61 protein-coding genes and 2 tRNA genes (2 of these 63 only partly in view) are annotated in these 53946 nt (G+C 68.2%); 34 read left to right on the plus strand and 29 right to left on the minus strand.

What is annotated here, in order from left to right:
• Nucleotides 1-328 carry the 5' end (the start) of a rhomboid family intramembrane serine protease gene (locus E4M01_RS01050; protein ID WP_135066831.1) on the minus strand. 392 nt of this gene lie to the left of the window's left edge, so the window shows 328 of its 720 coding nt (coding positions 1-328); it begins with the start codon at nt 326-328; its stop codon lies beyond the left edge, outside the window.
• Between the two features lie 116 nt (nt 329-444).
• On the opposite strand from E4M01_RS01050, the gene hfaA reads away from it, so the two are divergent.
• From hfaA to E4M01_RS01080, 6 genes are all read left to right on the plus strand, one after another.
• Nucleotides 445-876, plus strand: a complete 432-nt coding sequence (hfaA, locus tag E4M01_RS01055) for a holdfast anchoring protein HfaA (protein ID WP_135066834.1) — start codon at nt 445-447, stop codon at nt 874-876.
• Nucleotides 873-1877, plus strand: coding sequence for a holdfast anchoring protein HfaB (gene hfaB, locus E4M01_RS01060; RefSeq protein ID WP_135066837.1), 1005 nt, complete (start codon nt 873-875; stop codon nt 1875-1877). Before hfaA ends, hfaB begins: the two co-directional genes overlap by 4 nt.
• Nucleotides 1804-3054 (plus strand): holdfast anchor protein HfaD, encoded by a 1251-nt coding sequence (hfaD, locus tag E4M01_RS01065; RefSeq protein ID WP_135066840.1) that lies wholly within the window; start codon nt 1804-1806, stop codon nt 3052-3054. The genes hfaB and hfaD overlap by 74 nt, the downstream gene beginning before the upstream one ends.
• Nucleotides 3055-3195: 141 nt before the next feature.
• On the plus strand, nt 3196-6072 hold the full coding sequence (locus E4M01_RS01070; RefSeq protein ID WP_135066843.1) for a pitrilysin family protein: 2877 nt from the start codon (nt 3196-3198) through the stop codon (nt 6070-6072).
• Nucleotides 6073-6146: 74 nt separating this feature from the next.
• Complete coding sequence (locus E4M01_RS01075; protein ID WP_135066863.1) at nt 6147-7331, plus strand: acyl-CoA dehydrogenase family protein; 1185 nt, start codon at nt 6147-6149, stop codon at nt 7329-7331.
• Nucleotides 7332-7335: 4 nt separating this feature from the next.
• Nucleotides 7336-8451 carry an acyl-CoA dehydrogenase family protein gene (locus E4M01_RS01080; protein ID WP_135066866.1) on the plus strand — a complete coding sequence of 372 codons (1116 nt, stop codon included), beginning with the start codon at nt 7336-7338 and terminating at the stop codon, nt 8449-8451.
• 10 nt (nt 8452-8461) lie between these two features.
• Here the strand turns inward: E4M01_RS01080 and E4M01_RS01085 are convergent, their stop codons facing one another.
• Nucleotides 8462-9487: a 2'-deoxycytidine 5'-triphosphate deaminase gene (locus E4M01_RS01085; RefSeq protein ID WP_135066869.1), complete on the minus strand. Its 1026-nt coding sequence runs from the start codon at nt 9485-9487 to the stop codon at nt 8462-8464.
• Nucleotides 9488-9592: 105 nt separating this feature from the next.
• Between E4M01_RS01085 and apaG the strand changes: the two genes are divergently transcribed.
• The gene (apaG, locus tag E4M01_RS01090) at nt 9593-10000 is read left to right on the plus strand and encodes a Co2+/Mg2+ efflux protein ApaG (protein WP_135066871.1); all 408 of its coding nucleotides are present in this window, start codon (nt 9593-9595) and stop codon (nt 9998-10000) included.
• A gap of 56 nt (nt 10001-10056) precedes the next feature.
• On the plus strand, nt 10057-10296 hold the full coding sequence (locus E4M01_RS01095) for a hypothetical protein (protein WP_135066874.1): 240 nt from the start codon (nt 10057-10059) through the stop codon (nt 10294-10296).
• A 232-nt stretch (nt 10297-10528) separates the two neighbouring features.
• Here the strand turns inward: E4M01_RS01095 and E4M01_RS01100 are convergent, their stop codons facing one another.
• Nucleotides 10529-11056 (minus strand): GcrA family cell cycle regulator, encoded by a 528-nt coding sequence (locus E4M01_RS01100; protein ID WP_135066877.1) that lies wholly within the window; start codon nt 11054-11056, stop codon nt 10529-10531.
• A gap of 191 nt (nt 11057-11247) precedes the next feature.
• On the opposite strand from E4M01_RS01100, the gene E4M01_RS01105 reads away from it, so the two are divergent.
• Entirely contained in the window at nt 11248-12069 is an 822-nt protein-coding gene (locus E4M01_RS01105; protein ID WP_135066880.1) for an ABC transporter permease, read from the plus strand.
• A 41-nt stretch (nt 12070-12110) separates the two neighbouring features.
• On the plus strand, nt 12111-13019 hold the full coding sequence (locus tag E4M01_RS01110) for a M28 family metallopeptidase (RefSeq protein WP_135066883.1): 909 nt from the start codon (nt 12111-12113) through the stop codon (nt 13017-13019).
• 7 nt (nt 13020-13026) lie between these two features.
• On the opposite strand, the gene E4M01_RS01115 is transcribed toward E4M01_RS01110, so the two are convergent.
• The 7 genes from E4M01_RS01115 to hppD form a co-directional block, all read right to left on the minus strand.
• Nucleotides 13027-13998 carry a complex I NDUFA9 subunit family protein gene (locus E4M01_RS01115; protein WP_135066886.1) on the minus strand — a complete coding sequence of 324 codons (972 nt, stop codon included), beginning with the start codon at nt 13996-13998 and terminating at the stop codon, nt 13027-13029.
• A gap of 75 nt (nt 13999-14073) precedes the next feature.
• Nucleotides 14074-15726 (minus strand): amidohydrolase, encoded by a 1653-nt coding sequence (locus tag E4M01_RS01120; protein ID WP_135066889.1) that lies wholly within the window; start codon nt 15724-15726, stop codon nt 14074-14076.
• 19 nt (nt 15727-15745) lie between these two features.
• Nucleotides 15746-16030, minus strand: a complete 285-nt coding sequence (locus E4M01_RS01125; protein ID WP_135066892.1) for a hypothetical protein — start codon at nt 16028-16030, stop codon at nt 15746-15748.
• Nucleotides 16030-16491, minus strand: coding sequence for an isoprenylcysteine carboxylmethyltransferase family protein (locus tag E4M01_RS01130; protein ID WP_135066895.1), 462 nt, complete (start codon nt 16489-16491; stop codon nt 16030-16032). The genes E4M01_RS01125 and E4M01_RS01130 overlap by 1 nt, the downstream gene beginning before the upstream one ends.
• A 3-nt stretch (nt 16492-16494) precedes the next feature.
• Complete coding sequence (locus E4M01_RS01135) at nt 16495-17550, minus strand: isoaspartyl peptidase/L-asparaginase family protein (RefSeq protein ID WP_245158335.1); 1056 nt, start codon at nt 17548-17550, stop codon at nt 16495-16497.
• 105 nt (nt 17551-17655) lie between these two features.
• On the minus strand, nt 17656-17832 hold the full coding sequence (locus E4M01_RS14205) for a hypothetical protein (RefSeq protein WP_167765473.1): 177 nt from the start codon (nt 17830-17832) through the stop codon (nt 17656-17658).
• Between the two features lie 3 nt (nt 17833-17835).
• Nucleotides 17836-18936: a 4-hydroxyphenylpyruvate dioxygenase gene (hppD, locus tag E4M01_RS01140; RefSeq protein ID WP_135066901.1), complete on the minus strand. Its 1101-nt coding sequence runs from the start codon at nt 18934-18936 to the stop codon at nt 17836-17838.
• A gap of 180 nt (nt 18937-19116) precedes the next feature.
• Here hppD and E4M01_RS01145 point away from each other — a divergent pair, with 180 nt between their 5' ends.
• From E4M01_RS01145 to E4M01_RS01155, 3 genes are read left to right on the plus strand one after another with little or no spacing between them, the layout of a single operon-like run.
• Nucleotides 19117-19692, plus strand: a complete 576-nt coding sequence (locus E4M01_RS01145; RefSeq protein ID WP_135066904.1) for a YqaA family protein — start codon at nt 19117-19119, stop codon at nt 19690-19692.
• Nucleotides 19693-19727: 35 nt separating this feature from the next.
• A complete protein-coding gene (locus tag E4M01_RS01150) occupies nt 19728-20261 on the plus strand; it encodes a disulfide bond formation protein B (RefSeq protein WP_135066907.1) in 534 nt (177 codons plus the stop codon).
• Entirely contained in the window at nt 20258-20827 is a 570-nt protein-coding gene (locus E4M01_RS01155; protein WP_135066910.1) for a demethoxyubiquinone hydroxylase family protein, read from the plus strand. The genes E4M01_RS01150 and E4M01_RS01155 overlap by 4 nt, the downstream gene beginning before the upstream one ends.
• On the opposite strand, the gene E4M01_RS14210 is transcribed toward E4M01_RS01155, so the two are convergent.
• Genes E4M01_RS14210 through glpK form a run of 4 tightly spaced genes read right to left on the minus strand, consistent with a single transcriptional unit; the run spans nt 20805 to nt 24565 of the window.
• Complete coding sequence (locus E4M01_RS14210; RefSeq protein WP_167765475.1) at nt 20805-20975, minus strand: hypothetical protein; 171 nt, start codon at nt 20973-20975, stop codon at nt 20805-20807. The two genes, E4M01_RS01155 and E4M01_RS14210, sit on opposite strands and share 23 nt — an antisense overlap.
• A 46-nt stretch (nt 20976-21021) precedes the next feature.
• Nucleotides 21022-21990, minus strand: a complete 969-nt coding sequence (locus E4M01_RS01160) for an esterase-like activity of phytase family protein (RefSeq protein ID WP_135066913.1) — start codon at nt 21988-21990, stop codon at nt 21022-21024.
• Nucleotides 21987-23063 (minus strand): phosphotransferase family protein, encoded by a 1077-nt coding sequence (locus E4M01_RS01165; RefSeq protein WP_135066915.1) that lies wholly within the window; start codon nt 23061-23063, stop codon nt 21987-21989. The genes E4M01_RS01160 and E4M01_RS01165 overlap by 4 nt, the downstream gene beginning before the upstream one ends.
• Nucleotides 23060-24565, minus strand: coding sequence for a glycerol kinase GlpK (gene glpK / locus E4M01_RS01170; protein ID WP_135066918.1), 1506 nt, complete (start codon nt 24563-24565; stop codon nt 23060-23062). Before glpK ends, E4M01_RS01165 begins: the two co-directional genes overlap by 4 nt.
• A gap of 117 nt (nt 24566-24682) precedes the next feature.
• On the opposite strand from glpK, the gene E4M01_RS01175 reads away from it, so the two are divergent.
• Nucleotides 24683-25681, plus strand: a complete 999-nt coding sequence (locus E4M01_RS01175) for a threonine/serine dehydratase (protein WP_135066921.1) — start codon at nt 24683-24685, stop codon at nt 25679-25681.
• A gap of 11 nt (nt 25682-25692) precedes the next feature.
• The gene (locus E4M01_RS01180; RefSeq protein WP_135066924.1) at nt 25693-26154 is read left to right on the plus strand and encodes a MaoC family dehydratase; all 462 of its coding nucleotides are present in this window, start codon (nt 25693-25695) and stop codon (nt 26152-26154) included.
• Between the two features lie 17 nt (nt 26155-26171).
• On the opposite strand, the gene E4M01_RS01185 is transcribed toward E4M01_RS01180, so the two are convergent.
• A complete protein-coding gene (locus E4M01_RS01185) occupies nt 26172-27782 on the minus strand; it encodes an AbgT family transporter (RefSeq protein ID WP_135066927.1) in 1611 nt (536 codons plus the stop codon).
• A 154-nt stretch (nt 27783-27936) separates the two neighbouring features.
• Between E4M01_RS01185 and E4M01_RS01190 the strand changes: the two genes are divergently transcribed.
• On the plus strand, nt 27937-28605 hold the full coding sequence (locus E4M01_RS01190; protein ID WP_135066930.1) for a Crp/Fnr family transcriptional regulator: 669 nt from the start codon (nt 27937-27939) through the stop codon (nt 28603-28605).
• A 6-nt stretch (nt 28606-28611) separates the two neighbouring features.
• On the opposite strand, the gene E4M01_RS01195 is transcribed toward E4M01_RS01190, so the two are convergent.
• From E4M01_RS01195 to hemC, 6 genes are all read right to left on the minus strand, one after another.
• Nucleotides 28612-29211, minus strand: a complete 600-nt coding sequence (locus E4M01_RS01195; RefSeq protein ID WP_135066933.1) for a Crp/Fnr family transcriptional regulator — start codon at nt 29209-29211, stop codon at nt 28612-28614.
• Between the two features lie 99 nt (nt 29212-29310).
• A complete protein-coding gene (locus E4M01_RS01200) occupies nt 29311-29490 on the minus strand; it encodes a hypothetical protein (RefSeq protein WP_135066936.1) in 180 nt (59 codons plus the stop codon).
• Between the two features lie 83 nt (nt 29491-29573).
• Entirely contained in the window at nt 29574-29849 is a 276-nt protein-coding gene (locus tag E4M01_RS01205; protein ID WP_135066939.1) for a hypothetical protein, read from the minus strand.
• An 87-nt stretch (nt 29850-29936) separates the two neighbouring features.
• Nucleotides 29937-30012 (minus strand) — tRNA-Thr (locus E4M01_RS01210).
• Between the two features lie 38 nt (nt 30013-30050).
• A complete protein-coding gene (locus E4M01_RS01215; protein ID WP_245158337.1) occupies nt 30051-30851 on the minus strand; it encodes a uroporphyrinogen-III synthase in 801 nt (266 codons plus the stop codon).
• Entirely contained in the window at nt 30734-31675 is a 942-nt protein-coding gene (gene hemC, locus E4M01_RS01220) for a hydroxymethylbilane synthase (RefSeq protein ID WP_135066942.1), read from the minus strand. The genes E4M01_RS01215 and hemC overlap by 118 nt, the downstream gene beginning before the upstream one ends.
• Before the next feature lie 55 nt (nt 31676-31730).
• Here hemC and tsaD point away from each other — a divergent pair, with 55 nt between their 5' ends.
• Genes tsaD through E4M01_RS01235 form a run of 3 tightly spaced genes read left to right on the plus strand, consistent with a single transcriptional unit; the run spans nt 31731 to nt 34251 of the window.
• The gene (gene tsaD / locus E4M01_RS01225) at nt 31731-32867 is read left to right on the plus strand and encodes a tRNA (adenosine(37)-N6)-threonylcarbamoyltransferase complex transferase subunit TsaD (RefSeq protein ID WP_135066994.1); all 1137 of its coding nucleotides are present in this window, start codon (nt 31731-31733) and stop codon (nt 32865-32867) included.
• A gap of 11 nt (nt 32868-32878) precedes the next feature.
• A complete protein-coding gene (locus E4M01_RS01230; protein WP_135066945.1) occupies nt 32879-33877 on the plus strand; it encodes an NAD(P)H-dependent glycerol-3-phosphate dehydrogenase in 999 nt (332 codons plus the stop codon).
• On the plus strand, nt 33874-34251 hold the full coding sequence (locus E4M01_RS01235; protein ID WP_135066948.1) for a Rieske (2Fe-2S) protein: 378 nt from the start codon (nt 33874-33876) through the stop codon (nt 34249-34251). The genes E4M01_RS01230 and E4M01_RS01235 overlap by 4 nt, the downstream gene beginning before the upstream one ends.
• Here the strand turns inward: E4M01_RS01235 and E4M01_RS01240 are convergent.
• The gene (locus E4M01_RS01240) at nt 34248-34751 is read right to left on the minus strand and encodes a phasin family protein (protein WP_135066951.1); all 504 of its coding nucleotides are present in this window, start codon (nt 34749-34751) and stop codon (nt 34248-34250) included. The genes E4M01_RS01235 and E4M01_RS01240 overlap by 4 nt on opposite strands.
• Nucleotides 34752-34771: 20 nt before the next feature.
• Nucleotides 34772-35539 carry a creatininase family protein gene (locus E4M01_RS01245; protein WP_135066954.1) on the minus strand — a complete coding sequence of 256 codons (768 nt, stop codon included), beginning with the start codon at nt 35537-35539 and terminating at the stop codon, nt 34772-34774.
• Between the two features lie 97 nt (nt 35540-35636).
• On the opposite strand from E4M01_RS01245, the gene E4M01_RS01250 reads away from it, so the two are divergent.
• Together E4M01_RS01250 and E4M01_RS01255 are read left to right on the plus strand one after the other, a co-directional pair.
• Nucleotides 35637-36371, plus strand: a complete 735-nt coding sequence (locus tag E4M01_RS01250; protein WP_135066957.1) for a glycosyltransferase family 2 protein — start codon at nt 35637-35639, stop codon at nt 36369-36371.
• Between the two features lie 41 nt (nt 36372-36412).
• Entirely contained in the window at nt 36413-36847 is a 435-nt protein-coding gene (locus E4M01_RS01255) for a hypothetical protein (protein ID WP_135066960.1), read from the plus strand.
• 17 nt (nt 36848-36864) lie between these two features.
• On the opposite strand, the gene E4M01_RS01260 is transcribed toward E4M01_RS01255, so the two are convergent.
• A complete protein-coding gene (locus tag E4M01_RS01260) occupies nt 36865-37296 on the minus strand; it encodes a DUF488 family protein (RefSeq protein ID WP_135066964.1) in 432 nt (143 codons plus the stop codon).
• Between the two features lie 43 nt (nt 37297-37339).
• Nucleotides 37340-37897, minus strand: coding sequence for an inorganic diphosphatase (gene ppa / locus E4M01_RS01265; RefSeq protein ID WP_135066967.1), 558 nt, complete (start codon nt 37895-37897; stop codon nt 37340-37342).
• 130 nt (nt 37898-38027) lie between these two features.
• Here ppa and E4M01_RS01270 point away from each other — a divergent pair, with 130 nt between their 5' ends.
• On the plus strand, nt 38028-38708 hold the full coding sequence (locus E4M01_RS01270; RefSeq protein WP_135066970.1) for a DUF599 domain-containing protein: 681 nt from the start codon (nt 38028-38030) through the stop codon (nt 38706-38708).
• Nucleotides 38709-38941: 233 nt separating this feature from the next.
• Here E4M01_RS01270 and E4M01_RS01275 read toward each other — a convergent pair whose 3' ends face one another.
• Complete coding sequence (locus tag E4M01_RS01275) at nt 38942-39769, minus strand: N-formylglutamate amidohydrolase (RefSeq protein ID WP_135066973.1); 828 nt, start codon at nt 39767-39769, stop codon at nt 38942-38944.
• Between the two features lie 113 nt (nt 39770-39882).
• On the opposite strand from E4M01_RS01275, the gene cpdR reads away from it, so the two are divergent.
• Nucleotides 39883-40239: a cell cycle two-component system response regulator CpdR gene (gene cpdR, locus E4M01_RS01280; RefSeq protein ID WP_135066976.1), complete on the plus strand. Its 357-nt coding sequence runs from the start codon at nt 39883-39885 to the stop codon at nt 40237-40239.
• Between the two features lie 96 nt (nt 40240-40335).
• Nucleotides 40336-40410 (plus strand) — tRNA-Val (locus E4M01_RS01285).
• Between the two features lie 324 nt (nt 40411-40734).
• On the opposite strand, the gene E4M01_RS14215 is transcribed toward E4M01_RS01285, so the two are convergent.
• Nucleotides 40735-40899: a hypothetical protein gene (locus E4M01_RS14215; protein ID WP_167765477.1), complete on the minus strand. Its 165-nt coding sequence runs from the start codon at nt 40897-40899 to the stop codon at nt 40735-40737.
• Between the two features lie 338 nt (nt 40900-41237).
• Between E4M01_RS14215 and E4M01_RS01290 the strand changes: the two genes are divergently transcribed.
• The 4 genes from E4M01_RS01290 (at nt 41238) to E4M01_RS01305 (ending at nt 43526) form a co-directional block, all read left to right on the plus strand.
• A complete protein-coding gene (locus tag E4M01_RS01290; RefSeq protein ID WP_256360019.1) occupies nt 41238-41978 on the plus strand; it encodes an RHS repeat-associated core domain-containing protein in 741 nt (246 codons plus the stop codon).
• 137 nt (nt 41979-42115) lie between these two features.
• Complete coding sequence (locus E4M01_RS01295; RefSeq protein ID WP_135066999.1) at nt 42116-42445, plus strand: hypothetical protein; 330 nt, start codon at nt 42116-42118, stop codon at nt 42443-42445.
• Nucleotides 42446-42496: 51 nt separating this feature from the next.
• The gene (locus tag E4M01_RS01300; protein ID WP_135067002.1) at nt 42497-43039 is read left to right on the plus strand and encodes an RHS repeat domain-containing protein; all 543 of its coding nucleotides are present in this window, start codon (nt 42497-42499) and stop codon (nt 43037-43039) included.
• 52 nt (nt 43040-43091) lie between these two features.
• Nucleotides 43092-43526 carry an RHS repeat-associated core domain-containing protein gene (locus E4M01_RS01305; RefSeq protein ID WP_167792134.1) on the plus strand — a complete coding sequence of 145 codons (435 nt, stop codon included), beginning with the start codon at nt 43092-43094 and terminating at the stop codon, nt 43524-43526.
• Between the two features lie 1518 nt (nt 43527-45044).
• Here E4M01_RS01305 and E4M01_RS01310 read toward each other — a convergent pair.
• Nucleotides 45045-47498 (minus strand): YadA-like family protein, encoded by a 2454-nt coding sequence (locus tag E4M01_RS01310; protein WP_135066316.1) that lies wholly within the window; start codon nt 47496-47498, stop codon nt 45045-45047.
• 381 nt (nt 47499-47879) lie between these two features.
• Between E4M01_RS01310 and E4M01_RS01315 the strand changes: the two genes are divergently transcribed.
• The 3 genes from E4M01_RS01315 to E4M01_RS01325 all read left to right on the plus strand — a co-directional run bounded on the left by E4M01_RS01315 (nt 47880) and on the right by E4M01_RS01325 (nt 50813).
• Nucleotides 47880-48653 (plus strand): helix-turn-helix domain-containing protein, encoded by a 774-nt coding sequence (locus tag E4M01_RS01315; protein WP_245158323.1) that lies wholly within the window; start codon nt 47880-47882, stop codon nt 48651-48653.
• Between the two features lie 209 nt (nt 48654-48862).
• Complete coding sequence (locus E4M01_RS01320; RefSeq protein WP_135066321.1) at nt 48863-49294, plus strand: DUF2141 domain-containing protein; 432 nt, start codon at nt 48863-48865, stop codon at nt 49292-49294.
• 52 nt (nt 49295-49346) lie between these two features.
• Nucleotides 49347-50813 carry a carotenoid oxygenase family protein gene (locus tag E4M01_RS01325; RefSeq protein WP_135066324.1) on the plus strand — a complete coding sequence of 489 codons (1467 nt, stop codon included), beginning with the start codon at nt 49347-49349 and terminating at the stop codon, nt 50811-50813.
• Nucleotides 50814-50823: 10 nt separating this feature from the next.
• Here the strand turns inward: E4M01_RS01325 and E4M01_RS01330 are convergent, their stop codons facing one another.
• Nucleotides 50824-51600, minus strand: coding sequence for a LytTR family DNA-binding domain-containing protein (locus tag E4M01_RS01330; RefSeq protein ID WP_135066326.1), 777 nt, complete (start codon nt 51598-51600; stop codon nt 50824-50826).
• A gap of 290 nt (nt 51601-51890) precedes the next feature.
• Here E4M01_RS01330 and E4M01_RS01335 point away from each other — a divergent pair, with 290 nt between their 5' ends.
• From E4M01_RS01335 to E4M01_RS01345, 3 genes are all read left to right on the plus strand, one after another.
• Nucleotides 51891-52454 (plus strand): hypothetical protein, encoded by a 564-nt coding sequence (locus E4M01_RS01335; RefSeq protein WP_135066329.1) that lies wholly within the window; start codon nt 51891-51893, stop codon nt 52452-52454.
• Between the two features lie 454 nt (nt 52455-52908).
• Entirely contained in the window at nt 52909-53763 is an 855-nt protein-coding gene (locus tag E4M01_RS14220) for a hypothetical protein (protein ID WP_209316056.1), read from the plus strand.
• Nucleotides 53764-53812: 49 nt separating this feature from the next.
• A protein-coding gene (locus E4M01_RS01345; RefSeq protein ID WP_167765460.1) for a ShlB/FhaC/HecB family hemolysin secretion/activation protein crosses the window boundary here: on the plus strand, nt 53813-53946 show its 5' portion. 1498 nt of this gene lie beyond the right edge of the window; the window shows 134 of its 1632 coding nt (coding positions 1-134); its start codon is at nt 53813-53815; its stop codon lies off the right edge, out of view.

A 53946-nucleotide genomic window follows, 5' to 3' on the forward strand; every position in this document is an offset into this window, starting at 1 on the left:
CGCGCGCGTCCTGGCCCAGCAGCCGCGCGACCGGCGCGCCGAAGGCCAGAGCCGCCACCGCATTCATCGCGACATGGGCCCAGCCTCCATGCAGCAGCATAGAAGTGAACAGTGTCACCCAGTGGCCCTCGATCAGATCCACCGGCCGGAACGCCCAGGCCAGGCCCTGATCGGGCAGGCGCGTCTGTCCCATATAGAGAGCCGCCATCGACAGGGCGATCAGCAGAGGCAGGGTCGGCGCGTTCAGAATCGGCTCGGATCGGCGCGGCGGCTCCGGAGGAGCAGGCGGCGGCGCGGGCTGTTCGAATCGGCTCTCGGACCAGGGCATGGACCACAGATGCGGGCCAAAGCGCCTGATCTCAAGCGGTTCTTAAGGTGTGGTCGTCAGATTGGCACGCGTGTTGCTTTACGCCTGATCAACGAATTCGCGTCGTCGGAGAGTCCATGTCCCGCACCGCAATCCTGCTTGCGACAGCCACGGCCGCCTGCCTGGCCCTGCCCGCCGCGGCGTCGGCCCAGTCGGCCGGCTCGTCGGGCGCGGCCCAGTTTCAGGCCGGATACGGCGCGGCCCGCTACACCACCGCGCGCCCGGCCAGCGGCTCGACCCGCGACGCCAACAACAACCGCCTGATCGTCGACGGCATCATCCAGAGCGGCGCGTCCAGCTATTCGCGAGCCACGGGCGGCGTGGGCTCGTCCTATTCCGGCTCCGGCCAAGGCGGCTCGACCACCATCGGCGGCTCCACGGCCATCGGCAACAATCTGAACGTCGTCGTTCAGGGCAACAACAACACCGTCATCGTGAACTCCACGCAGACGAACACCGGCAACGTGACCGCCGGCACGTCTCTGAACGGAAACCTGAGGCTTCCATGATCGCTCGATCCACCCGCCTGGCGGGCGTCGCCGCCTGCGCGGCCCTGATGGTGTCCGGCTGCGTCAGCGCGACCGCTGGACCGTCGGGCCTGTACGCCTCGCCCATCGGCAATGCGCCGGTGACGGCCAACCCCACGCCTTATTCGACCGCGCTGTACTGCCTGGCCGACTATGCTCGCCGCTACAATCTGCCCTCGCCGCGCATCGCGGTGGGCCGGATCAGCGACTACACCGGCACGGTCTCGGCCGACGGCGGGCGTCAGATCACCGGCGGCGCTTCGCTGATGGCCTCGACAGCCCTGGCCAAGGCGGGCGCGCGCCTGGTCGAACGCTATGACACCTCGGTGTCGGAGCTCGAGCTGCGCTACGCCAACAACAAGCTGATCGGCGACGAAGGCCCCGGCGGTCCCTCGGACCAGCAGTACCGCCGCATCCTGGCCGGCCAGGTGCCGGGTTCCGACTTCTATATCGTCGGCGGCGTCACCGAGGTGAACTACAACATCCGCTCGGGCGGCTTCGACGCCGGCATGGGGGAGATCGACACCAACCGTCCCGGCTCGGGCTTGGTCCAGGCCAAGGTGTTCGTCATGAACGTCGCCATGGACCTGCGCCTGGTGCAGACGACGACGCTCGAGGTTGTGGACGTCATCTCCTATCAGAAGCAGATCGTCGGCCGCGAGATCTCGGCTGGCGTGTTCGACTTCCTGAACGGCAACGTCTTCGACATCTCGGCTGGCGGCAGCGCCATGGAGCCTACGCAGCTTGCGGTGCGAGCCATGGTCGAACGGGCCTCGGTCGAGTTCATGGCCAACCTGTACGGCGCCCCGGGTCCCGAAATCTGCCTCGACACGGCCAATGAACCGCTCCGCGACACCTATGGCCCGACCGGCGGCTATTACCCCGCCTACCCCAATACGGATGTGAACAATGGCCAGACCCGCGCCGATCCGTCTCGCTGGCACGATCGCCGCGACGGCGCTGTGCGCCGCACTCGCTACTGAGGCGTCCGCGCAAAGCCAGGGCGGCGTCATCGTCCTGAACAATCAGCTGCAGCTCGGCGACGTCGTCGCCGGGGTGACGCTGGATGTGGTCGACGCCTCGCAACAGGTGACGACCACCAGCAATGCGCGAGGCACGGCCTTGTCGGGCGCCGCCGAAGGGCAGAACCTAGACCTGACCTCGACGCAGGAGACCCGCGGCGACGTTTCGGCCGACACTACCCTGACCCTGCGCGGCGACACCGACGGTCGCGTCACGGCCGTGACCCAGGCGCAAGGTTCGGAACTGTCCGTCGGCGTGTACAGCGCCCGCGCCGATGTCGCGGCCGAACAGCTGACCTCCGGCGACGTGACCGCCCGCACCCTGGTGACGCGGGAAGATGCGCGCCTGATCGGCGGCGGCGACCTGCAGGCCCACGCCTTTGGAAACAACGCCACGATGGGCGGCTCGGCGGCTCAGGTCGTCGGCTCCGTCGATCAGCGCACCGAGGGCGACGTGCGCTCGTCCGTTCGCCTGGCCGGCCAGTACGTCCCTGGCCAAGCCGAAGGCTACGCTCAGGCGGTCGGCAACGCTGTGACCACGACCACAGGCTCGACCTCGCATCAGAACCTGATCATCGGCCAGTACTCCGCAGGCCAGGTGATCGAGGCCGACTCCAGCATGAACGCCGGCAACGCGTGGGACATCGCCGCGCGCGCGCGCGCCGCCGCCAACCGCGTGCACAACACCAATCAAGGCGGCTCCCAGCTGGCCTATGTCGATCAGACCAACGACTCCTACGTCCGTTCGGCGGCGACGGTGACGGCCTTCGACTACGGCCGGGCCACGGCCCACGCTCAGGGGGTCGGCAACGAAGTGACCGTCGGAAACAACGACATCTTCGTCGAGATCGAGAACAGCCAGTTCAACACCGGCGGCGTGGATGTGGTGACGGAATTCCAGGGCGGCCGCGGTTATGACGCCTATATCGGCGCCGACGCCGTGGGCAATTCGGTGACCGGCTACGCCTGTTCGGACTGCGGCGGACAGGTCAACGCGACAAACAGCCAGGTCAACCAGGGCGACGTCAGCGCCCGCACCACCGCCACAGTCGGCGTCTCGGGCCGCGCCACGGTCGTGGGCGCCAACGCCACGGGCAACGCCGCGACCTTCTACGTGTCGCGTCCCGGGGGCCAGTAGGCCGAGGGCGAATCGCCGCATTACATATCGGTAACTTGAGACACGCCGTTCGCCCGCCGAGGTTGCAACCCGGGGGCGCGGCGACAGGGTCGCGTCATCTTGATCCTGATGCGCCCGAATGCCGGGCCGGAGTCTCTGAAAATGCGATCCGCACGTCGTCTTCTTCTGGCCGCCGCTTCGGGCGCGGCCCTGCTGTCGGTTGGTCTGGGCGCGCCCGTCGCAGCCGAAACCCCCGCCGCCGTCGTGGCTCAAGAGGTCCAGCCCTCCTCCCCTTGGGCCCAGGCCGCCAGCGACGTGCCGGCCGATCCGGCCGTGCGCTTCGGCCAGCTGCCCAACGGCATGCGCTACGCCCTGATGCGCAACGCCACGCCGCCCGGCCAGGCGTCGATCCGTCTGCGCATCGACGCCGGCTCGCTGATGGAGAACGAGGACCAGCTGGGTCTGGCCCACTTCGCCGAACACATGGTGTTCAACGGCACCAAGAACATTCCCGAAACCGAGATGCTGCGCATCCTGGAGCGTCTGGGCCTGGCCTTCGGCGCCGACACCAACGCCTTCACCAGCTTCGAGCAGACCGCCTATATGCTCGAACTGCCCAACACCAATGAAGAGACGGTCGACACCAGCCTGACCATCCTGCGCGAAATGATGGGCGACGCCCTCATGGACGGCGCGTCAATCGACGCCGAGCGCGGCGTGATCGTCGGTGAGGAGCGCACACGCAACACCCCGCAGCTGCGCGTGCTGAAGGCTCAGCTGGGTCTTCTGGCCCCCGGCCAGCGCCTGTCGCAGCGCCTGCCGATCGGCGACCTGGAGGTGATCCGCAACGCGCCGCGCGAACGCTTCGTCGAATTCTACGACGCCTATTACCGCCCGTCGCGCGCCACCCTGATCATGGCCGGCGACTTCGACGTCGACGCCATGGAGGCCAAGGTCCGCTCGACCTTCGCCGACTGGTCCGCAAAGGCCGCCGACGGCCCGGAGCCGGATCTGGGCGCCGTGCAGCCGCGCGAACCCGAAACCGCGATTCAGGTCGAGCCGGGCGTGCAGTCCTCGATCCAGCTGAACTGGATCAAGAACCCCGACCTCAGCCCCGACACGACAGAGAAACGCCTGCAAAGCATCCGCCGCAGCCTGGGCCTGGCCGTGCTGAACCGCCGTCTGGGCGAGATCGCGCGCGCGGACAATCCGCCGTTCCTCGGCGCCAGCGGCAGCTATCAGCAGCTCTTCAACAGCCTGGACATCGGTGTCCTCGGCGTCGCCTTCAATCCGGGCGAATGGCAACCGGCCTTGGAGCGCGCCGAACAGGAGCAGCGCCGCCTGGTCCAGTACGGCGTGACCCAGGCCGAGCTGGATCGTGAGATCACCGCCAACCGCGCGGGTCTGGAGACCGCCGTCGCCTCGGCGGCCACCCGCTCGACGCCGGCCCTGGCCAACGCTCTGCTGGGCGCGGTCAATGACGACCGCGTCTTCACCACCCCCGCTGAGAACCTGGCCCTGTTCAACCGCGCCGTCGAAGGCCTGACCGCTGAGCAGGTCACAGCCGCCGCGCGCGAAGTCTTCGCCGGCCAGGGCCCGCTGGTGCTGTTCACCTCGCCGGTCGCCGTCGAGGGCGGCGAGCAGGCCGTCACCGACGCCCTGAACGCCTCGCGTGAAACAACGGTCGCGGCCCCGGCTGCCCAAGCCGCCCTGGAATGGCCCTACGCCGACTTCGGCACGGCCGGCGTCGCCGGTCCGCGCAGCGAGATCGCCGATCTGGGCGTGACCCAGGTCAGCTTCCCCAACGGCGTGCGCCTGATCGTCAAGCCGACCGACTTCCGCGACCAGCAGATCCTCATCAACGTCCAGACCGGGGTCGGCGAGATGGGCCTGCCGACCGATCGCGTCACCACCGCCTCCCTGGCCGACGCCGTCATGGCGCCCGGCGGCCTGGGCAAGCTGACGGTCGACGAGATGAACCGCGTGCTGGCCGGCCGCATTTACAGCCGCGGCGTCAGCCAGGGGACCGACGCCTACAGCTTCTCCGGCGCCACGCGCCCCGAGGACCTGGAGCTGCAGATGCAGATCCTCACCGCCAGCCTGACCGATCCGGGCCTACGCGCCGCGCCGTTCCAGCAGATCAAGTCGCTGTTTCCGCAAATCTTGGCTCAGGCCGGATCGACGCCGGGCGGCGCCTTCGGCCTGCGCGCCGGCGAGCTTCTGGCCAGCGGCGACAAGCGCGACGCCACCCCGACCGTCGAAGAGGTCGCGGCCATGACCATCGAGGATTTGCGCGCCGCTGTCCTGGCTGGGACCGCCACCGGCCCGATCGACATAACCGTCGTCGGTGACGTGACCGTCGACGCCGCCGTGGACGCCGTGTCCAAGACCTTCGGCGCCCTGCCCGCTCGTCCCGAACTGGCCGCGCCGCTTCCCGGCGCCGACCAGCGTCGCTTCCCTGCGCCGACGACCGAACCGGTTCGCCTGACCCATGCCGGCCAGGCCGACCAGGCCCTCGCCTACGTCGCCTGGCCGACCACCGACTCGGTCGACGACCGCACCGAGGCGCGTCAGCTCTCCATCCTGTCGGATGTCCTGCAGCTGCGGCTCAACGAGGAAATCCGCGAGAAGCTGGCCATCGCCTATGCGCCCCGTTCGAGCGCTGCTTCATCCAACACCTTCCGAGGCTACGGCTCGATCTCCGCCACGGCCGAGGTCAAGCCCGAGGACATCGCGCGCCTGTACGAAGCCCTGGACACGATCGCGGCCGATCTGCGCGACAATCCGATCAGCGACGACGAACTGAACCGAGCGCGCCGCCCGGCGGTCGAGCAACTTCGCCGTCAGCAGGCCGACAACGGCTATTGGCTGGGGCAACTGTCGGGCCTGCACCGCAAGCCCGCCTCGGTGGACGACATTCGCAGCCACGTCGCCGACCTCGAAGCGGTGACGGCGGCCGATCTGCAGGCCTTGGCCCAGAAGTACCTGCGTCCGGAAACCGCCTGGCGCGCAACGGTGACCGCCGGAGCCGCGAACTAAGGTCCGTGTAAAGCCCCCTTCGCCCGAGCGGAGGGGGCTTTACGTCCTTATTCAAAACGCTCTAGCGTCAGGTCATGAGCGACCTTGACGCCTTCCGCACCCAAACCCGCGCCTGGCTCGAAGCCAACTGTCCGCCCGAATGCCGAGGCCCTCTGAAGGGCGAGGGCGACATGGTCTGGGGCGGCCGAGACGCCGCCTTCCCCACGCCCGCGCACAAGGTCTGGCTGGACCGGATGGCCGAGCGCGGCTGGACCGCGCCGGAATGGCCGGCCGAGTACGGAGGCGGCGGGCTGAGCCGCGAAGAGGCCAAGGTTCTGGCGTCCGAGATGCGCCGCATCCAGGCTCAGCCCCCGCTGTACAGCTTCGGCGTCTGGATGCTGGGCCCGGCGCTGCTGGCCTTCGGCACGGAAGAGCAGAAGAAGCGCTTCCTGCCCGAGATCGTGCGGGGCGAAATCCGCTGGTGCCAGGGCTATTCCGAACCCGGCGCCGGGTCTGACCTCGCCGCCATCCAGACGCGAGCCGAGGATCGCGGCGACCACTGGATCGTCAACGGTCAGAAGATCTGGACCTCCTACGCCGACAAGGCCGACTGGATCTTTTGCCTGGTGCGGACGGACCCGGACGCGCCGAAGCACCTGGGCATCTCTTTCGTGCTGTTCGACATGGCCACGCCCGGCGTGACCACCCGCCCGATCACCCTGATCAGCGGCAAGTCGCCCTTCTGCGAGACCTTCTTCGACGACGTGCGGGTCGAGAAGGAGAATCTCGTCGGCACGCTGAACCGCGGCTGGGATGTCGCCAAACACCTGCTGGCGCACGAGCGGACCATGATCGGCGCCATGGGCGACGCGGGCGTTGGCCGCCCGCTGGGCCAGGTCGCGGCCGAAAGCGTCGGCCTGGATGAGGCCGGCCGGCTGGACGAGCCCATGCTGCGCGCCCGGATCGCCGAACTGGACATCGACGCCGCCGCCTTCCGCCTGGCCATGGAGCGCGTCGGCGACCAGGTGAAGGCCAAACAGGCCCATCCCGCCATCGCCTCCATGCTGAAATACTACGGCTCGGAGCTGAACAAGCGGCGCCACGAACTGGTCATGGCGGCCGGCGGATCGGAGGCGCTGGAGTGGGAGGGCGAGCGGTCCAAGGACGGCCAGGCCGCCCGCGACTGGCTGCGCACCAAGGCCAACTCCATCGAAGGCGGCACGTCAGAGGTTCAGCTGAACATCATCGCCAAACACCTGCTTCAGCTGCCGGGAGCCTGAGCCCATGCCCCTGATCCTGACGGAAGAACAGACGATGCTTCAGGAAGCCGCCGACGGCTTTCTGAACGACAACGCCCCCATCGCCCACCTGCGCAAACTGCGTGACGAACGCGATCCCGACGGCGTGTCGCGTGACTTGTGGCGGTCGTTCGGAGAGATGGGTTTCGCCGGGGTGCTGATCGACGAGGCCGACGGCGGCCTGGGCCTTGGCGCAGTTGAGGCGGGCGTGATCGCCGAGAGCCTAGGGCGCACCCTGACGCCCTCGCCCTTCTTCGGATCGGCGGTTCTGTCGGCCACGGTGCTCAAGAGCGGCGACGAGAGCCAGCGGCAATGGCTGGGCCGGATCGCAGGCGGCGAGGCCATCGTCGCCCTTGCCATGGACGAAGGCCCCAAGCACGCGCCGGCCCGCATCACCACGCGAGCCGAACGGTCGGGCAACGGCTTTCGCCTGGACGGAGCCAAGAGCTTCGTCCTGGACGGCCATGTCGCCGACACCCTGATCGTCGCGGCCCAGACCGAGGAGGGGCTGACGCTCTTTCTGGTCGATCCGGCGATGGCGGGCGTGAGCCGCGAGCGGACGGTCATGGTCGACGCCCATAACGCCGCGCGGGTGACCCTGTCGGGCGTCGAGGTCGACGCCGGCGCCGTGATCGGCGCGGTTGGCGGGGGCGAGGCGGTGCTGGAACAGGCTCTGTCGCTTGGCCGCGCCTGCGCCGCCTCGACCCTGGTCGGCGCCGGCGATCAGGCCTTCAAGGTCACGCTGGAGTATCTGCGCACCCGCAAGCAGTTCGGAAAGCTGATCGGCGAGTTCCAGGCGCTGCAGCACCGCGCCGCCCACCTGTTCACCGAGCTCGAGCTGGCCAGGGCGGCGACCCTGGCCGCGCTTCAGGCCATCGACGCCGGGCGCGAAGACACCTCTCTGGCCGCCTCGGTCGCCAAGGCCAAGGCCGGCCGCGTCGCCGAACTGGCGGTTCAGGAGGCGGTGCAGATGCACGGCGGCGTAGGCATGACCGACGAGTTCGACGTCGGCCTGTTCATGAAACGCGTGCGCGTCCTGAACGAACTGCTGGGCGACGCCCACTTCCACGCCGAACGCCTGGCCCGCGCTCAGGGGTTTTAGGCGGCCCGGATCACCAGGGCTTGAAGTGTTTCGACAGCTTCAGGCCCTGTCGCTGGTAATGGCTGCCGCCTTCGCCGTACAGGCGGGTCGGCCGCTCGGTCAGGGGCTCATAGACCAGCCGCGCCACGATCTGGCCGTGCTCCAAGAGGAAAGGCGTGTCGTGGGTGCGGACCTCCAGCACGCCCTTTGAGCCCGCGCCGTGGGCCTCGTCGGTGCCGAAGCCAGGGTCGAAGAAGCCGGCGTAGTGGACCCGGAACTCCCCGACCGACGGATCGATCGGCGTCATCTCTGCGGCCTGATCGACCGGAATTTCGACATCGTCCGACGACGCCAGAATGTAGAACTCGCCCGGATCCAGCAGCAGCTCGCCCCGACGCAGGCTCAGCGGCTCCCAGAAGTCGCGCGGGTCGTGGCCGTCGATGTGGTCCAGATCGACCACCCCGGCGTGGCGACGACCGCGGAAACCCACGATGTCCCCGCCCTGCAGGTCGACGCCGACCGAGCGGGTCTCGAGCTTCGGCGGCTCGCCGGCCTTGAGGCGCAGCTGGTTCAGCCGCGTGCCCGGCCGCACCAGGATGGAGAAGGTCTGGGGCGCGATCTCGAGATACAGCGGGCCCTCATAGCCCGCGTCCACGTCGTCGAAACTGGCGCCGCGATCGGTCAGCAGGCGCACGAAGACATCGACACGACCGGTTGAGCTCTTGGGATTGGCGCGGGCGATCAGGCCGGGCGGCAGGCTCAGCCGCTCCTGCAGGCGGGCGATGTAGACGCAGCCCTTCTCCAGCACATAGCCGCCCGACAGATCGATGGCGTGCATGGCCACGTCGGCGATGCGGTCCGCCACCAGGCGCTGACCGGGCAGGAAGGAGGCGCGCACACGCCAAGCCTGATCGGACAGGCGCAGGTCCAGGCTGGCCGGCTGCACTTGGTCGAGATCAAAAGGCGTGTCGGTGGTGATCGCGCCGCCGGCGATCAGGGCTTCGATCGACTGGCACGGCAGGATGCCCGTGCGGTCGGAAAGGTCGATATGGCTCATGCCGTCCTGTCTCGTACGCGTCGCCCCGCCCGGCGGTCGAGAATGGGCCTCGAGGACAAGCGGTCGCGCTTGCGCCTGAAGCCCGGCGGGGTCAGCCTATAGCCCATGCATGACGCTCCTGCCTATAGCGCCGAAACCGACGGAATCGTGGTCCGCGTGCGCCCCAGCTATCTGGCGGGCCAGTCGGACCCGGACGGCGGTCGCTGGGTCTGGGCCTATCAGGTCGAGATCGTGAACCTGACCACAGGCCCGGTGCAGTTGTTGGCCCGGCGCTGGACGATCACCGACGCGACCGGCCACGTGGAGGAGGTGCGCGGGCCGGGCGTAGTGGGCGAACAGCCGGTGATCGCGCCGGGCGAGGCCTATGCCTACGCCTCGGGCTGCCCCTTGGGCACGGCGTCAGGGACCATGGTCGGCGCCTATTACATGACGGACGACCGCGGCCGCGCCTTCGAAGCGCAGATCCCGGCCTTCAGCCTGGACGTGCCGGATCCGAAGCGGCTGCTGAACTAGATTTGACTCAACTGAAGATTGCCGATCTTATCAAGTCTCTTATTGGGAGGTTGATTATGAAGAGCGTCAAATCCATCGCCGTCGGCGCGGCGGTTACGGTCATGCTGGGTAGCTCCGCACTAGCGGCGACAGCGAACTGGAACATCCCGCACCACAAGCCGATCGATCAAGTCGTCTACTTCACCGACGGCGCAGATCAGGTCTTTGGCTTCGAGGTTCGCTACTGCGACCTGAGCACCTATCGCGAGGGCGGACTTACTCTCTTCACTCATACGGAATTCTACAACGAGTGCTGATCTCAGGTCAGGTCGGGGCTGCGTCAACCCGGATAACCGCAGCCCCGCCCCCTGGCATCTCGCCGGCTGCTTGCGCGAGCCGGCGAGGAGGAAGGCGGCCCTTTAGAGAGCATCTGTGACGGGGCGATGACCCCGCATTCTTGTTGGCGCTACCGCCTATCGCGCGGCATAGGCTGCTTAAGCGCGCAGCGACCACTCAAGTCGTGAGCGACCGCGTCGCGAACGTAGCGCCCTAGATATATCTGCGCAGACTGCGGGCCAGATCGGAGCCGCCGTCCTTGGCGCCCTTGCGGATCTGGGGTTGGTAGGCGACGCGGGCGTGCTCGACGCAATAGACGCCTTCCGAGGCGCGACGGCCGCAGAAGCTGAACTCGCGCGACGACGGGTCGCCGATCGGCCATTTGCACATGTGAGCGCCGAGCGTCAGCACAGTGGCGGTGCCGGGCAGTTCAGGGGTCTGGGCCGGCGTCGGGGCGACGGGCTGGGCGGCGCGGGGCTGTACGGCCTCGATGCGGCGCGGGGCGGACGGCGCCTGGGTCGGGGTGGCGACGGCCGGGCGGGGACGTGCGGTCTTGAAGGTGGCGCGAGCCGGCTGCGACGGGGCGGCGCGGCCCGACAGACCCAGGCGGTGCACCTTGCCGATAACGGCGTTGCGGGTGACGCCGCCGCCCAGCTGTTTGGCGATCTGGCTAGCCGATTGGCCTTCAAGCCACAGCTTCTTCAGCGCGCCGACGCGGTCTTCAGTCCAGCCTGCGGTCATGGGCCTGCCCTCCGGGTGGTGATTCAACATTTGGTGCGAGCCCTTCCTCCGAGAGGCTCGACCCACCACTAATCGTAAAGCAGACCTTAAAGAGCGCAATATGTGCGAATTGCGCTGTCCACAGAAACCAGATGTTGATTCGTTTCGGGACGAACTTGCGCACAGCTTCCGAAGGGGTCATCTGCGACGCCATGACCGATCTCGCCTCCACCCGCCCCTCCGGCCTGCCGCAACCCCGCCGTTACGACGGGATCAACTGGGTCGGGGTGCAGACCCTGTATCTGCGCGAGGTGCGGCGCTTCTGGAAGGTCGGTGCCCAGACGGTGGCGGCGCCGGTGGTCACGACCCTGCTCTATATGCTGGTCTTCGTGGTGGCGCTCCAAGGCGCGCGGCCACCGCTGCACGGCACGCCCTTCGCCGAGTTCGTGGCGCCGGGTCTGATCATGATGGCGATCCTGAACAACGCCTTCGCCAACTCCTCGTCCAGCCTGATCCAGGCCAAGATCATGGGTACGTCAACGGACTTCCTGACTCCGCCGCTCAGCCCGCTGGAGCTGACGCTGGGCTTCACCCTGGGGGCTGCGACGCGCGGCGTGGCGGTCGGCCTGGTGACGGCGATCTGCGTCCTGCCCTTCGCCCGGATGGGCGTCGCCAACCTGGGGCTGATCCTGTTCTACGGCCTGATCGCGTCCCTGCTGATGGGCATGATCGGCGTAATGGCGGGCCTATGGGCCGAGAAGTTCGACCAGCTGGCCGCGGTTCAGAACTTCGTCGTCCTGCCCATGACCTTCCTGTCGGGGGCCTTCTATCTGGTCGACAATCTGCCGGAGCCCTTCTCGACGCTCAGCCGGTTCAACCCCTTCTTCTATCTGATCGACGGCTTCCGCGCCGGCTTCATCGGCCATGCGGAGGGCTCGGTCGTGATCGGCATGGCCATGAGCCTGGGCCTGACGCTGGTCATGGGCTGGGCCTGCTGGGCGGTGTTCCGCTCGGGCTGGCGGCTCAAGAGCTGATCGGCTAGCCAAGGCCCCTGACCTTTGGAGGGGCCTAACCCATGATGTTCCGCACGCTCGGCGCTGTCGCCGCCCTGATGCTCGCCGCTCAGCCGGCGTCGGCTCAAACGGCTTCGCCTAAAACCCTGCGCGCCGCCGTCGCCGCCTATGTGCTGCCGACGAACGAGGCCCGCACCCAGGTCGTGGTCGAGCAGCTGCGCGCGGCCGGCTTCGAGCCCGTGGTCGAGACCTTCGAGGGCGGGGGCCGCCAGACCGGGCCGATGGAGGGGCGCAACGTCGTCGCCGTCTTCGGCCCCGAGGGCGCAAAGGAAATCCTGATCACCGCCCACTACGACGCGGTGAAGCTGCGCGACGGGTCGCTGGCCCATGGGGTGGTGGACAACGCGGCCTCGGTCGTCGGCGTCATCGAGGCGGCGCGTCTGCTCAAGGACAAGGCCCTGAACCACCGCGTGCGGGTCATCCTGTTCGACCAGGAAGAGCTGGGCCTGGTTGGCGCGCGCAAGTGGATCGAGGCGCACGGGATCGCCAATGTCGCGGCGGTGGTGAACTCCGACGTCGCCGCCTATGGCGACACGATGATGTACGGCCAGAACAACGGCGCGCCCTCGGCCTTCGTCACGCGGGCGGTGCAGGAGCTGTGCGCCGAGCGGGCGATGCAGTGCGTGGGCTTCCCCGTCTATCCGCCGTCCGACGACCGGGCCTTCACTGCGGCCGGCGCGCCGGTGGTGTCGCTGGGCTTCCAGGACGAGGTCGGCGCCCACCAGATGTGGCTGGCCTTCAATGGCGGCGAGAACAACGGCCTGGCCGAAGGCTTCACGCCCCAGGTCTTCCGCGTGATCCACTCGGCCGAAGACACGATGGAGGCCGTCAAGCCGGCCACGGTGGCGCGCGCGGCCGAAACCTATGCAGCCCTGATCGAAAAGCTGGACCGCGAGATCGCGGCCCGCTGATCGGACCTCAGAGGGCGGGCTTTTCGGCGAACTGCCCGCCCTTGCGGTAACGCCACAGGTAGGACGGCGCGATGGCCTCCAGGCCGGTGGGCTGCAGACCCAGCTCGTTCAGACCCTCGGCGCCGTTGGCCACGACGTTGTCGCGCTCCAGCATCAGCACCTGATCGCGGGTCAGCGGCGGAGCGATGCCGAACAGGGCCGCCATTTGCAGGGCTGAGCCCATGGCGCGAGCGATCGGGAAGGGCAGCGGGATCAGGCCGCGCGTGCGGTTCGTCTCGCGCAGGATCAGCTTCAGCACCTCTTCAAACGTCAGGACAGCCGGGCCGCCCAGCTCGAAGGTGCGGCCGGCCGCGGCGGGTTCGACCACGGCGCGGGCGATGGCTTCGGCCACGTCGCCGACATAGACCGGCTGGAACTTCGTCTGGCCGCCGCCGATCAGCGGCAGGGCCGGCGCCAGGCTGGCCATGGCGGCGAACCGGTTCAGGAAGTCGTCGCCGGCGCCGAAGACGATCGACGGGCGCAGGATCACGGCGTCGGGATAGACGGCGCGCACGGCGGCCTCGCCCCCGGCCTTGGAGCGGCCGTAGGCGGCCGGGCTGTTCTCATCGGCGCCGATGGCCGACATCTGCACGAAACGGGTCACGCCCGCGGCCTTGGCGGCTTCGGCCGCCGACCGCGCCGCGTCCACGTGCATGGCGTCAAAGGACCGCTTGCCGTTCTCGAACAGCACGCCGACCAGATTGACCACGGCGTCGGCGCCGGCGACGGCGCGCGCCACGTCCTGGGGGTTGCCGATGTCGCAGCGCATCAGCTGGATCTGGCCCACGTCGCCCAGCGGCTGAAGCTCGTTGGCGGTGGTCGGCTTGCGCACCGCCACCCGCACGCGCCAGCCGCGACGCGCCAGGGCGCGCACGGCCTGCGAGCCGATGAAGCCCGAACCGCCGAAGACGGTGACCAGACGCGGACCAAACTGAGCCATCGGGCGCTCCCCAAACAGGCGGCGGAAATCGAGCGTCGGATTAGACGAAGCGGCTCACGGCCGCAACGCGTGGCCTCAACGTCCGTCGAACACGATTTCGCCGTCCACCACCGTCAGCACAGCCTTGCCCTTGGGAATGTCGGCCTCGGGCGCGGTCATCAGGTCGACGTCGAAGGCGGTGAAGTCGGCGCGCTTGCCCGGCTCGATCGTGCCCAGCTCGTCCTCGCGGAACGAGGCCCAGGCCGGCCACAGGGTGAACATCTTGAGCGCCGTCTCGCGCGACACCGCCTCCTGAGGCCGCCAGTCGGGGCCCTGGAAGCCCTGCAGGTCGCGCCGCGCGACGGCGGCGTAGAATTCGATCAGCGGATCGCCCCGCTCGACCGGAGCGTCAGAGCCGCCGACCACCACGACCCCGCGGTCCGAGAGGCTCTTCCAGGCATAGGCCCCGTCCAGCCGCGCGTCGCCCAGGCGGGCGGGGGCGAAGTGCAGGTCGCCGATGGCGTGGCTGGGCTGCATGGAGGCCACGATCGGCAGGTCGTGGAACCAGTGATAGTCGCTGGGCCGCAGGATCTGGGCGTGCTCGATGCGCCAGCGCGGATCGGCGGCCTTCCACTCGCCGCGTGGCGTCTCGGCCATGGCGCGGGCGTACCAGTCCACCACCTCGCGATTGCCCCGGTCCCCGATGGCGTGGGTGGCGATCTGGATGCCCGCACGCAGCGCCGCCTCGTACAGCGGCACAGCCTCGGCCTCGGTGGTCTGCATCAGGCCCCGCGTGCCCGGCTGGTCGGTGTAGGGATCGAACAGGGCCGCGCCGCGCGATCCCAGCGCCCCGTCGGCGTAGAACTTCACCGCCCGGGTGATGACCCGTCCGTTCGCCACGCTGCGCGGGCCAGAGGCGAACAGCGCCCGAGCGCCGTCGGGCGTGACGCTGTTGTAGAGCCGCAGCGGCGCCTGGCCGGCCTCGGCCATGGCCTCCAGCAGCGGAATGTCCTTCCAGGGCGCGGACATGAAGTGCACGCCCGTCCAGCCGTATCGGGCGTAGACCTTGAAGCCCTCGCCATAGGCGGTGCGCGTCGCGGCCTCGTCGGCTTGAGGCATCAGGCCCGCGACAAGCTGCTCCGCCGCGTCGACCAGCATGCCCGTGGGCCGGCCCTGCGCGTCCTTCAGGATCTCGCCGCCGGGCGGGGCCTGTGTGTCGCCGTCGATGTTCGCGGCCGCCAGGGCGGCGCTGGACGCCACGACCGCATGGCCGTCCGCCCGGCCCAGCAGCACGATCCGGCCCGGCGCCGCCGCGTCCAGGTCGGCGGCCGTCAGGAAGCGGCCTTCCGGCCAGTGGGTCTCGATCCAGCCACGCCCGGAGATGACGCCCTCGGGATGCGCCTGGGCCCAGGCCGACAGCCGGGCCATGGCCTCGGCCACGGAGGCGGAGCCTTCAAGGTTCAGCGTCATTTCGCGCCAGCCGATCCCGTCCAGATGGGCGTGGCCGTCGGTGAAGCCGGGAAACAGGGTGGCGCCGTTCAGCTCGACCACCTGGACGCCCGTGGCGTCCGGCGCATCCGCGAGGCGGCCGACGAAGGCGATGCGCCCGTCGCGCACCAGGACCGCCTCGGCAGGGGCCTGGCCGTCGACGCCGGTATGGATGGTCCCGCCGCGGATCAGCAGGTCCTGGGCCAGGGCGCCCGACGGCAGGGCGAGGGCGATGACAGAGGCGAACAGGGTCAGGCGCATGGCGGTCTCCTCAAAACTCTCAATCCGCGCCGGTCAGCAGGGCGCGGGCCTCGGCGCCGGTGCGGGCGGTCGGGTCGCGGACCTCGACCTCGACGGCCACGGCGCCCTCGGGCGCATGCGCCCACAGGTAGCGGCGCTCGATCTCGACCTCGCGACCCGAGGGGGCGAAGCCGGTGAAACTGTCGCCCCAGGGCGTGATCTGGCGGATGTCGGGCCACGGCAGGGCGCAGGCGGCGTCCAGCTCCTCGATGGCCATGGCGGACAGTTCGTCGTCCGCATTCGCAGGGGGCGGGATCACAGCCATCAGCGGACCTTCTGAGCGTAATCAGTCCAGGCGGGACCGAACTTGCGCGCCAGATAGACCTCTTCGCGCGCGATGACGAACCGGTCGATGACAATCAGGCACGGGAAGATGAGGGCAAGCGCGACGGGGCTGTCCATCGCCACGCCGAAACCGACGTAGATCAGGGTGAAGCCCAGATAGATCGGATTGCGGCTCAGCCCATACAGGCCGCCGGTCGCCAGGGCGGTCGTGGTCTTCCAGGGCTCAGGCGGGGTGCCCAGGCGGCGCAGGCTGGCCACGGCCGCCCATTCGACGACCAGTCCGCCCAGCACCAGGGAGAAGGCCAGGCCGCGACGAAGCGTGGTCTCCAGCCCCAGGCCGGGCTCGCCGATCAACTGACCCAGCCCCCAGCCGGCCAGCAGGAAGCCGAGAAAAACTAGAGGCGGCGGGGCCACCACACCCGGCGTATCGCGCTCGCTCAAGGATCAATCCTCGTCGGCGTAGATGGCGACCCGCGCGGGCTCGGACGATGACGCCGCCCCACGATACATGCCAGATGTAGTCATGGCGTAGGCGGGCTGGCCGTCGCGGCTCATGACGATGACCCCGCCCGAGCCCCCCAGCGCCAGGGCCTCGTCGACCTCGGCCTGGCCTGCGGCCTGGCCCGATGCTCCGGAGCCCATGCGGGCGCAGATGTCGCGCGCCACGGTGGCGCGGATGTAGTACTCGCCGTCTCCCGTCGCCGAAACCGCGCAGCCGTCCGTGTTGGAGGCGTAGGTGCCCGCGCCGATCACCGGCACGTCGCCGACCCGGCCCCAGCGCTTGCCAGACATGCCGCCGGTCGAGGTGCCGGCGGCCAGATCGCCCGACTGGTCCAGCGCCACGGCGCCGACGGTGCCGAACTTGCGCTCGTTCAGCGGCGGCTGCGCCAGGTTCGCCAGACCCTGACCGGGCGCCGGCGCATTCTGCGGCCGGGCCGGAACCGGATCGCCGCGCTCGCGCAGTTGACGCTCCAGCCCCTGCCAGCGGCGCTCGGTGAAGAAGAAGGCCGGATCGACCTGCTCCAACCCGACCGAGGCGGCGAAGGCGTCGGCGCCTTCGCCGATCAGCATGACGTGAGGCGACCGCTCCATGATGGCGCGGGCCGCCGCGATCGGATGGCGCGTGCGGGTCAGGCCGGCCGCGGCGCCGGCGGTCAGGTCGGCGCCGTTCATGACAGCGGCGTCCAGCTCGGTCTTGCCCTCGGCGGTGAAGACGGCCCCGCGCCCCGCGTTGAACAACGGGTCGTCCTCCATGATCTCGATGGCCGCCTGCACCGCATCCAGCGCCGCCCCGCCAGAGCGCAGCACCGCCGACCCGGCTTCGAGTGCTTGCTGAAGGGCGGCGCGATAGGCCGCGTCCTGCTCAGGGCTGAGGTTCGCGCGCTCGATGACGCCCGCGCCGCCATGGATGGCCAGAGCCCACGACGGAGCCTCTTGAGCGTGTGCGCCGGCGCCGAAAAAACACAGTGTGAATAGTGTGAATGGTGCGAAAATCTTCACGGCAGCCTCCCCGATTTCGCCCATCCTAACCTGATACAGGAGCGTGTCAGGTCGAAGCCGCCAAAAACCCTTCAGCCGCCGCGGAAACGGGGCGAACGCCCGCGCTCAGGACCGATGATGCGCCCGCTTCCAAAGGTGGTAGGCGATGATGGGCAAGAAGCCCACCACCACCGCCAGGCCGATCAGGGGCAGAAAGCCTTCGATGTAGCGGCCGCCGATCGCTGCGGCCACGCCGGCGAGCGGCGGGCCGAGGAAGGGCAGCCAAGCCGGTGGCTTGCGCATGAATCAGGCGTCGACCTTGATGACGCCCCGGCGGATCTGGTCCAGCTCGATGGAGTCGAACAGGGCCTGGAAGTTGCCCTCGCCGAACGCCTGGTTGCCCTTGCGCTGGATGATCTCGAAGAAGATCGGGCCGAAGGTGTCCTGGGTGAAGATCTGCAGCAGCAGGCCGTCCGCGTCGGAACCGTCGATCAGGATGCGGTTCTTGCGCATCCGCTCCACGTCCTCGCCGTGGTTGGGCAGGCGTTTGTCGATGAGTTCGAAATAGGTCTCGATGGTGTCCTGAAACGGGATGCCGCGACGCTTCATCTCCTCGACGGTCTCGAAGATGTTGTCGGTGGCCAGGGCGATGTGCTGGATGCCCTCGCCGTTGTAGCGGCGCAGGAACTCCTCGATCTGGCTGTTCTCGTCCTGGCTCTCGTTCAGCGGAATGCGGATGGCGCGGTCGGGCGCGATCATCGCCTGGGAGAACAGGCCCGTCGCCTTGCCCTTGATGTCGAAATACTTCTGCTCCTCGAAGGCGAAGACGTCGCCGTAGAAGCCGGACCAGGTCCGCATCTGGCCGCGCCGCACATTGTGGGTCAGGTGGTCCAGTGTGTGCAGGCCGACGCTGTTTTCGGCCTCCTTGTCCTGCCAGCCCTCAACCTCGGTCCAGCCGGAATACAGCGAGCCCTTCGAGCCGTAGTCGTCGATCAGGTACAGCAGCGAGCCGCCGATGCCCTTCAGCGTATAGGCGCCCTCCCCCAGCGCGCCGCCTTGCGACCCCTCGGCCGGATGGGCGCCGCGCGAGACCGCGCCCTCATAGGCGGCCTTCGCATTGGAGACGCGGAAAGCCATGCCGTTGGCCGACGGCCCGTGCTCGCGGGCGAACTCCTCGGCCTGGCCCTGGGGGGTCATGTGCAGCAGGAAGGAGATGTCGCCCTGCTTCAGGCGGATCACGCCGCCGTCGGGGCGGGTGTGGGTGTGGGTGAAGCCCATCAGCTCCAGCCGGTCCTTCATGGATTGCGGATCGGGGCCGGTGAATTCGACGAACTCGAAGCCGTCCACGCCCAGAGGGTTTTCCTGGTCCAGGCGGGCGGAGGCTTCCGATTGGGGCGCGTCGTGCATGGGGCGTCTCCTGAAATGCATGGGGCGGTCCGAGCCGCCGGTTGGGGCGGAACCTAGTGTCCGAGGCCCGCCAAGCCAAGCGGAACGCATTCACGGCTGCGTGGCGTCGCAGGGGACAGGTCGTGGATGCGCGGTTGGTCCAGGCCTGCTAGACCCCCGGCCAAACGTCGGGAACGCCGCATGCTTCGCAAGATGTACGACTGGGTCTTCTCCCTGGCCCGTCACCGCCACGCCACCAAGTCTTTGGCCGCCATCTCCTTCGCCGAGAGCAGCTTCTTTCCGATCCCGCCCGACGTGATGCTGGCGCCCATGGTGCTGGCGCGGCCGGACCGCGCCTATTTCTACGCCACCGTCTGCACCATAGCCTCGGTGCTGGGCGGCCTGCTGGGTTACGCCATCGGCCATTTCCTGGAGCCTGTCGGCATGTCGCTGCTGGCCCTGATGGGCAAGGCGGACACCTTCGAAACCTCCAAGGCGCTGTTTCAGGAGCACGGCGCCTGGGTGATCCTGATCAAGGGCCTGACGCCCATTCCCTACAAGCTGATCACCATCGCCGCGGGCATCTTCAGCTTCAGCCTGCCGCTGTTCATCGTGCTGTCGGTCATCACACGGGGGGCGCGCTTCTTCCTGGTGGCGTTCGTGTTGAAGACCTTCGGGCCGGCCATGCTGGAGGTGATCGAGAAGCGTCTGGCCTTCTGGACCATCCTGTTCGTGGTGGTTCTGGTCGGCGCCATCGTGGCGGTGCGTTTCATCTGATCGACGGAGCGTTCGGGCGCAGCTAGGATGCCGGCATGAGAGGGACTTATCGCCTTGTGACGCGCTGGTGGACCGCGTTCGCGCTCGCCGCCTCGCTGGCCATGCTGGGCGCAGCGCACGCGTTCGAGCGGTTCGCCGGCCTGGCCCCCTGCAATCTGTGCCTCAAGCAGCGCGAGGTCTTCTGGGCGGCCGCCGCCATCGCCGGCGCCGCGACCTTCTGGGCCGTGTTCAGCCGCGCCAGCCGGGGCACGCCGCGCATCGCCGCCTTCCTGCTGGCGGCCGTCTTCGCCACGGGGGCCATCACCGCGGGCTTCCACGCGGGCGGGGAGTACGGCTGGTGGGACCTGCCCGCCGCCTGCGCCGCTGCGGGCGGGCCGGTGGGCCTGGACGACATGCAGGCGCTCGCGCTGGGGACCGGCCCGGCACCGGCGATTCCGCGCTGCGACGCCGTGGCCTGGAGCTGGCTGGGCGTCAGCATGGCGGGGTGGAATGTGTTGATCTCCTTCGCCCTGGCTGCGTTCAGCCTGATGGCCGCCAAACGGCCCAAGGACGCCCGGAGGCCTTCATGAGCGACGCTCGCCGCATTCCCCTGCCCCGCCCCGGCATCGGCGCCTCCAGGGCCCGCATGGCCGAGATCCTTCGGGTGGATCACGCCGGGGAGTTCGCCGCCGTCCACATCTATCGCGCCCAGCGCGCCGTATTCGAAGGGCGCAGAGGCCGCGAGGCGGTCTCGAGCGATCTGACCGAGATGGAGGGCCACGAGCAGGTTCACCTGGACCGCTTCGAGGCTCTGCTGAACGAACGCCGCGTGCGGCCCACGGCGATGACGCCGGTGTGGAAGCTGGCGGCCACGGCGCTGGGCGCCGGCACCGCCCTGATGGGCGAGAAGGCAGCGCACGCTTGCACCGAGGCGGTCGAGGCGGTCATAGGCCAGCACTACGCCGATCAGGTCGAGGAGTTGAAGGACCGCGACCCGGCGCTCGCGGCGGAACTGGAGCAATTCCGCCAGGACGAAATGGCGCACCACGATCACGCCATCGCACGCGGGAGCCGCGAGGCGCCGGCCTATCGGCTGCTGTCGGCCGTGATCAAGGCCGGCTGCCGCACGGCCATCAAGATTTCGGAGCGGGTCTAGGCTTTCGGCCGACGCTGTTGATCAGCACGATGACAGCCACCGGCGCAGCCATGATGAGCGGCATCCAGTCGCGCGTGTAGACGGCCGCCCCTGCGGCCAAGGCAAGCGCCAGCAACGCCAAAATGATGGTGATCTGACGAATCTTCATTTCAGGCGGCCTCCCCGAACCGACCTTGGGCGCCGCTCCCGCACTGTCAATCGACGTCGAAGGCCAGCATGAGGGTGCGCTGCAGCGGATTGAAGTTGTCGTCCGACAGAATGTACAGCCGCGTCGCCCCGTCACGCGTCTCCGCCGCGATCCCCTCGAAATTGTCAGCGGTGCCCGGGAGTTTCAGTTCGACCAGAATCGGCCCCAGCGCGCCGTCCGGCGCCATGCGGCGGATGCGGACCCTGGCGTCCAGAGGCGGAACATAGGAGCGCTGAACCACGAACCAGCCGTCGCCGGAGGGATCCCGGTCCATGCCCGTGATCCGGTAGTCGCTGTCCTTCAGCGGCGTCGGCGGCATCGGCTGAATGGTTTCGCAACGCCGGGGCGAACAGTCCCAGACGCCGCCGCTCTCGCCTGCAACGCGCCATCCGCCGCCATCGAAGTCGGGCGCCGCAGCCAGCCCCTCCATCCCGTCGTTCTCGGCGAAAGGCGCCTCAGGCATCCGCACCGGCACGGGCCGCTCGCGCAGCGCGTCAAGAGAACCGTAGTCCCAGATGCGGTGGTTCTTCTCGAAACTGACCAGCAAGCCGCCGTCGGGTCCGAAAGCCAGCCCCTCGGCGTCGCCGTCGGCCTTCTCGCTGATCGGCTGACCGTCGGTCAGGGTCAGCCGCCGCCACGACCAGTCCGACAGACCCACGAGGCGCCCGCCAGGGCTCAGCACCAGCCGTCCTCGAACGAGGTCGCCCACATCGGAAACCGTCACGAAGCCGCCGTCGCCCGTCAGCTTCAGGTCCGACAGGCTGGCCAAGGGCGAGCCCGCCGGCGTCGAGACGTGAACCCCGCCTGCGAAACGCACGCCCGGCGCCAGCACCGCGCCGCCCGGCAGGCCGAGCGAGACCGGCCGGGTCGAAGCCTGGGCTCCGGTCCAGCCGTCGGGCGTCGCCATGGGCGCCGGCGTGGCGCAGGAACCGACGACTGCGGCCAGCGCAACGGCGATAGCGAGACGACGGATCATGCGCCCGCCTTGATCGCAAACGAAAGGGCGGCGTCGGACAGCGGCTTCACCTGGGCCGCCATGGCCTGGGCGTGGCTGCTGGCGGCGGTGCCGTCACGCACCCGCCCGGCGATGCCCTGACAGATGGCCGCCAGGCGGAACAGATTGTAGGCCAGGAGCCAGTCGACATTGGCCGGCGCCGGCAGGCCCGAGGCTGCTGCGTAGCGGGCGACCGTCTCGTCTAGCGAGGGGATGCCCAGCGCCTTCAGGTCCGCCCCCGCCAAGCCGTTGCGCAGGCTGGCGGGAATGGCCCAGGCGATCAGCAGATACGAAAGGTCGGCCATCGGATCGCCCAGGGTCGACAGTTCCCAGTCCAGGACCGCGCGGACCTGCGCCCGGTCCGGCGCGATGATCATGTTGTCCAGGCGGAAGTCGCCGTGCACCACCCGCGTCGGTCCCTCGGGCGGCAGGGTGTCGGGCAGGAATTCGATCAGCCGGTCCATGGACAGGATCGGATCAATCTCCGACGCGCGATACTGCTTGGTCCATCGCCCGACCTGGCGTGCGAAATAGTTGCCGGGGGGGCCATAGTCCGCCAGCCCGATGGCCTGAGGGTCGAAGGCGTGCAGCCGCGCCAGGGTGTCGGTCTGGGCCTCGTAGATGGCGCGACGCTCGGTCGGGGCCAGGCCAGGCAGCTTCAGGTCCCAGAAGACCCGGCCTTCGACCTTGTCCATGACGTAGAACATCGACCCGACCACGCTCTCGTCCGTACACAGGGCGTGCGGGCGCGCGACCGGGAACCCTTGGGCCGACAGGGCGGAGATCACCTTGAACTCGCGGTCCACCGCGTGCGCGCTGGGCAGCAGGGTCCCCGGCGGCTTCCTGCGCAGCACATAGGCGTGGCCGGGCGTGGTCAGCTCATAGGTCGGATTGGACTGGCCGCCCTTGAACTGGCGGATCGTCAGGGGACCGGCATACCCGTCGACATGGGCCGCCATCCAGGCGTCCAGCGCGGCCTCGTCCAGGCGATAGCGGGGATCGACCTCGCGCGTGCCGGCGAAGGCGGCCTGGGGGTCGCTGATGGCGTCGGTCATTCAGGATTTCCTCCGGCCGCGATGATGGCGGCCCGCACGGCGCGGCGCCAGCCTTTCAGCAGAGCCTGGCGCTGTTCGTCATCCATTTTCGGTCGCCAGATCGCCGGCGCTTCGGACGGCGGGGTCGCCAGCCGGTCAGTCAAACCGCAGCCGAAGGCGGCTAGGCGCGCCGCGCCCAGCGCCGTCATCTCCTGGAAAGCCGGGCGCTCGACCGTCACCTCGCAGATGTCGGCCACGAACTGCATGGCGAAGGCGTTGGCCGTGACCCCGCCGTCCACGCGCAACGTCTCCAGCCGCGGGGCGCCGTCGCGGGCCAGGGCGTCCAGCAGGTCGCGCGTCTGGTAGGCCAGGCTCTCCAGCGCGGCGCGGACCATATGCGCCGGGCCGGCATCGCGGGTCAGGCCGATGACGGTTCCGCGCGCCTCCGGTTCCCACCAGGGCGCGCCCAGGCCGGTGAACCCCGGCACGAGGTAGACGCCGCCATTTTCCGCCAGCGACTGCGCCATCGCCTCGGACTGACGGCTTTCGGAGATGACCTTCAGCCCGTCGCGCAGCCACTGGATCGCCGAGCCGGCCGAGAAGATCGACCCTTCCAGCGCATAGGCGACCCGCCCCTCGGCCGCATAGGCCAGCGTCCCCAGCAGCCGGCTGGTCGAGGCCACTGGCTCGGCCCCGACATTGGCGACCAGGAAGGCGCCCGTGCCGTATGTGATCTTGGCCTCGCCGGGTTGCAGCGCGCCGTGCCCCACCAGGGCCGCCTGCTGATCCCCCGCCGCGCCATGGATTGGCAGGGCTCGGCCGAACAGGCTGGCGTCAGTCTCGCCCAGCCGGGAGTCGCAGTCGCGAATCTCGGGCAGGGCCTTCATCGGCACGCCGAACAGCTCGCACAGGTCCGGCCGCCACTGACGGCTGCGCAGGTCCATCAGGCTGGTGCGGCTGGCGTTTGTGGCGTCGGACACATGGCTGTCGCCGCCGGTCAGCTTGAAGATCAGCCAGCTCTCGATGGTGCCCAGCCGCACCTCGCCCCGCTCGGCCCGCTCGCGGCCGCCGGGCACGGCGTCCAGCAGCCAGGCGAACTTGGACGCCGAGAAATAGGGATCCAGGATCAGGCCGGTCGCCGTCTGGACCTCCGCCTCGTGCCCCTCGGCGGCCAGGCGGGCGGTGACGTCGGCGGTGCGCCGGTCCTGCCAGACCACGGCGCGGTGCAGAGGCTCGCCCGTGGCCGCGTCCCACACGACCGAGGTCTCGCGCTGATTGGTGATGCCGATGGCGGCGAAACGGCCGACGCCGCCGGCCTTGCGGATCGCCTCGCGACAGGTCTGAAGCGTCGCGGTCCAGATCTCGGCCGCGTCATGCTCGACCCATCCCGAGCGGGGGAAGTGCTGCTGCAGTTCGATCTGGCTGACGGCGACGGGCGCAAATGCGCCGTCGGGCGAGACCTCGAAGGCGATGGCCCGCGTCGAGGTCGTGCCCTGATCGATGGCGAGGATGAGGTTGGACATGAGTGATTAGTGGCGAGTGGCGAGTGGCGAGACAAGCCGAAGTCCGAGCAACCCGCGGCGACGTCCTCGTCACTCATCACTCGCCACTCGCCGCTTCGCCACGCTAGACACGCCCTCATGACCCTGCACACCGCCTCCTTCGACGGCGTCCTGGACGCCGCCCGCCAGATCGCCCCCGCCGCCGTCCGCACCCCGCTGCTCGAACATCCGGCCCTCAACGAGCGGCTGGGCGGGCGGGTGCTGATGAAGGCCGAGACCATGCAGGTCGCCGGCGCCTTCAAGTTTCGCGGAGCCTACAACCGCATCAGCCGCCTGACCGACGAGGAAAGGGCGCGCGGCGTAGTGGCCTATTCCTCGGGCAATCACGCCCAGGCCGTGGCCGCCGCCGCCCGCATGGTCGGGACCAGCGCCGTCATCGTCATGCCGGCCGACAGTCCGCGCGTGAAGGTCGAGGGCGTCCTGGCCTTCGGCGGCGAAGTGCGCAGCTATGACCGCTACAGCGAAAGCCGCGAGGCGATCGGCGAGGAGATCGCGTCCACGCGCGGTTCGGTCCTTGTCCGCCCGTTCGACGACCCGTTCGTCATCGAAGGCCAGGGCACGACGGGGCTGGAGATCGTCGAGGACGCGCGCGCTAGAAAGGTCGAGATCGACCAGCTGCTGTGCGGCGCCTCGGGCGGGGGTCTGATCGCCGGGATCAATCTATCGATGGCGGCTCTGTCGCCCGACACCCGCGTCGTCGGGGTGGAGCCGGCGGCCTACAACGACACCCTGCTGTCGCTCCAGGCCGGCGAGCGGCTGACCCATGCGCCGGTGGCGCATCCCACCATCTGCGACGCCCTGATGACGGACCGTCCGGGCGAGCTGACCTTCCCGATCAACCAGCGTCTGTCCGGGGTCGAAACCGTCACCGACGCCGAGGTGGCCGAGGCCGTGCGCTACGCCTATCGCACTCTCAAACTGGTGGTCGAACCGGGCGGCGCGGTGTCGCTGGCGGCGCTGCTGACCGGCAAGGTCGAGGCGCGCGGCCGCACCAGCGCCATCGTTCTGTCGGGCGGGAATGTGGACCCAGGCTTGTTTTCCGCCATCATCGAAGATCGCTTCACCCCCGCGACCTGACGGAGACGACCATGACCAAGCCTTCCGAGCTGCAAGACCTGATCGGCCAGGAGGTCGGCCTCAGCCGCTGGATCACCGTCGACCAGGACCGCATCGACGCCTTCGCCAGGATCACCGAGGACGAGCAGTTCATCCATGTCGATCCCGAGGCCGCCAAGGCCACGCCCTTCGGCGGAACCATCGCCCACGGCTTCCTGACCCTCAGCCTGGCCTCGGCCATGAGCTATGATGCGGTCAAGCCGCTGGACGGCGTGGTGATGGGCGTCAACTACGGCTTCGACAAGCTGCGCTTCCTGGCCCCCGTGCCCGCCGGGTCGCGCATCCGCGGCCGCTTCAAACTGCTGGCGGCCGAGGACAAGGGCGGCGGACGGTGGCTGCTCAAGCACGAGCTGACCGTCGAGATCGAGGGCGCGGACAAGCCGGCCCTGATCGCCGAATGGCTGGGCATGCAGATGGTCGCGCCGGGGGGCTGAACCCGGCGCCGCGCCGACTAGCCCACGCTGTAGAAGGTCGGCGATCCGGGCCCGACCGGCAGGCCCAGGCCGAACACCCAAAGGAAGAACAGCGCCATCCAGGTGATGGTGAAGAAGATCGAATAGGGCAGCATCATCGCGATCATGGTGCCGATGCCGACCTTTTTGTCGAAGCGCACCGCCCAGGCCAGGATCAGGCCGAAGTAGCTCATCATCGGGGTGATGATGTTGGTGGTGGAATCCCCGATCCGATAGGCCGCCTGGATGACCTCGGGTGAATAGCCGATCAGCATCAGCATCGGCACGAAGATCGGTGCCGTCATCGCCCACTGCGCCGAGGCCGAGCCCAGCATCAGATTGACGATGCAGCACATCAGGATGAAGCCGATGAACAGGGCGGGTCCGGTGAGGCCCAGGTCCTGAAGCACCTGCGCGCCGTTCACCGCCGTGATGGCGCCCAGGTTCGACCAGTTGAAGAAGGCGACGAACTGGGCCGCGAAGAAGACGATGACCATGTAAAGGCCCAGCGTGGACATCGCCATCGCCATGCCGTCGATGACGTCGCGGTCGTTCTTCACCGTGCCTACAGCCCGCCCATAGGCGACGCCGATGGCCAAAAAGAAGATCAGTATCCACACCGCGAAGCCCGAGAAGAAGGGCGACCGCAACTGGTCTCCGGTCTCAGGATTGCGCAGCACGCCCCATTCGGGAACGAGCGTCAGAGCCATCAGGGCCAGAACCGCCAGCACGGCCAGACCGGCCCAGCCCAGACCCTTCTTCTCGATGGGCGTCAGCGGCTCGGCGGCCCCGCCCTTGAGCACTTCCGGGTCGGCGCGCGAGGAATCATAGGCGCCCAGCTTGGGCTCGACGATGAAGATGCTGACCAGCGAGCCGACGATGGTCACCAGGAAGGTCGATGCCGCCATGAAGTAGTAGTTGGCCGTCGCCGTAACCGCATAGGTCGGATCGATCAGCCGCGCCGCCTCTTCGGTGATGCCGGCCAAGAGCGGGTCGATGGTGCCGATCAGCAGATTGGCCGAATAGCCCCCCGACACCCCGGCGAAGGCCGCCGCCATGCCCGCCAGCGGATGCCGGCCCAGCGAATAATAGACCGCCCCGGCCAGCGGGATCAGGATGACGTAGCCCAGCTCGGACGCGGTGTTGGACATGACGCCGGCGAAGACGATCGCCACCGTCACCACATTCTTGGATGCGCCCAGCACGATGCCGCGCACCGCCGCCGACAGCACGCCCGACTTCTCGGCCACGCCGATGCCCAGCATGGCGGTCAGCACCACGCCCAGGGGCGCAAAGCTGGTGAAGTTGGTCACCAGGCTGGAGAAGATGCGGCGGATGCCGTCCGCGCTCAGCAGGCTGACGGCGCGGATCATGCCGTCGTCCGATCGACCCGCCGCCCCGACCGGGCGCGGATCCTCGACCGCCACGCCCATCCAGCCGAAGATGCCGGACAGCACCACCATGCCCAGCGCCAGGATGGCGAACAGGGTCACCGGGTGCGGCAGCAGATTGCCCAACCACTCCACCGTATCGAGAAAGCGCGTGAAGGCGTTGCGCTTCGGCGCGGGCGGCGGCGCGCCGTCCGGCGTGGCGGGCTGAATATCGGACATGAAGGCAGGGGCTCCGGCTCGGCGACCGACGACGATTGAACACGTCGGCCGCTGGATCAATGCGACCGAATGGACCAGCCTGGGCGATAGAGATCAAGACGGCAAAGTCGGCTTTCGGACCGACGCCCCGCAACGCAGGGCGTAGGGCGCGGACATGCAAAGCGTCACCATATCCAACCGCCTGTTGGCTGATCTGCCGGAACCCGAACGACTGCAGATCAAGTCCATCGCCGTCGTCGTGGACTTCGAACCTGGCCACGTCTTCGCCGAAGCGGGCCATGCGCCGCCCCATGTCTGGTTCATCGAAGCCGGTCTGGCGACGGCCCATGTGGTCCTGAGCGACGGACGGATGGTCGGCGTGATGGTGTTCGGTCCCGAGGGGGCGATAAATCTGGCGGCGCCGGCGGCCGGGCGGCCGTCCCCCGTCCGCGTGACGGCCCAGACCTCGGGTCGCGCCCTTCGTGTCGAGCAGGCTCGCTTAAAGGCCCTGACGAGCGTCGGCTCAGCCCTGACCGAACTGATTTTGACGTATGGCGCGACCTTGCAGTCCGATCTGCACAAGGCCGTGGCCTGCAACGCCGTGCACGCCGCGCCTCGACGTCTGGCGACCTGGTTGCTGCGTTGCCACAGACGGATCGAGGGCGACATCCTTCCGCTGAAACAGGAAGACTTCGCCGGCTTGCTGGGCGCCCAGCGATCGACCATCAACGCCGCCGCCCAAAGCCTCCAGGCCGCTGGGGCCGTGTCCTATTCCCGAGGCCGCGTCAGGGTTCTGAACCGCGAGACGCTGGCCCGCCTGGCCTGTGAATGCGCGCCTCGCTGAGTCCCTTCAAGTCGTCAGCTTCAGCCGCCGCATGCGGTCGCGCTCGGCCGCGAAACAGCCGCAGGCGGCGCGCTCCAATCGCTCGCGGTCGCTGATCCGGACGACGCCCCGGCTGTAGATCAGGGCGCCGGCGGTCTTGAGCCCCCGGGCCGCCTCGGTGACGGTGGTCCGCTGTGCCCCCAGCAGAGCGCTGAGCTCTTCTTGAGTCAGGTCGACGCGCTCGTCGCCACTCAGTTCGGCGGCGGTCAGCAGCCACCGCGCCAGTCGCTGAGACACACGGTGCACGCTGTTGCACGCGGCGGTCTGGGCCGCTTGGCTCTGATAGTGCGACGTCAGGATCAGCAGCCGCTCGCGAAGCTCGCGGCTTTGTCCGAACCTCATCCGCAGCACAGCTGCGGGCAGGCTGAAGGCCGATCCGGCGCGCCGGGTCACGACCTCCCACGAACAATGCGTGGACGACATGACCGGCGCCAGTCCAGATACACCTTCGCGCCCGACGATGGCGGTCTCGACGCTGGCCCCGCCGTCCAGGCGCACGACGTTGGCCAGAAGCGCATCGACCGGAAAATGGACGGCGTCGACCGCGCTGTCCTGTTCGATCAGCACCTGCCCCGCCTCCAGCCTTACGGGCTTGAGCAGCGGTTCGAGGGCCGCCGCATCGTCCGCCGCGAGCGCATCGAGTAATTAATTGCCGTGCACGGTCGATCAGGTCTTGAAGGTGTCGCCCACGTCGCGGGCGTCAGCGCCGTCCGGACCCGCGCGACGCGTGGATTCTCGCCCCGTCTTGCGGACGTCCGCCTCGGGCGTCTGGGCGTCCGGCTTGCCGCCGGGCCCTGCCCCATTGGCCTTGCGGCCGTGATCCTTGCTCGTGTCGTCCGGAGTCATGGCCGCGCCTCTGTCGGGTTCCAGGGTTGAACGCACGAGGATCGATTTCGTCCCGCAGGGTCAAGAAGGCCGCCTGCGGCTCTTTAGGCGGACCGTTCGCGGACAACGGTTCCGACCCGCGCCTCGCCCTGGAAGACGTGGGCGGCGATGGCGCTGGAATGCCGCTTCATCAGCCGCCGAGCCTCCTCCAGAGCGGTTCCGACGTCTTCAGCGGCGAGCGGCTCCATGTGCGGCACGCTCAGTATCTCGCACTCGACAAAACAGAAATAGGTCACGGCCCGATCCTTCAGCTCGACGGCGGGAGCATGCGACGCGATCCGCCGCTCTCTTCCGGTCACGAACGCCTGACGTCTGTCCATGATCGACCATTCATAACGCCAAGCCCCCGCACAGTCTGTCTGCCGTCCGACATAGGCGGGACAAGCGGGAGCGGAGCGAAAAGCGAATGGTGCCGCTTAGGTGACTCGAACACCTGACCCCCGCATTACGAATGCGATGCTCTACCAGCTGAGCTAAAGCGGCTCCGGTCGTCGGCGCAGGGCCGAGCGAAGGTGGGCTCTTTATACGCGCGCGCCGGGATTGCCAAGCGCCGAGATGAGGGCGGACTCGTGGGGGTGGGCGGCGACGCGCACGGCGGCGAACGGCATGGCCGCGAGCGGGGCCGCGGCGGCGGGCGAGATGGTGATGGCGAGGCGCGAGCGGGCAGCGTCGGGAGCCAAACGACGGGCCAGTTCCAGCGCCGCGCGGGGCGAATGGATCAACACGGCGTCGAAGGCCTGCGGCGGGGCGGCCGGCGTGGCGACGGCGCGATAGACGGGCAGCGTGCGGATCTCGACGCCGCCCCCGACGCGGGCGGCCAGGTCGCCCGCAGGCGTCTCGGCCAGGCAGGCCAGGACGGGGCCAGCGTTCGGCGTTCTGCGGATGAGGGCGGCGAGGTCGTCCAGCGCGCCCGACGCCGAGGTCACGTCCTGAAAGCCCGCTTGGCGCGCGGCGTCCGCGGTGGCGTCGCCGACGGTCAGGACAGGGCGGTCGCGACGGTCGCTGAGGGCGGCGAAGGCGGCGACGCCGTTCCGGCTGGTGAAGACCAGGGTCCGCACCCCGTCCAGATCGGGCGCGGGCTGAGGAATCGGCTCGATGGCCAGAAGGGGCGCGACGACAGGCTGGAAGCCCAGGACGGTCAGGCGGTCGGCGGTCCGCTCGGCGCCGGGCGAGGCGCGCGTGATCCAGACGCGGCGGATCGGCGTCAGAGCGCGATCCTCTGGTCGCCGGCGGCGTCGTGCACCTGTGCGCCCAGGTGTTCGCCCAGTTCGCGCGCGGCGTCCTCGCCTGCCTCGGCCTGGATCTCGCCGGACCGGCGCCAGCGGGCCGAGCCGTCGGGGCTGAGCATTTCCGTGGTCAGGCGCAGCCGGCCGTCCGTGATGGCGGCGTGGGCGCCGACGGCGGTGCGGCACGACCCTTCGAGCGCGCGCATGGCCCCGCGCTCGGCGGCGATGCACAGGGCGGTCTCGGCGTGGTTCAGGGCGTCAACCCAGGCGGCGTTCAGGTCCTCGGCGCGGGTCTGCAGCGCCAGGGCGCCTTGGCCGGGGGCCGGCAGGAACCGGTCCAGCGACAGACGCTCGCCGATCACCTCGGGCCGGCCCAGGCGGTTCAGGCCCGAGACGGCCAGCAGGATGGCGTCGAAATCGCCGTCGGCCAGGCGGCGCAGGCGCGTGTCGACATTGCCGCGCAGCATTTCGATCTTCAGGTCCGGGCGCGCGGCCAGGGCCTGGGCCTGGCGGCGCAGGCTGGCGGTGCCCAGGCGCGCATCGGCCGGCAGATCGTCGAAGGTCGCCCAGGCCTCGCTGATGAAGGCGTCGCGCGCGTCCTCGCGTTCGGGCACGGCGGCGATGCACAGACCCTCGGGCTGGTCGGCGGGCACGTCCTTCATGGAATGGACGGCGACGTCGACGCGGCCGTCCAGCAGGGCTTCCTCGATCTCCTTGGTGAACAGCGCCTTGCCCCCGACCTCGAGCAGGCGGCGGTCCTGGATGCGGTCGCCGGTGGTGACCATCTCGACCAGGGGCACGGCGGCGTCCAGATCGGCCGGGGCGACGCCCAGCGCGGCGCCGATGGCGCGCTGCATCATGCCGGACTGAGCCAGCGCCAGGCGCGAGCGGCGGGTGCCGATACGGACGAGAGCGGACATGACGGCGAAGCGGCCTCGACTTGCGGCGGCGGGACGGGGCCGCTACCTGCGGCCGATGACAGACCGCGCGGACTATAGCAGCACGGCGGCGGCGGCAACCAAGGCGCGCCCTGCGCCCCTGACCGTGCTGGGCCTGGAGACCAGCTGCGACGAGACCGCCGCCTCGGTTGTGCGGCTGTCGGACGCGGGCGCCGAGGTGCTGTCCAGCGTGGTCCACAGCCAGATCGACGACCATGCGGCCTATGGAGGCGTGGTGCCCGAAATCGCGGCCCGCAGCCATGTCGAGATGATCGACGGCGTCGCGCGCCGTGCGATGGCCGAGGCCGGCGTCGACTGGCGCGCACTGGACGGCGTGGCGGCCACGGCCGGGCCGGGCCTGGTCGGCGGGGTCATGGTGGGGCTGAGCTACGGCAAGGCGGCGGCCTTGGCGCGCGGCCTGCCGCTGATCGCCGTCAACCATCTGGAAGGCCATGCGGTGTCGGCGCGGCTGGGGGCGCAGACGCGTTATCCCTTCCTTCTGCTGCTGGTTTCGGGCGGCCATTGCCAGTTGCTGGAGGTGCGCGGCATCGGCGACATGACGCGGCTGGGCACCACCATCGACGACGCCGCCGGCGAGGCCTTCGACAAGATCGCCAAGGCCATGGGCCTGGGCTATCCGGGCGGCCCGGCGATGGAGCGGCTGGCCGCGGGCGGAGACGGCTCGCGCTTCGACCTGCCGCGCGCGCTCTTGGGCCGCAAGGACTGCGACTTCTCCTTTTCGGGGCTCAAGACCGCGGCGTCGCGTCTGGCGGACACCTGCGAGACCGAGCAGGACCGCGCCGACCTGGCCGATGCGGTGCAGAACGCCATCGCGCGCCAGCTGACCGAACGCACCGAGCGGGCGATGCAGGCCTATGCGCAAACGCACGACCACCGCCTTTTTATTGTCGCCGGCGGCGTGGCGGCCAACCGCACGGTGCGGTCGCGGCTGACCGAGGCGGCGACGCGGCACGGCTTCGACTTCCTGGCGCCGCCGCTGGCCTACTGCACCGACAACGCCGCCATGATCGCCCTGGCGGGGGCCGAGCGGCTGGAGAAGGGGCTGGTGTCCGACATCGACGTGGCGGCCCGGCCGCGATGGCCGCTGGACGAGGCGCGCGCCATATCCGATCCTGTGCATCTGAAGGCGGGCCGCAAGGGCGCCAAGGCGTGACCGGGGGATCCATGGAGTTTCACAAGGCGGGTGTGATCGGCGCGGGCGCCTGGGGCACGGCCCTGGCGCAGGTCGCGGCGCGGGCGGGCCTTTCGGTCACGCTGCAGGCGCGCGAGACCGAGGTGGTCGAAAGCATCCGCGAGCGCCGCGTCAACGAGGCCTTCCTGCCGGGCGTGACGCTGGACGAGCGCATCGCCGTGACCAGCGACCTGGCCGATCTGGCGGACTGCGACCTGATCCTGGCCGTGCCGCCGGCCCAGCACATGCGCGCCACGCTTGCGGCCTTCAAACCCCATGCGCACGCCGGCCTGCCGATCATCCTGTGCTCCAAGGGCGTCGAGCGCGGCTCGCTGAAGCTGATGACCGACGTGCTGGCCGAGACCCTGCCGGACGCCGCGCCGGCGGTGCTGTCAGGCCCCAGCTTCGCCGGAGAGGTCGCGCGCGGCCTGCCCGCCGCCGTCACCCTGGCCTGCAAGGATGCGGACTTGGGCGAGGAACTGATGTGGACCCTCTCGGGGCCCGGCTTCCGGCCCTATCTGGCCGGCGACCTGATCGGCGCCGAGGTCGGCGGGGCGATCAAGAACGTGCTGGCCATCGCCTGCGGCCTCAGCGAAGGCCGGGGCCTGGGCCGCAGCGCCCATGCCGCCATCATCACCCGCGGCTTCGCCGAAATGACCCGCGTCGGCGTGGCCCTGGGCGGCCAGGCCGAGACCGTGGCGGGCCTGTGCGGCCTCGGCGATCTGGTGCTGACCTGCTCCAGCCCGCAGTCGCGCAACATGAGCCTGGGGCTGGCGCTCGGCCAGGGTCAGAGCGTCCAGGAGGCCCTGGCCGGCAAACGGTCAGTGGCAGAGGGCTATGAGAGCGCGCCAGCCGTGCGTGAACTGTCCGCCCGCCTGGGTGTCGACACGCCCATCTGCGAGGGCGTCGCCGCCCTGTTGAACGGCGAGACGACCGTGGACGAGCTGATCGACAACCTGCTGTCGCGCCCGCTGAAGGCCGAGCGGATTTGACGGCCGCCGCGCCCGCCGCCCGTCCGCGCGTCTGGAAGACCCCGCCGGGCGTCGCTCTGTGCGCCGAGACCGACATCGCCGAGCCCGGCGCGCGCGGCTTCGTGCTGCAGATCGGCGAGGCTTTCTTTCACGGGTTCGTGGTGCGCAAGGCCGGCCAGGTGGCGGGCTGGATCGACCGCTGCCCGCATGCCGGCTTTCCCATTGCGGTGGAGTTGGATCGCTATCTGACGCCCGACGGCTCGACCATCCTGTGCAGCTGGCACGGCGCGGTGTTCGAGCCGCTGACCGGCGAATGCCTGGGCGGCCCCTGCGCCGGCGGCCGCCTCACCCCCTGGCCCGTGAAGGCCGAGGGCGGAGTGATCCGGACGGCCTAGCGCTTCAGCCGTTTGGCATTGGCCGTGGCGGCGTCGTGGAGGGGCTTCATCGCCTCGGCCTGGGCGCGGATCATTTCGCCGTTCAGCGCCGTCAGGCTGCGCGCCGCGCGGTCCCACCAGCCGAAGGCGTAGTTCATCTGGATGGCGGCGAAGGCCTGGGGCGAGGCCGCGCCGGCCAAGGCGGAAACGGCCTGGCCCGCCAGGCTGGCCTCGCGCGCCGTGTCACGCGCCAGTCGCTGGCCCACGCCGCCCATGCGGACGCCCAGGGCCGAGGCCGAGGCCGACAGGGCCTCGACCTTCTCCGAGCTCATCAGGGCCATTTCGGCCAGATCCGCCTTGGTGGGATCGGTCAGGCCGGCGGCCAGGATCTCCATCCGCGCGGCGATGACTTCGTGCGAGGCCTGCAGCAGTTCGCCGCCGGCGACCAGCGCCTCGGACGCGTGCCTCGCGTCACTGGCGATGCGTCGTCCGCGCCGGGCGGCCTGTTCAAGTTTTGTCATCGCCGAGCCGTGGGCCTTCTTCATGTCCCCGGCAAGACCTCGGCGGCGAAATCGGCCACGTCCTTGAGAAGTGCGGGCACGGCGGCGTCGATGATGCGCTGGCCCTTCTCCGGACTGGCCTGGGCCGGGTCGGAGCCGATACGGCCGTCGGGGAAGCGCGCGCGATAGTCCAGGGCGTCGCGGATCGGGCCGACGGGCGCGATCTTCGGCTCGTAGTCCGCGGTCTTGATCCGATCCGGATAGGCCGCCTGGGTCACCGCGATCTCGGACGGGGTGGCGTGCATGCCGTGGCCGGTCGGGAAGATCGAGTTGCACAGGCCGGTGACGCCGGCCAGGTCCCACCAGTTGCGCAGCTTCAGGGCGAAATCGGCGCGATCCTCGGCATAGGACCATTCGGCGTAGATTTCGGCGAAGGCGGCCTCGATGGTGGCGACATTGCCGCCGTGGCCGTTCAGGAAATAGATCCGCTCGAACCCGTGCCGCGTCAGGCTGGCCACCCAGTCGCCGATGGCGGCCATGAAGGTCGAGGGGCGCAGGGTGATGGTGCCGGGAAAGGCCAGATGGTGCTGGGCCATGCCGATGTTGAAGGTGGGGGCTACGATCAGCGCCTCTTCGCCCTTCTCGGCGGCATGGGCGATGATCTCGGGGCACAGCCAGTCGGTGCCCAGCAGGCCCGTCGGGCCATGCTGCTCGTTGGAGCCGATCGGCACAATGATGGTCTTGGACAGGGCGTGCCCGCTTTTGAGGGCGGCGTCGATTTCCGGCCAGGACGACAGGTGGATAAGCATGGGCAACTCCAGACAGCTTGGCCGGGGACTTAAAGCGATTGCAGGCCGAGGTCTAATCCGGCTTCGCAGGCCGGAACGGCCGCGCTAGACAGAGGACATGAACAGCGCCGCCGCCACGCCCGACATCTCCGTCGTCGTGCCCGTCCATGATGAAGAGGGCGCGGCCGGCCCGCTGGCGCGCGAGATCGCCGCCGCCTTCGCCGGCCGATCCTACGAGATGATCTTCGTCGACGACGCCAGCCGCGACGGCACCCTGTCCGAGCTGCGCGCGGTGATGGCCGAGCTGCCGGCGCTGCGCGTGCTTAGCCACGGCCAGAACGCGGGCCAGAGCCGGGCGGTGCGCACCGGCGTCCTGGCGGCGCGCGCCCCGGTGGTCGTGACCCTGGACGGCGACGGTCAGAACCCGCCTGCCGACGCGCCGCGCCTGGCCGACGCCCTGATCGCGGCCCCGCCCATCGTGGCCCTGGTAGGCGGCCGGCGCGCCAAGCGTCAGGACAGCGAGGCCAAGCGCTTCGCCTCACGCTGGGCCAACCGCATCCGCAAGCGCCTGCTGCGCGACGACGCCGACGACACCGGCTGTGGGCTCAAGGCCTTCCGGCGCGACGTCTTCCTGCGCCTGCCCTACTTCGACCACGTCCACCGCTATCTGCCGGCCCTGGTGATCCGCGAGGGCTATGAGAACCGCTATCTCGACGTCGACCACCGGCACCGGGAGACGGGCCGGTCGAAATACACCAACTGGGGGCGGCTGATGGCCTCGTTCACCGACCTGCTGGGCGTGATGTGGCTCAAGACCCGCTCGCGGCGGGCCGGCGCGGTGACCGAGCTGTGAGCGGGCGCGGCGGACCGATCCGGCCGGCGCGCGGCGAGTCCATGCTGGTCGCCCTGCCGCTGCTGGCCATCCCGGTCGTGATCTACAATCTGGTGGTGCTGTTCGGCGGGGGCGGCGGCGTGGACGCCTATGGCGTCGTAACTGGCCCGGAAGGCGTGCTGGGCGAGGTTCTGTTCGGCCTGGCCATGACCTCGGGCGCGCAATGGAGCGTGACGGTCGGCGATCTGATCCTGTTCCTGTCGCTGGGCCTGCTGTTCTTCGAACTGCTGAAGTCGACGTCCAGCCAGCGCACGGCGATCGTCAATCACGCCCTGTCGATGATCCTGTTCGTGGTCTGCCTGGTGGAGTTCCTGCTGCTGCGCGGCTTCGCCACCTCGGTCTTCTTTCTAATCCTGACGATGGTGATGCTGGACGTGCTGGCGGGCTTCATCGTCACCATCATCGCCGCGCGGCGCGACTTCGACATGGGCGGCTAGCCGCCGTCCCGCCTTGCCTAGAGGTTGACGATCTCCAGACCCGCCTCGGCCGCCAGGCGCTCGGCGAGCACCGCCCGGTGGCACCCCCCGGCGTGGGCCTCGAAACACAGCAGAGCGACCGGCGTCTGCATCGCCACGCTCTTCAGCTGCTGGTAGGCGGCTTCGGACTGCGGCTCGTGCATGTGGCCGGCGAAGATGGCCCGCATCTCGTCGATCCGCCCCTTGCGGGCGGCTTCCCGCCCGGCCTTGGGCGTGCCCAGCGCGCGCAGGTGCAGATAGTCCACGCCCTCGGCCTTCAGGCTCTCGCCCAGCAGGGTCTTGGAAAAGCCCGCGCGGCGGGAAGCAGCGACGGCCCGCACGTCGACCAGCAAGCGCACGCCCGCCGCCTTCAGCCGCCCGATGACCTCGGGCTGGGGCGCGCCTTCATAGCCGATGGTGTAGATCTTCATCCGCCCGATATGGGCGTCCTGGGCTCAGGCCCAAGCGTGACCGTCAGGCCGCGTTGGCGGCGGCCTTCTTGATCTTGTCCTGGTGGGCGCGCATGCCCGCGGCGATCAGCTCGGCGGCTTCGCCGGCGTCGCCCCAGCCCTTGACCGTGACCGACTTGCCCTTCTCCAGATCCTTGTAGCGGGTGAAGAAGTGCTCGATCTGCTCGATCAGGATGGCGGGCAGCTGACGATAGCTGGCCACGTCGGTGTAGTAGGGGTTCAGCTTGTCGACCGGCACCGCCAGGATCTTCTCGTCGCCGCCGGCCTCGTCGACCATCATCAGCACGCCGATCGGGCGCGAGCGGATGATGCAGCCCGGCACCACCGGCGTCGGGTTCAGCACGATCACGTCGCACGGGTCGCCGTCGTCCGACAGGGTGTGCGGAATGAAGCCGTAGTTGCCCGGATAGTACATGGCTGTGTGCAGGAAGCGGTCGACGAACAGGGCGCCGGACGCCTTGTCCATCTCGTACTTCACCGGCAGGCCCCCTTGAGGGATCTCGATGACGACATTGACGTCCCAGGGCGCATTGGGTCCAACGGGGATGGCGTCGAGGTTCATGGGGTCTGCACTGTGCGGCTGCGGTCGGGGAGGGCGGCGTGATAGGCCGTGCGGCGGTTTCGGGCAAGCGGCGCTTGATTGACGCGGCGCGGAACCGCAGGAAGGTCCAGGCGCAAGAAGGACGGACGACATGAACATTTGGGACTGGCTGGCTGTCGTTCTCTTCGGTCTGTGCTGGTTGGGCTACGGCCCGCTGCTGGCCTTCATCGCCCGGCGCAGCGGCTCGCTGAACGCCGACATGGCCCATGTGCGTCACGCCTGGATGACCGCCATGACCCGGCGCGAGATCCGGCTGATCGACGCCCAGTTGATGGGCCACACCATCAACTCCGCCTCCTTTTTCGCCTCGACCAATCTGCTGCTGATCGCGGCGGTGGCCGGGGTGTTGTTCGGAGGAGAGGCGGCGCTGCGGGGGTTTGCGGCGGTCGGCGCCGAGAACGTTCCGATCCGCCTGCTGGAGGCCAAGCTGGCCCTGGTCCTGATCTGCCTGGCGCGCGGGCTGATGGATTTCATCTGGTCGATCCGACAAATGAACTACACCATCGCCCTGATCGGCGCCGCGCCCGAGATAGAGGGGCGTGAACGCGAGGCGTTCGGTGCGGCCACTGGGCGGGTTCTGAATCCCGCACTCAATTCTTTCAGCCAAGGGGTCAGAGGCTATTACTTCGCCATCGCCGCTGCAGCCTGGCTGTTTGGTCCGGTCTGGCTTGCGATCGGAGTGGTCGGGGTCTTCTGCCTTTTGATCTGGCGCCAGGAAGCGTCTCCGGCCGCTATAGCCATTCGAGAGGCGCGCAGACTGATCGTTGATTAGTTTGGGTGCGACTGCGAACCCTGATGGGGGCGATTATTGCCGCGTCGTCACTCAAACCGTCTGACGGCGGCGATATCGGGCGTAACGAGTCGTGATCGTGAGACGAAAGTCGCATCTTGACGCATTGTGCGCTGCAACCTAGATTGTTGATCGACGCCTTCGGGCGTCTTGCCCTTCCTGGGCGTTTCCTCCCTATAGACTTTATATGCCGCGCCCTCGGGCGCGGCTTTTTTTCACCGCCAGTCTTGTTCGGTGAGGGTCCTGATCACGCGACCGATCAGGCCGCTGAGGCGGGCCATGCCCACGCCCGGCCGACCGGCCGCCTCGTCCCAGTACAGCGCGCGGTTCAGCTCGATCTGAAGGGCTTCGAACCCCTCGCTGGGCCGGCCCCAGGCCTGGGTCGACCAGCCGCCCGCGTACGGGTGGTTCAGCGCCACCCTCAGGCCCTCGCGTTCGAACAAGGCGCGGACCTGTCGCGTCAACGTCGTCCGACAGCTCATCCCATGCCGGTCGCCCAGCACCACATCGACGCCGCCCACGCGCGCGGGCATGGAGTGCCAGTCGATCAGCGCCGCCCGCCCGTGCGCAGCGCGCGCCGTCTGCATCAGTTCGGCCAGGGCGGCATGATAAGGGCGGTAAGCCGTCTCCAGGCGCTGCTCCGCGTCGTCGCGGGTCAGCCGCCGGTCGTGGATCACCTGACCGTCGCCAGTGAGGCGGGGAATTACGCCGTAGCCCGCGCGCACACGGGGATCGATCGTTTCCGCCACGCCCTCGATCAGCGCCGGGTCCAGCGCATCGGGGGCGCGGTTCAGATCGACATAGGTCCGGCTGATCTGCGCGGCGAGCACCGGCGCGCCCAAGTCCGGCGCGCAGGCGATCAGTGCATCCACCCCCCGGTCCTCGGCGCTGCACAGGCTGGCTTCGGACAGGTCCGCACGCGGCCGCATGTCGTCGGGCCGTACACGACCGGAGTGGGGCGAGGCGAACACCAGCGGCCCGCCGGCGCCGCGCGCGGACGTCAGTGCGTAGGGGGGGATCAGGGCGGGCCGATCGGGCGTCATGGCCCCGCTTAGCGGTTTTCCCCCGCCGCGACACGGCGCGCGCCGAATTTTCATGGCCGATTCACCGGTGCGATCCTAGGCTCTGCGCGACTCGAGTTCGGATTTCTCCCTACATGGCGCGCATTCTCCTGGCCGAAGACGACGGCTCCCTTCGCGGCTTCCTCAGCCGCGCCCTCGAGAAGGCGGGCCACGAGGTCGTCGCCTGCGAGAATGGCGACGACGCCATCGACGCCTTGGATCAGGGGCCGTGGGACTTGCTGCTGACCGACATCGTCATGCCCGGCGCCGACGGCATCGAGGTCGCGCGCGCGGCCGCCGCCCAGCAGCCGGGCCTGCGCATCATGTTCATCACCGGCTTCGCCGCCGTCGCCCTCAGCGCCGCCCAGGCCTCGCCCCAGGCCAAGGTCCTGTCCAAGCCCGTGCACCTGCGCGACCTTGTGGCCGAGGTTGAGAAGATGGTCGCCGCCTGATCCGATTGGAGCGTTTTCGCCCTTGCGATCCGCGCGGGCCCCGGGTTATAGACCGCGCCTTCCCGCCCCGGAGCCAACCTCCAGGGCCGCCAAGGCGGACGCGTAGCTCAGCGGGAGAGCACTACGTTGACATCGTAGGGGTCACAGGTTCAATCCCTGTCGCGTCCACCACTCTCTTTTCCAGTCATAGCGGGCATACCAATGCTTGCCGCCGCCGGGCCGAGCTCAGTTCGCGTCCTCAGTAACGCCGACTGGTCAGCGCTCGATCGGGCCAATGCACCGAGGCCATAAGCTCCGCTCCAATAGGGCTGACCCCGGCGTCCTGCGCCACGCCGCCGCTGATGGCCGCAATCGCCGTGGTGGAGTGGCGCCCCATAGATTGGAGCGAAGACCCGACCGGGGTCAGGAAAACGCATACGATCGTGTCGCGGCCCTGAAATGACGAACGCCCGCCCCGGACGAACCGGAGCGGGCGCTAATCTGAATGAGGCCGGCCTAGCGCGGGCCGCAGAAGGTCGAGTTGTCGGTATTGCGCAGAAGCTCAGTCCGCGTTGTGCCGTAAAGGTCCCGGCCTTGATAGACGGCGCAGTTGTTGGCGTCGTAGCTGATGCGGGCGTCGCGCCACTTCAGGCGGCCATCAGCGCGCTGGAAGGCTCGCATTTCGGCATTCGAACCCGCCGCAGCGGGGGCGCCGACAGGCGCGGTGGCCGGGATCTGAGCACAAGCGGCACCCACAAGAGCGATGCCGGAGATGGTAGCTACACGGATAAGCATGGAAGCCTCCTCAAGCTGACGCGTCGGATTGGCGTCATGATGGCGAGCCTTCTAGGCCTCAGGCAGAGTTGGTCAATCACTTACGCCTATTGTTGCGCCTTTGTAATCTGACATGATTTTAATGAAACTGGCTCGGCGCGGGGACGACCTGATCCCGCCGCGAGATCAGGTCGGCCTAGCTCGCCAAGGGGGGCGACAGAGCCGAGCGTGGATCAGTCATCGCCCTGTCCGGCGACGCCGGAGCGGCTACCACCGTCAACTCCTACGATGAGTATGGTGTGCCTGGGCCGATGAACAACGGGACGTTTCAGTACACGGGGCAGATGTGGCGGCCCGACGCCCAGCCCTATCACTACCGGGCGCGGGTCTATGCGCCGCAACTCGGCCGGTTCCTGCAGACCGATCCGATCGGCTACGGCGACGGGCTGAACCTGTATGGCTACGTGGGCGGGGATCCGGTGAACTGGACCGATCCGCTGGGGCTGCAAAGTTGCGGTGGCGTGGGCCAGTCCGCGTGCGATGTCGATGACGTCATCGTCATAGGCGGATGTTATGGCTTTACCGCATACGAGTGTTTCCCGAACTTGAATCCTTGGCAAGGACCACTGTTTTATTGGGGCGGAGGCGGAGGGGGATCGTCACCACAGCGCGAATGTAGTGCGCCGCCCCATACATTGGTCGGCTCTTCTCGAGCTGTTCTTGACTCGGTAGCAACAGCTGCTGATGTTGTTATAGTAGGGCTGGTTTCTGGGGGTATTACTGCTCCGATCGCACCTGCTACAAAAATTGTAGGGTGGGTTGGAGAAGCCGGTTTGGGCATTGTCAATTATTATGATTATCGAGTGAATAACAACTCCGGACCGGGTCAGGCTCAAGCGGCTGGCCTTCTTACGCGCCTTGTCCCTGGGGGGGGGGGGGGGGGGGGCGATTCAAAGTGGTCTAAGGGCCGCTACGCGGCCGTCTAGGCCGCTAAGGAATAGCAAGGGTCAATTTACAACGTCACATGTGAATAATAGGGGCGTCCAAGAATCCGGAGACGCCGCCGTTGAGCATGGGTTTCTAATTCAGTAGAGTCTGTAATATGTTCATAGGCGAGAACAGTATGCTTTTTCTCTTGTCGGGAACGATGATTATGTGGCTAATTTTCTTTAAGCTGAAAATGCAATTGCGCGTCTTGGTGGAAGGCGCTGCGTTCTGCAATCAAATAGAATTGAAGGATAGCCAGTTCGTATATCTTCGCAGAAACCTCACAAAGCTTGATGGTGCTGTGGCACTGTCTGTTTTATTTTGTGTAACCATTATAGAAATTTATATAGATAATCTTGTAGTCGTGATTTTAACTTGCGCAGCTGGTGCTTTGTGTCTTGCTGTGTGCGCTGGTTTCCTATTTCGCGAGCACCTGAAATTGACGGGACTTATCCGCCGAAAGTAGGGCATTAGGAGGGGCAATGTCTCCATCCTCAAGTACGACGACCTGGGTCGGTTGAGCCGTCAGCGCTACCCCAACCCAACGGGCGGCGGGACCCCCACGACCGACTATGAGCAGTACGGATACGACGCGGCCGGGAATCTGGTCACGATGCGCAACCGGGCGGGGCAGACGACTATCGCAGCCTATGACGCTTTGGGGCGGATAACCCAGGTCGCCTATCCGGGCGCGACGCCCGATGTGGCGACCACCTATGACCTGCTGAGCCGGCCGCTGACGGTCTCCACGCCCGGCCAGACCCTGACCCAAAGCTGGGACGCGCTCGGCCGGCTGGTCAGCGAGACCGGGCCCTTGGGCGCGGTAGGCTCGCAGTACGACCTGGCGGGGCGGCGCACCCGCCTGACCTGGCCGGATGGCTTCTTCGCGGCCTACGATTACAACGTCGCCGGCGTGCTGACGGGCGTTCGCGAGAACGGGACCGACTGGCCCCTGGCCGCCTTCGCCTACGACGTCCTGGGCCGGCGGATCGGCCAGACCGACAGGCGCGGCCACGACCCGCTTCCTCTACGACGGGCTGCAGCTGATCGGGGAGTATGACGGCGCCGGAACCCTGCTGCGCCGCCACGTGCCGGGCGCGGGCCTGGACGGAGTGATCACCTCCTACGAGGGCGCGACCTTCGACCGGCGCTGGCTGCTGGCCGACGAACGCGGCTCGATCCTCACCCTCAGCAACAACGCCGGGGCCGTCACCGCGCTGAACACCTACGACGAATACGGCGTGCCCGGCCCGAACAACGCCGGGACGTTCCAATACAGGGGACAGGTCTGGCTGCCGCAGGCCCAGGCTTATCACTACCGGGCGCGGGCCTATGCGCCGCAACTCGGCCGGTTCCTGCAGACCGACCCGATCGGCTACGCCGCAGGGGCCAACCTCTACGCCTACGTCGGCGCAGACCAGGTAAACCGCATTGATCCCTTAGGATTACAGCGGAAATACTATGTAACATGCTCAAGCAGCGTTTCTGACTTTAAAGATAATGAAAGCGAAGTCGTGTTGAGCTGTCAAAAAAAACTGGTGGTATGATGTTGGCGTGGGAGCAAATTTTCCCGGCAAAGATTTTGTTATACCCGATAATTTCGGATGCTTCTCAGATTTAAAGGAGATTCGATCAGCATCTAGACTGTCTAACGCGTATTCTCAGCAATGCGAAACTTATCAACTTGCTCACATATTGAAGGATGCAGGAACGTTCTTGGAGAACGCAGGTGTCGGCCTCTACACCGGATCACTGATCGCTCAGAGAACGATCATAGGTGCGCCATATGCCATCAAAATGAAATTTTGGGGGGGGCGATTGCCATTGGGCTTGGAGGAGGTCTGAACTTGGCAGGAGATTTGACGCTCTCGGCGGTGTCGGGAAACTATGGAGGTCTTCTAGGGGCGGCAGTGTCTAGGATCATTCCTGGTCCAAACATGGAGCCGCTTGATACAGTACAATAAAGAGTGGTCAGTAATACAGTGTCTGGCCTGGTATCTGAGAGAAGAAATTCATGCCGAGATTGAGAGGAATAATCATACTTTTGTACGGCTTAGTTATAACTGCATTTGCTTTGTACTTGGCAGCTGATATCATTTTCTTAGAGAACACGACAATAATGCGTTATGTTAAGATTATTGTCGTTGTTGCTCTAAGTTACATTGATGCATATCTCATGCGCAGGTGGAGGAGCAATAGGGGCTAAGCATCAAGCGTCGCGCGACGTGCCGGGCTACCACACAGCCGCACCCACACCGCGTTGTGCTCCTTCACCTCGCGGATGGTCTCGTCAGTGTCCCGCGACGACCACATGATCGGCTTGGCCACAGCGCAGTAGGGGGCGGCGGTGCAGGTCAGTGGCGACTTAGATTCGAAAACACGGCGATGAAGGCGACGACGCGCCAGGCCAGGCGGATGCGCTCCACGGCCATGGCCTCGAGGAAGATCACGTCACCTGTCAGTTTCGGGATTCGCCGTTCACCCCAGCGGAAGGCTTGGGGTAGCTCGAGGACAAGATTGCAGAGGCTAGAAAATTGAATACGGAACGCGCCATCAAGATCTTTAGTGCTTTTGCATGCCTTTTTGGATACACAGCATATATTCTAGTTGGACTTATTCAGGCAGAGTCGATAGTATTTTCCGACGCATTAATGTCTATTGCATTTGTCACAATACTAGCATTATTGACCTATAAGTCACAAGTAGCCTTTTTAACTCGCCTTCTGGTGAGAAAAAACCCTCCGGCGTCGTCTGAAGGCGGCGACAAACGCCTAGGCCAATGAGGGTCAAGGCGACGGACGGCGCGGGCGGCATGTGAAGTGCATGAATGCCAATGATTCTGGTGCCGCTCGAGGAAGATCAGGTCGCCGGTCAACTTGGGAACGCCCCGGTCCGCGCGTATAAGGTCATGCACGATGCCGGCGTGGGCCAGCTTGCGGGCTTGTCGGCGGCCCCTAGGCAAACGATGCGTTCAGGCCGACGCTAAACCTTCGCTTACCAATGCGTTGCGCTGCTGCCACCGCAAGGTGTCAGGCCCGCGGGGTACAAGTTTGGCATGGTTCTGCTCACCAGCCGATCGAGAGCCCGGCGCGTCCCGCCACCACGCCGGTCCGAAGACCCCAGCCGACGCCGATGTTGAGCGAGACGGCGTCGTTCGCCCTGCCGATCGCGCCGAAGCCGAGGGCTGTGCGCCCGTCGAAGTGACCCAGATTGCCCGACACCGCAAAGGTCTGTCCGGCCTGCAGAACCTGGGCGCCGCCCAGGGCGAGCGCCATGGCGACCCCGTCAGCGTGGCGGTCGAAGCGCTCGCCTGAAACTCTCCAGCGCTCGTCGGCCGCATCGGCTCGATCCTCGAGCGCATCGATGCGGCCGAACACCGGGGCCATGTCCAGAGTGGCCAAATTGCCAGAGGCGTCCGTTGTGACCAGGTAGGTCTGTCCGCTCTGCGCGGCGAGGCTGGCCGGAGAGGCAAGCCCGGCCAGGGTGTAGGTGCTCGCGCCGCCGCCGATAGCCACCTGATCGGCGCGGCTGGTGGCGACGCCCTGGCCTATGGCGACCGCGCCCGACTGAGCCGCCTGGGCGCCCTGGCCAAGGGCGAGACTGCCGGCGCCGGCGGCCGTCGCTCCCTGCCCCAAGGCTGTGGAGCCGTCCCCGGCCGCCAGCGCGGTCCCCCCGATCGCGGTTGCGTCCGCCCCGCTGGCCACGGCGCCGACGCCGCCCGCGGCCGTCTGGCCGCCAACCGCCGTCCCGCCGCCCAGGTTGCCCGCGGCCAATCGCGCCAACTCCGCCTGAAGAGGCCCGAGAAGCGCCTGTTGAGCAGCGATCTGGCCCTGCAGCAGGGCCAACTGCGCCTGAAGCGCGGCGATCTCGCCGGCCCCGCCCCCGCCCCCGTTGACCCGCAGGTCGGCGATGTCGGCGCTGTTTCCCTCTACGCGCTTGTTCAACGCCCCCAAGGCCCCGCCGACGTTGTCGTATCGCCCGCCCAGAACGACATACGCCGGAGGGGAAAGCGACCCGGTCGCGGCGTCATAGGCCGCGCCGCCGCCCAGAGCGGCCGCCATAGCGCCGCCAGTCGCGGCTGAAAGCTGTCTCGCGGCGAACAGTTGCGCCCCTGTCGTGGCCTCAGTGCTGTCGGCGGATATTTCGCCCTCGGCCACGCCCTGAATCCGCCGCCGCCCGGCTGCGCCGGAGATGTCCACGACATCGCCGCCCTGCGCGCCGGCCACGGTGACGATCTGCGTGGCGGCGTCCTGCTGAACCAGACCGATCGCGCCTGTCGCAATACGCCCCTGCAGGACGGAGATGTCTCCCTCCGCGCCAGCGATGCGGCCGTCCAGAGAGTCCAGCCTTTGGTGGGTCGCGAAGAGCTGCCCTCCGGTCACTGCGTCCGTCGATCCGGCGACCAGCGTCCCGTCGGCCAAGTTGACGAGCCTGCGCTTCAGAACCGAGTTGCCGATTGAAACCGTGTAGGCCTCGCTGGCGATGGACTGGTAGCCCAGCGCGACGGCCCCCTCCAGACCGACCCCGACACCGCTGAACCGCCCCAGAGCCAGGGCGTTGTCCGCCAGAGCGCTGCTGCTGTCTCCCAGGGCGATCGCGCCCAGCCCTCCCGCCAGCGCCCCATTGCCCAGTGCGGCGGTGAACCGCCCGCTGGCCTGGCTGTCAGACCCCAGCGCCAGGCTTCCTTCGCCGGCAGCGCGACCGCCTGACCCCAGCACAACGGAGCGCGCGCCAGTCCCTTGCGCACCCCACCCGACCGCCAGACTGTCATCACCGGTCGCCGCAGCCGCAGGCCGGCCCAGCACGTTGTTCGAGGCGATCTCCGGCGCGCCCGTCGGCCCGCCCGTAGCCGCCAGGGCGGTGTCGACCGCGGCGAACGCCGCGCCCACGGTCGCATAGTTGGCGCCCCGAATAGTGAATCCGGGCGCAGTCAGGACGCCGGCCGCATCCACCGCCGCGCCGCCGCCAAGAAGGTTCGCCAGGGCTTGGCGCGTGGCGAAAAGCTGCGCCCCGGTGACGGCGTCGCTCGAGGTGGCGTTCAGATCGCCCTGCGCCAGGTTCATAAGCCGGCGCTTCAACGTTGCATCGCCGAAGGAGACCGAGTTGGCCGCCGTGGCCCGCGACCTGTACCCGATAGCCACGCTGCTCTCGGCGTCGGCTCGACTGTCCACGCCGAAGGCCGACGACCAGTCTCCGCCCGCGCTGGCGCCGGCGCCGAAGACCGAACTGTATCTCCCGAACGCCAAGGAGTAATAGCCCACGGCGGTCGACCTTGAATTGTTGGCCCAGGCCTGAGCGCCGACCGCAGTGGCCCCGTCGACAGAGCCTTCGCCGGTGAACTGGTTTCCCCCGCCGCAGTAGAAGCCGCCCGCAGGCGTCGTGTAGCAGGTCTGCGGAACGGCCTGAGCCTCGGCTCTGGGAGTCGAGATGATTGAGGACGCCAGCACGGCTAGGCCCGCCGCCGCGCCGCAAAAGGTGCGCCAGGCCAGCGTCGCCCCTGGCCGTCGTGGTTCGAGCATCCAGATCTCCCGATGACTGCGGGGCCGCTGTCGCGTCCTTGATGTTGAACCGCCTTATGGCTGTGGGGGCAGAAGGACCGTTAGTCGCCGCGTCTCGCCTCCTGTGGTCGAAGCGTCTCATTTGTTTGGCCGGCGGCGCCTTCCGTGCTTGTCTGCCTTGCGATCGGGAGCGCTGGGAACGAGGGGACCGTGGGAAGCCGCAGGCAAGGGGACGGAAGCGGATCTCGCGTTTCGCGCGTCTGTACCGAAGCGGTCCCCGCAGCGGACCGCTTCGACTTTTGGCGCTCGCTGTTCGATCCGGTGCAGATCGATCTGCCCGACCCCGCTCGAGCGGAAGGCTTTCGGGGCGAGTACGCGACCTGCGTGGGAAGCGACGGCGTCGTGCTCACCGATCTTCGATGCGAGGCCACCCTTTCGGTCTTCCCCAAAGACCCAGCCGAGCATGTCCTGCTGAGCGGCCTGGTCGCTGGAGATATGGCGGCGCGAGACGGCGGCGACCGCAGCGCCCTGGCGCGCCCCGGGCGGCTGCAGCTCATGGATCCCTCTGGGGGCGAACTGGTCTCAGCCGGCCACTGGAACATCTACCTTGCGCTGCCTCGCGCCATGGCCTCCGACTTTCTGGGACGGTGCGAGCCAGGCGTGCTCGACCTGGCGCCGACACCCCTGGCCGGATTGCTTTGGAGCCACATGCAGGGGATCGCCGCTCACGGCGACGCCATGAGCGAGGAAGAGGTCGCCGCCGCGATGCAAGCCGCCACCGCCATGGCCTGCGTGGTCCTGAGGCAGACGGGGCGCGATCTGGTTTCCGCGCCGCGAGCCGATGGAAACGCCGCGACAATCCTCGCTGCCAGGCAATTCATCTCCGCTCACCGCCATCGCCCACGCCTGACCGCGGACCATGTCGCCCAGGCCGTCAATTGTTCACGGTCGCATCTGTACCGGATTTTCGCGTCCCGCGGCCTGAGCGTTGCGGACGCCTTGCGTGATAGCCGCCTGGTGCATGGGCGCGACCTCCTCAACGACGGGCACGAGGTCGGAGATGTCGCCCTGGCCTGCGGCTATGCCGACGCCTCGTCGTTCGGCAAGGCCTTTCGCCGACGGTTCGGCCTCAGCCCTCGCGACGCCCGCGCCCTGGGTGCGGCAAACGAGGGCTGAGGCCGGCTGATTCACGGGCACTGATCGGGACCTACGCGAGGCGGAGAATCGGGGGGTGGGCGTTGGCGCTTCGCGAGTGGACGTCAGCGGTTGCTGACGAAAAGCCGACGGGCGACGGCGCAGACGCCGTGGCGCGTTCGGGCCGCCACCGACAGGGTGAAGACGTCGCAGGGCTCGGCTGTCGGGCCTGCAAACACAGGACGCCGCCCATGCCCCGCTTAGCCCTCGCCTTCGCCGCCGCCGCCGCCGCCACGCTTTTCGCGGCGCCGGCCTTTGCGGATCCCGCCGGATCCAGCCTGACCTTGGATTTTCAGACGACGGTCCAGAGCGGCAAGGTCATGGTCGCGCTCTATGACTCCGAGGAGGGCTACCGCACCGATCGCCCGGTTCGCACCGCAGTGGTGAATGTGACGGCCGGCCAGCACGAAGCGGCCTTCCTGAACCTGACGGCCGGCGACTACGCCGCGAAGACATTCCACGACGTCGACGACGACGGGTCCATGAACAGAAACCCGTTCGGCATGCCCACAGAACCCTTCGCCTTCACCAATAACGCGGTGGGCGCCATGGGTCCCGCAACCTGGGACCGCGCGAAGGTCGCCGTGAGCGGCGCGGTGTCCCAAACGATCAGCTTCCGCTGAACCTCGATCACGCCGCAGCGCGGCCCCTTACTCTTGCTCCGGACCACATTCGATGACCGCTTCCCGCCGCTCCTTCATGATGGGCGCCGCCGCCCTGTCAGCCGCCGTTGTCACCCCTGAGACCGTTCGGGCCATGGCCGCGCAGAATGCGGTTGCAGACTGGGCGCTCGCCACCGCCGATCTCGAAGGGGATGTCGCACCACGCGCCATGCGGCTGGTGCATGGGCGAGCTCCAGCGGAACTGGAGGGCGTTCTGTTCAGAAATGGACCGGGGAAGTTCCGGAGACCGGGAGGCAGCGCCACTCACTGGTTCGACGGCGACGGCCTGATGCGCGCCTTCCGAATCCATGACGGAAAAGCCACCCTCGAGGCCCGCTTCGCGGACACGGCCAAGCGACGTCATGAGAGTGAGATCGGCGCGGTGGTGACGCCGGGCTTCGGCACGGTCGGCGACGGTCGCGCCCAGGTCGGATCGCCGGACGACGCCAATGCGGCCAACACCGCCGTCCTGCCGCTCGGCGAGGAGGTCTGGGCGCTGTGGGAGGGCGGGTCGCCGACCGCCATGTCGGCCAGGGACCTCTCCACTCGGCGGATCGTCACCTTGCGCGACGACCTGAAGGGGATGCCGTTCCAGGCGCACCCGCGCATCGATCCGGACGGCGTGATCTGGAACATCGGCCTGGCTGGGGACCGTATGGTCGTCTGGCGCCTGGACGCCGATGGCGCACTGAGATCGGCTGACATCGTCCGACTGCCGCGCGCCAGCTACATGCATGATTTCACCGCCTCCGCGCGGCATCTGGTGATCGTTCTGCAGCCCTGGGTGTTCGAACGGGACACCATGCCCTTCATGAACCGCTTCGCCTGGAAGCCGGACATGGGCTCCCAGGTTCTGGTGCTCGACAAGGCCGACCTGAGCCGGACCCGGCTCTACGAGCTGCCCGCGTTTAGTTATTTCCATCTGGGCGACGCCTGGGAAGACTCTTCCGGCGCGATCCGGTTCGATGTGGCCGCGGGCAAGGACGTCCGCTTCGCCGTGGACGGGGCGCGTGTGCTGGTCGAACAGTCAGGGACCGTCCCGGGCGAGCCGGCCGCCCTGTCTCTGGTGACGCTTCACGCCGACGGACGGGCCGAAATGTCGTCGTCCGGGGTGACGGCCGAGTTCCCCAAGGCCAATCCCAGGTTCGCCGGCCTGTCGCGCCGCCACACCTCTCATGTCGCGGGAGAAACCAGCGGCCGGCCCCTGCCCACGGGATTGGCCGTGCAGGACTGGAGGACCGGTCGTTCGGACCGCTTTGATTTCGGAGAGCGGCACGTCATGGAGGAGGCGATCTGGGCGCCGAAGCCTGGCCTGAGCGGCGAACTCGACGCCTGGCTTGTGGCGCCCTCGATCAATCTGTCCGAGGGGGTGACGGAACTGCACGTGTTCGACGGGGGACGCTTGGCTGACGGCCCCGTGGCCAGCTGGCGCGGCGATGTGGCTCTGCCTGCCGGATTCCACGGCGCGTGGGCGGCGTGAGCCCCAGCCCTTAGTACCAGCCGGCCTCGCGCAAGGCCCGGGCGTACCGGCGGCTGACCGGAACCTGAAGGCCCCCGTCCAGGGTCAAGGTGGCGCGCCCGTCGCCTCTCTCGACACCTCGAACCGCGTCCTTGGCGGCCCACCAGCTCCGGTGCGTCTGCGCGCCCTCCAAGCCCTCAAGTTCAGCGAGGGCGTCGGACAGCCGCATCAGCAAGAGATCCGAGCCCCGATCCGTGTGCACTCGCAGATAGTGGTCCTCGGCCTCCACGGCTCGAATGACAGCTCCCTTCAACTTAAGCGGCAGGCGGTCTGGGAAGCGGGCGGCCGGAGCGCCAACAGCCGCCGAGTGGGTCTGCACAGGCTTTCGCTGCAGGAAGACGTTGAGCAGGCTTAGCACCGCCGTGACCAGGGTCACCGGCGCGAAGAAGTGAACCAGCCGGCCCACGGCGGGATGGCGCCCCTGTTCGAACCACCAGACCGTATAGCCCCAGACGGCGACCGTCAGCGGCAGCGCTATCATAAGGGTAAGCAGCATGGCCCCGAGCCAAGGACGCTGATCCAGGTCGACCCAGCGCTCGAGCCATTGTGAGCAGACGTGGCCCCAGCCGGCGCCGAGAACCATAAGCGGCAGCCAGTAGACCAGGCGTTGAGGAAAGGGCGCGCCGGTCATGCCGAACGCACCGGAAAAGGCGAGGACGAAGCCCGCCGCCAGCGCGATCGCCATCCCCTTGAGCAGGCTGCGGTCAATCGTGAGCGAAACCCGCAGAAGCGCCGATGGATCAGCCATGCGCCGTGTTCCTCCCAGCGCGTCGACGAGGTCGGCCAAGCGGTCCCCACCCTCTTCTGCTGCGACTGCACGGCTTGTCGATCATGGGCGATAGCTAGGCCGCGATCGGGGTCCGGCGCAACTGGCGGGCCCGAGGCCGCGCGAGCCCGTTTCAAGCCCTTGGATTGACCTTCGAAGACCGACGTTCTTCATGTAATCAGAGAGTGTGGTCCACGAAACTTGTCATTGTCGCGTCGGCCGGCCTCCTCATTGCGGGCTGCCAGACCCTTCGCCTTGAGACCGCTCATGAAATGGGCGAACGGCTGAACGGCAGACCGATGGAAGTCGGTCAGTGGCCCTCCACGCCGACACCCCGGGAGTTCGCCTACGCCAAGATCGCCGAAAGCGATCGCCGCTGCGAAAACTACCTCGTGGCGCTCAGCGCGGGCGACAACGCCATCGCAGGCGCCCTGGATGTCGCCGGGTTGGGCGCTAGCCTGTTGGGCGCAGGAACATCGAGCCTGTCCAACGCGAACAATCTCGCCCGAGGAACCGGCTTCCTCCAAGGCCTGCGCTCGGCCACGTCCAACACCCTGTTCAGCGGCCAGGAGTTCGCCCTGATCTACGACACAGTGCACGCCGGACGGAAGGCGGAGCGCGCCGCGCTCAAGGCCGGCATCGACGAGGGCCATTTCGACGGATGGACGCTGGAAGGGGTGCTGGCGGTCATCAATGCGTACGACGTCCAGTGCGGGATCAACTACGCCGCCCAGATCATCCGCCAGCAGATGGCCCGCAGCTCCACGCCGCCGCCCCCTTCCGTCCTGACGCCGGCCCCGACTTCTAATCCGCAACCGGCAGACTCGGCTCCTTAGCGTGGCGCCGCCGCTGAATCATCACGTGGGTCTGCAGCCGGTGCAAGACGCCACGACGCGCCTCCCCCGCTGACCCCTGTCGCTCTGCCGGAGCGGACTAGGACGTTTGCATCGGACGGCGTCGCACGCGCGAGACCCTGACCGAAATCTGAGCACTGGGAAGCCGCATGCCCGCATCAGGTGCATTTAGCGCGCCCGGGCAACAGAGGCTGGGCGCTTTCGAACGCGTAGGCGTCTCAAGATGAGCCAGACGCCAATTACGCTGCAGATCGATGGTTAACTTAAGGTTGATCCTCGAAGCACTGACGTCACGTGCCGGTGAAGCCGCAGAGATTGGAGGAACGACGGCCTACGCCTTCCGATTGCATTCGAGGGAAAGGAGATCGTCATGATCCAATCAACTCGAAAGTTTTCCAGAACAGTCCTGGTCCTCGGCGCCGCCTCGGCGATGCTGATGACCGCCGCGTGCAACGGCGCGCGCACCTACAGCTTCACGGGCGGCGGCGGTTATGACGGTGGCGCCGGCGGGCCCGGCGGCGGCGGCGGCGGCGGTGGCGGTGGCGGATCGGGCGGCGGTGGAACCGGAGGTGGTGGAGGAGGAGGAGGAGGCGGCGGCGGCGGGGCTGGGGGCAGCGGCGGAAGCGCCGGGCCGGTCGGCGAACTGGCGTCCCGAGCCGGCCTTGACGACCTGCTCGACCCCATCGGTCGAGTGACGGTGGGCGACAAGACGTTGCTGGGATCGTCCGACAGCGACGCCGCCGGCCCGCTGGGCGTTGGCGTGCTCTCGCCGGCGGCCGCCCGCGGCGACGTCGCAGCGATCAACGTCGGGTCCGGAGGCGACCTCCTGAACGTCCAGACAGGCACGCCCAACCACCCTGCGGAAACAGCGCAGGGGCCTGCCGACAGCCTGATCGGACTGAACCTGGGCGGGCGGCAGGTGCTCGGAGCGGGGAGCAGTCCCGCGCTGGGCGTCGGCGTGCTGGCGACCGAGAGCGCGACTGGGACGGCCGGCGCCGTGAATCTGCTGTCGAACGGACAGCCCGCCGGCGTGACGGTCGCGGCGCCCGGCGGCCAGGGCCCAGGCGTCGTCCAGGGCGTCGTGGGCGGCGTGACCCAAACGGTCGGCGGCGCTCTTGGAGGTCAGCAAGGGGGCGTATCCGGCGGACTGGGCGCCGGCCTCGGCGGGGCTGTCGGCCATGTGGTGGGCGGCGCGGTCGGCGTGGGCGCAGGCGGATCCGTTACGCCGCCCTCCGGCGGTTCGACCAGCGGCGGCCTGCTCGGCGGCCTGCTGGGCGGCAAACGGCCTTGATGGAGACAGGCGGAACGGTTCTCGAAAAGCCGTTCCGCCGCTGCCATTCATGAGAACCTTCGCCGCCCTCGCCTTCGCCCTCGCCTGCATCGCGCCGAGCGGGACTGTGTCCGCATCGACCTCAGCCGCGCCTCAGGCTCGGCCCGGTCAGGAGGGGCTTCTCATCGATCGAGACAGACCGGA

It is taken from the genome of Brevundimonas sp. MF30-B, assembly GCF_004683885.1.
GTDB lineage: Bacteria > Pseudomonadota > Alphaproteobacteria > Caulobacterales > Caulobacteraceae > Brevundimonas.

What these genes read in the sequence shown, in the direction of transcription:
- E4M01_RS01320 (WP_135066321.1), top strand. Translation starts at nt 48,863, where the DNA reads ATGCCCCGCTTAGCCCTCGCCTTCGCCGCCGCCGCCGCCGCCACGCTT.
- E4M01_RS01260 (WP_135066964.1), bottom strand. Translation starts at nt 37,296, where the DNA reads ATGAAGATCTACACCATCGGCTATGAAGGCGCGCCCCAGCCCGAGGTC.
- E4M01_RS01230 (WP_135066945.1), top strand. Translation starts at nt 32,879, where the DNA reads ATGGAGTTTCACAAGGCGGGTGTGATCGGCGCGGGCGCCTGGGGCACG.
- E4M01_RS01190 (WP_135066930.1), top strand. Translation starts at nt 27,937, where the DNA reads ATGCAAAGCGTCACCATATCCAACCGCCTGTTGGCTGATCTGCCGGAA.
- hfaB (WP_135066837.1), top strand. Translation starts at nt 873, where the DNA reads ATGATCGCTCGATCCACCCGCCTGGCGGGCGTCGCCGCCTGCGCGGCC.
- E4M01_RS01110 (WP_135066883.1), top strand. Translation starts at nt 12,111, where the DNA reads ATGATGTTCCGCACGCTCGGCGCTGTCGCCGCCCTGATGCTCGCCGCT.
- E4M01_RS01335 (WP_135066329.1), top strand. Translation starts at nt 51,891, where the DNA reads ATGGGCGAACGGCTGAACGGCAGACCGATGGAAGTCGGTCAGTGGCCC.
- E4M01_RS01255 (WP_135066960.1), top strand. Translation starts at nt 36,413, where the DNA reads ATGCTGGTCGCCCTGCCGCTGCTGGCCATCCCGGTCGTGATCTACAAT.
- E4M01_RS01080 (WP_135066866.1), top strand. Translation starts at nt 7,336, where the DNA reads ATGCCCCTGATCCTGACGGAAGAACAGACGATGCTTCAGGAAGCCGCC.
- E4M01_RS01325 (WP_135066324.1), top strand. Translation starts at nt 49,347, where the DNA reads ATGACCGCTTCCCGCCGCTCCTTCATGATGGGCGCCGCCGCCCTGTCA.
- E4M01_RS01275 (WP_135066973.1), bottom strand. Translation starts at nt 39,769, where the DNA reads ATGACGCCCGATCGGCCCGCCCTGATCCCCCCCTACGCACTGACGTCC.
- glpK (WP_135066918.1), bottom strand. Translation starts at nt 24,565, where the DNA reads ATGTCCAACCTCATCCTCGCCATCGATCAGGGCACGACCTCGACGCGG.
- E4M01_RS01180 (WP_135066924.1), top strand. Translation starts at nt 25,693, where the DNA reads ATGACCAAGCCTTCCGAGCTGCAAGACCTGATCGGCCAGGAGGTCGGC.
- apaG (WP_135066871.1), top strand. Translation starts at nt 9,593, where the DNA reads ATGCATGACGCTCCTGCCTATAGCGCCGAAACCGACGGAATCGTGGTC.
- E4M01_RS01125 (WP_135066892.1), bottom strand. Translation starts at nt 16,030, where the DNA reads ATGGCTGTGATCCCGCCCCCTGCGAATGCGGACGACGAACTGTCCGCC.
- hppD (WP_135066901.1), bottom strand. Translation starts at nt 18,936, where the DNA reads ATGCACGACGCGCCCCAATCGGAAGCCTCCGCCCGCCTGGACCAGGAA.
- hfaA (WP_135066834.1), top strand. Translation starts at nt 445, where the DNA reads ATGTCCCGCACCGCAATCCTGCTTGCGACAGCCACGGCCGCCTGCCTG.
- E4M01_RS01160 (WP_135066913.1), bottom strand. Translation starts at nt 21,990, where the DNA reads ATGATCCGTCGTCTCGCTATCGCCGTTGCGCTGGCCGCAGTCGTCGGT.
- hfaD (WP_135066840.1), top strand. Translation starts at nt 1,804, where the DNA reads ATGGCCAGACCCGCGCCGATCCGTCTCGCTGGCACGATCGCCGCGACG.
- E4M01_RS01270 (WP_135066970.1), top strand. Translation starts at nt 38,028, where the DNA reads ATGAACATTTGGGACTGGCTGGCTGTCGTTCTCTTCGGTCTGTGCTGG.
- E4M01_RS01105 (WP_135066880.1), top strand. Translation starts at nt 11,248, where the DNA reads ATGACCGATCTCGCCTCCACCCGCCCCTCCGGCCTGCCGCAACCCCGC.
- E4M01_RS14210 (WP_167765475.1), bottom strand. Translation starts at nt 20,975, where the DNA reads ATGAAGATTCGTCAGATCACCATCATTTTGGCGTTGCTGGCGCTTGCC.
- E4M01_RS01145 (WP_135066904.1), top strand. Translation starts at nt 19,117, where the DNA reads ATGCTTCGCAAGATGTACGACTGGGTCTTCTCCCTGGCCCGTCACCGC.
- E4M01_RS01100 (WP_135066877.1), bottom strand. Translation starts at nt 11,056, where the DNA reads ATGACCGCAGGCTGGACTGAAGACCGCGTCGGCGCGCTGAAGAAGCTG.
- E4M01_RS01075 (WP_135066863.1), top strand. Translation starts at nt 6,147, where the DNA reads ATGAGCGACCTTGACGCCTTCCGCACCCAAACCCGCGCCTGGCTCGAA.
- E4M01_RS01070 (WP_135066843.1), top strand. Translation starts at nt 3,196, where the DNA reads ATGCGATCCGCACGTCGTCTTCTTCTGGCCGCCGCTTCGGGCGCGGCC.
- E4M01_RS01155 (WP_135066910.1), top strand. Translation starts at nt 20,258, where the DNA reads ATGAGCGACGCTCGCCGCATTCCCCTGCCCCGCCCCGGCATCGGCGCC.
- E4M01_RS14220 (WP_209316056.1), top strand. Translation starts at nt 52,909, where the DNA reads ATGACCGCCGCGTGCAACGGCGCGCGCACCTACAGCTTCACGGGCGGC.
- E4M01_RS01115 (WP_135066886.1), bottom strand. Translation starts at nt 13,998, where the DNA reads ATGGCTCAGTTTGGTCCGCGTCTGGTCACCGTCTTCGGCGGTTCGGGC.
- E4M01_RS01175 (WP_135066921.1), top strand. Translation starts at nt 24,683, where the DNA reads ATGACCCTGCACACCGCCTCCTTCGACGGCGTCCTGGACGCCGCCCGC.
- E4M01_RS01200 (WP_135066936.1), bottom strand. Translation starts at nt 29,490, where the DNA reads ATGACTCCGGACGACACGAGCAAGGATCACGGCCGCAAGGCCAATGGG.
- E4M01_RS01165 (WP_135066915.1), bottom strand. Translation starts at nt 23,063, where the DNA reads ATGACCGACGCCATCAGCGACCCCCAGGCCGCCTTCGCCGGCACGCGC.
- E4M01_RS01185 (WP_135066927.1), bottom strand. Translation starts at nt 27,782, where the DNA reads ATGTCCGATATTCAGCCCGCCACGCCGGACGGCGCGCCGCCGCCCGCG.
- hemC (WP_135066942.1), bottom strand. Translation starts at nt 31,675, where the DNA reads ATGTCCGCTCTCGTCCGTATCGGCACCCGCCGCTCGCGCCTGGCGCTG.
- E4M01_RS01310 (WP_135066316.1), bottom strand. Translation starts at nt 47,498, where the DNA reads ATGCTCGAACCACGACGGCCAGGGGCGACGCTGGCCTGGCGCACCTTT.
- E4M01_RS01330 (WP_135066326.1), bottom strand. Translation starts at nt 51,600, where the DNA reads ATGGCTGATCCATCGGCGCTTCTGCGGGTTTCGCTCACGATTGACCGC.
- E4M01_RS01295 (WP_135066999.1), top strand. Translation starts at nt 42,116, where the DNA reads ATGCTTTTTCTCTTGTCGGGAACGATGATTATGTGGCTAATTTTCTTT.
- tsaD (WP_135066994.1), top strand. Translation starts at nt 31,731, where the DNA reads ATGACAGACCGCGCGGACTATAGCAGCACGGCGGCGGCGGCAACCAAG.
- ppa (WP_135066967.1), bottom strand. Translation starts at nt 37,897, where the DNA reads ATGAACCTCGACGCCATCCCCGTTGGACCCAATGCGCCCTGGGACGTC.
- E4M01_RS14215 (WP_167765477.1), bottom strand. Translation starts at nt 40,899, where the DNA reads ATGCGAGCCTTCCAGCGCGCTGATGGCCGCCTGAAGTGGCGCGACGCC.
- E4M01_RS01250 (WP_135066957.1), top strand. Translation starts at nt 35,637, where the DNA reads ATGAACAGCGCCGCCGCCACGCCCGACATCTCCGTCGTCGTGCCCGTC.
- E4M01_RS01240 (WP_135066951.1), bottom strand. Translation starts at nt 34,751, where the DNA reads ATGACAAAACTTGAACAGGCCGCCCGGCGCGGACGACGCATCGCCAGT.
- E4M01_RS01095 (WP_135066874.1), top strand. Translation starts at nt 10,057, where the DNA reads ATGAAGAGCGTCAAATCCATCGCCGTCGGCGCGGCGGTTACGGTCATG.
- E4M01_RS01150 (WP_135066907.1), top strand. Translation starts at nt 19,728, where the DNA reads ATGAGAGGGACTTATCGCCTTGTGACGCGCTGGTGGACCGCGTTCGCG.
- E4M01_RS14205 (WP_167765473.1), bottom strand. Translation starts at nt 17,832, where the DNA reads ATGCGCAAGCCACCGGCTTGGCTGCCCTTCCTCGGCCCGCCGCTCGCC.
- E4M01_RS01085 (WP_135066869.1), bottom strand. Translation starts at nt 9,487, where the DNA reads ATGAGCCATATCGACCTTTCCGACCGCACGGGCATCCTGCCGTGCCAG.
- cpdR (WP_135066976.1), top strand. Translation starts at nt 39,883, where the DNA reads ATGGCGCGCATTCTCCTGGCCGAAGACGACGGCTCCCTTCGCGGCTTC.
- E4M01_RS01120 (WP_135066889.1), bottom strand. Translation starts at nt 15,726, where the DNA reads ATGCGCCTGACCCTGTTCGCCTCTGTCATCGCCCTCGCCCTGCCGTCG.
- E4M01_RS01245 (WP_135066954.1), bottom strand. Translation starts at nt 35,539, where the DNA reads ATGCTTATCCACCTGTCGTCCTGGCCGGAAATCGACGCCGCCCTCAAA.
- E4M01_RS01205 (WP_135066939.1), bottom strand. Translation starts at nt 29,849, where the DNA reads ATGGACAGACGTCAGGCGTTCGTGACCGGAAGAGAGCGGCGGATCGCG.